Origin of the sequence: Flavobacterium sp. 1355, assembly GCF_017833415.1 — a bacterium.
GTDB lineage: Bacteria > Bacteroidota > Bacteroidia > Flavobacteriales > Flavobacteriaceae > Flavobacterium.
Map to the genome: position 1 here is coordinate 1 of NZ_JAFICC010000018.1, position 57,671 is coordinate 57,671.

The 57,671-nt window shown below is 34.6% G+C and carries 44 protein-coding genes (1 of these 44 running past the window's edge); 28 read left to right on the forward strand and 16 right to left on the reverse strand.

Features of this window, described 5'->3' with window-relative positions:
* Positions 1-1,345: 1,345 nt before the first annotated feature.
* From JOD96_RS19825 to JOD96_RS19845, 5 genes are read left to right on the forward strand one after another with little or no spacing between them, the layout of a single operon-like run.
* Positions 1,346-2,278 carry a DUF4625 domain-containing protein gene (locus JOD96_RS19825; protein ID WP_209565948.1) on the forward strand — a complete coding sequence of 311 codons (933 nt, stop codon included), beginning with the start codon at positions 1,346-1,348 and terminating at the stop codon, positions 2,276-2,278.
* A gap of 41 nt (positions 2,279-2,319) precedes the next feature.
* On the forward strand, positions 2,320-2,793 hold the full coding sequence (locus JOD96_RS19830) for a DUF4625 domain-containing protein (protein ID WP_209565949.1): 474 nt from the start codon (positions 2,320-2,322) through the stop codon (positions 2,791-2,793).
* A gap of 49 nt (positions 2,794-2,842) precedes the next feature.
* Positions 2,843-5,227: a TonB-dependent receptor gene (locus JOD96_RS19835; RefSeq protein ID WP_245188460.1), complete on the forward strand. Its 2,385-nt coding sequence runs from the start codon at positions 2,843-2,845 to the stop codon at positions 5,225-5,227.
* A 34-nt stretch (positions 5,228-5,261) separates the two neighbouring features.
* A complete protein-coding gene (locus tag JOD96_RS19840; protein WP_209565951.1) occupies positions 5,262-6,164 on the forward strand; it encodes a DUF4625 domain-containing protein in 903 nt (300 codons plus the stop codon).
* Positions 6,165-6,198: 34 nt separating this feature from the next.
* Positions 6,199-7,416 carry a hypothetical protein gene (locus tag JOD96_RS19845; RefSeq protein ID WP_209565952.1) on the forward strand — a complete coding sequence of 406 codons (1,218 nt, stop codon included), beginning with the start codon at positions 6,199-6,201 and terminating at the stop codon, positions 7,414-7,416.
* A gap of 167 nt (positions 7,417-7,583) precedes the next feature.
* Here JOD96_RS19845 and JOD96_RS19850 read toward each other — a convergent pair whose 3' ends face one another.
* A complete protein-coding gene (locus JOD96_RS19850) occupies positions 7,584-8,351 on the reverse strand; it encodes a polysaccharide lyase (RefSeq protein WP_209565953.1) in 768 nt (255 codons plus the stop codon).
* A 453-nt stretch (positions 8,352-8,804) separates the two neighbouring features.
* Here JOD96_RS19850 and JOD96_RS19855 point away from each other — a divergent pair, with 453 nt between their 5' ends.
* The 13 genes from JOD96_RS19855 to JOD96_RS19915 all read left to right on the forward strand — a co-directional run bounded on the left by JOD96_RS19855 (position 8,805) and on the right by JOD96_RS19915 (position 31,091).
* Positions 8,805-9,800: an SDR family NAD(P)-dependent oxidoreductase gene (locus JOD96_RS19855; protein ID WP_209565954.1), complete on the forward strand. Its 996-nt coding sequence runs from the start codon at positions 8,805-8,807 to the stop codon at positions 9,798-9,800.
* 28 nt (positions 9,801-9,828) lie between these two features.
* Positions 9,829-10,647 carry a helix-turn-helix domain-containing protein gene (locus JOD96_RS19860; RefSeq protein ID WP_209565955.1) on the forward strand — a complete coding sequence of 273 codons (819 nt, stop codon included), beginning with the start codon at positions 9,829-9,831 and terminating at the stop codon, positions 10,645-10,647.
* A gap of 351 nt (positions 10,648-10,998) precedes the next feature.
* Positions 10,999-13,278 (forward strand): beta-glucosidase BglX, encoded by a 2,280-nt coding sequence (gene bglX / locus JOD96_RS19865; protein ID WP_209566041.1) that lies wholly within the window; start codon positions 10,999-11,001, stop codon positions 13,276-13,278.
* Positions 13,279-13,510: 232 nt separating this feature from the next.
* Positions 13,511-17,665 (forward strand): two-component regulator propeller domain-containing protein, encoded by a 4,155-nt coding sequence (locus tag JOD96_RS19870; protein ID WP_209565956.1) that lies wholly within the window; start codon positions 13,511-13,513, stop codon positions 17,663-17,665.
* A gap of 455 nt (positions 17,666-18,120) precedes the next feature.
* Positions 18,121-21,219: a SusC/RagA family TonB-linked outer membrane protein gene (locus tag JOD96_RS19875; protein WP_209565957.1), complete on the forward strand. Its 3,099-nt coding sequence runs from the start codon at positions 18,121-18,123 to the stop codon at positions 21,217-21,219.
* A 58-nt stretch (positions 21,220-21,277) separates the two neighbouring features.
* Positions 21,278-22,801: a RagB/SusD family nutrient uptake outer membrane protein gene (locus JOD96_RS19880; protein ID WP_209565958.1), complete on the forward strand. Its 1,524-nt coding sequence runs from the start codon at positions 21,278-21,280 to the stop codon at positions 22,799-22,801.
* Positions 22,802-22,807: 6 nt separating this feature from the next.
* Positions 22,808-23,908: a hypothetical protein gene (locus tag JOD96_RS19885; protein WP_209565959.1), complete on the forward strand. Its 1,101-nt coding sequence runs from the start codon at positions 22,808-22,810 to the stop codon at positions 23,906-23,908.
* Between the two features lie 144 nt (positions 23,909-24,052).
* Positions 24,053-25,444, forward strand: a complete 1,392-nt coding sequence (locus JOD96_RS19890) for an endo-1,4-beta-xylanase (RefSeq protein WP_209565960.1) — start codon at positions 24,053-24,055, stop codon at positions 25,442-25,444.
* Positions 25,445-25,498: 54 nt separating this feature from the next.
* Positions 25,499-26,431 carry a glycoside hydrolase gene (locus JOD96_RS19895; RefSeq protein WP_209565961.1) on the forward strand — a complete coding sequence of 311 codons (933 nt, stop codon included), beginning with the start codon at positions 25,499-25,501 and terminating at the stop codon, positions 26,429-26,431.
* 206 nt (positions 26,432-26,637) lie between these two features.
* Positions 26,638-27,072 (forward strand): hypothetical protein, encoded by a 435-nt coding sequence (locus JOD96_RS19900; RefSeq protein ID WP_209565962.1) that lies wholly within the window; start codon positions 26,638-26,640, stop codon positions 27,070-27,072.
* A 253-nt stretch (positions 27,073-27,325) separates the two neighbouring features.
* Positions 27,326-27,982, forward strand: coding sequence for a DUF6766 family protein (locus tag JOD96_RS19905; protein WP_209565963.1), 657 nt, complete (start codon positions 27,326-27,328; stop codon positions 27,980-27,982).
* Positions 27,983-28,026: 44 nt separating this feature from the next.
* Positions 28,027-30,201: a hypothetical protein gene (locus tag JOD96_RS19910; protein WP_209565964.1), complete on the forward strand. Its 2,175-nt coding sequence runs from the start codon at positions 28,027-28,029 to the stop codon at positions 30,199-30,201.
* A gap of 131 nt (positions 30,202-30,332) precedes the next feature.
* The gene (locus JOD96_RS19915; RefSeq protein WP_209565965.1) at positions 30,333-31,091 is read left to right on the forward strand and encodes an SDR family oxidoreductase; all 759 of its coding nucleotides are present in this window, start codon (positions 30,333-30,335) and stop codon (positions 31,089-31,091) included.
* 385 nt (positions 31,092-31,476) lie between these two features.
* Here JOD96_RS19915 and JOD96_RS19920 read toward each other — a convergent pair whose 3' ends face one another.
* A complete protein-coding gene (locus JOD96_RS19920) occupies positions 31,477-31,719 on the reverse strand; it encodes a hypothetical protein (protein ID WP_209565966.1) in 243 nt (80 codons plus the stop codon).
* Between the two features lie 269 nt (positions 31,720-31,988).
* On the opposite strand from JOD96_RS19920, the gene JOD96_RS19925 reads away from it, so the two are divergent.
* Positions 31,989-32,963, forward strand: coding sequence for a hypothetical protein (locus JOD96_RS19925; RefSeq protein ID WP_209565967.1), 975 nt, complete (start codon positions 31,989-31,991; stop codon positions 32,961-32,963).
* A gap of 31 nt (positions 32,964-32,994) precedes the next feature.
* Here the strand turns inward: JOD96_RS19925 and JOD96_RS19930 are convergent, their stop codons facing one another.
* The 6 genes from JOD96_RS19930 to JOD96_RS19955 form a co-directional block, all read right to left on the reverse strand.
* Positions 32,995-35,232, reverse strand: a complete 2,238-nt coding sequence (locus JOD96_RS19930; RefSeq protein ID WP_209565968.1) for a xanthine dehydrogenase family protein molybdopterin-binding subunit — start codon at positions 35,230-35,232, stop codon at positions 32,995-32,997.
* Between the two features lie 18 nt (positions 35,233-35,250).
* Positions 35,251-36,270, reverse strand: a complete 1,020-nt coding sequence (locus tag JOD96_RS19935) for an FAD binding domain-containing protein (RefSeq protein ID WP_209565969.1) — start codon at positions 36,268-36,270, stop codon at positions 35,251-35,253.
* Positions 36,263-36,748, reverse strand: coding sequence for a (2Fe-2S)-binding protein (locus tag JOD96_RS19940; protein ID WP_209565970.1), 486 nt, complete (start codon positions 36,746-36,748; stop codon positions 36,263-36,265). The genes JOD96_RS19935 and JOD96_RS19940 overlap by 8 nt, the downstream gene beginning before the upstream one ends.
* Positions 36,749-36,818: 70 nt before the next feature.
* Positions 36,819-37,844, reverse strand: coding sequence for a chemotaxis protein CheB (locus JOD96_RS19945; protein ID WP_209565971.1), 1,026 nt, complete (start codon positions 37,842-37,844; stop codon positions 36,819-36,821).
* 312 nt (positions 37,845-38,156) lie between these two features.
* Positions 38,157-38,420, reverse strand: coding sequence for a hypothetical protein (locus JOD96_RS19950; protein ID WP_209565972.1), 264 nt, complete (start codon positions 38,418-38,420; stop codon positions 38,157-38,159).
* Between the two features lie 211 nt (positions 38,421-38,631).
* On the reverse strand, positions 38,632-39,069 hold the full coding sequence (locus JOD96_RS19955; protein WP_209565973.1) for a hypothetical protein: 438 nt from the start codon (positions 39,067-39,069) through the stop codon (positions 38,632-38,634).
* A 177-nt stretch (positions 39,070-39,246) separates the two neighbouring features.
* Between JOD96_RS19955 and JOD96_RS19960 the strand changes: the two genes are divergently transcribed.
* Entirely contained in the window at positions 39,247-39,618 is a 372-nt protein-coding gene (locus tag JOD96_RS19960; protein WP_209565974.1) for a hypothetical protein, read from the forward strand.
* 54 nt (positions 39,619-39,672) lie between these two features.
* Here JOD96_RS19960 and JOD96_RS19965 read toward each other — a convergent pair whose 3' ends face one another.
* Entirely contained in the window at positions 39,673-40,197 is a 525-nt protein-coding gene (locus tag JOD96_RS19965) for a PPC domain-containing DNA-binding protein (protein ID WP_209565975.1), read from the reverse strand.
* A 538-nt stretch (positions 40,198-40,735) separates the two neighbouring features.
* Here JOD96_RS19965 and JOD96_RS19970 point away from each other — a divergent pair.
* Positions 40,736-41,110, forward strand: coding sequence for a response regulator (locus tag JOD96_RS19970; RefSeq protein WP_209565976.1), 375 nt, complete (start codon positions 40,736-40,738; stop codon positions 41,108-41,110).
* 277 nt (positions 41,111-41,387) lie between these two features.
* On the forward strand, positions 41,388-44,672 hold the full coding sequence (locus tag JOD96_RS19975) for a CheR family methyltransferase (RefSeq protein WP_209565977.1): 3,285 nt from the start codon (positions 41,388-41,390) through the stop codon (positions 44,670-44,672).
* 160 nt (positions 44,673-44,832) lie between these two features.
* Here the strand turns inward: JOD96_RS19975 and JOD96_RS19980 are convergent, their stop codons facing one another.
* From JOD96_RS19980 to JOD96_RS19995, 4 genes are all read right to left on the reverse strand, one after another.
* Positions 44,833-45,807 (reverse strand): YheT family hydrolase, encoded by a 975-nt coding sequence (locus JOD96_RS19980; protein ID WP_209565978.1) that lies wholly within the window; start codon positions 45,805-45,807, stop codon positions 44,833-44,835.
* Positions 45,808-46,013: 206 nt separating this feature from the next.
* On the reverse strand, positions 46,014-46,403 hold the full coding sequence (locus tag JOD96_RS19985; protein ID WP_209565979.1) for a RidA family protein: 390 nt from the start codon (positions 46,401-46,403) through the stop codon (positions 46,014-46,016).
* A gap of 70 nt (positions 46,404-46,473) precedes the next feature.
* On the reverse strand, positions 46,474-47,058 hold the full coding sequence (locus JOD96_RS19990) for a Crp/Fnr family transcriptional regulator (RefSeq protein WP_209565980.1): 585 nt from the start codon (positions 47,056-47,058) through the stop codon (positions 46,474-46,476).
* 142 nt (positions 47,059-47,200) lie between these two features.
* Positions 47,201-47,884: a DUF1080 domain-containing protein gene (locus tag JOD96_RS19995; protein ID WP_209565981.1), complete on the reverse strand. Its 684-nt coding sequence runs from the start codon at positions 47,882-47,884 to the stop codon at positions 47,201-47,203.
* Between the two features lie 445 nt (positions 47,885-48,329).
* Between JOD96_RS19995 and JOD96_RS20000 the strand changes: the two genes are divergently transcribed.
* Complete coding sequence (locus JOD96_RS20000; protein ID WP_209565982.1) at positions 48,330-49,424, forward strand: exopolyphosphatase; 1,095 nt, start codon at positions 48,330-48,332, stop codon at positions 49,422-49,424.
* A 91-nt stretch (positions 49,425-49,515) separates the two neighbouring features.
* On the opposite strand, the gene JOD96_RS20005 is transcribed toward JOD96_RS20000, so the two are convergent.
* Together JOD96_RS20005 and JOD96_RS20010 are read right to left on the reverse strand one after the other, a co-directional pair.
* A complete protein-coding gene (locus JOD96_RS20005; RefSeq protein WP_209565983.1) occupies positions 49,516-50,208 on the reverse strand; it encodes an SIMPL domain-containing protein in 693 nt (230 codons plus the stop codon).
* A 51-nt stretch (positions 50,209-50,259) separates the two neighbouring features.
* Complete coding sequence (locus JOD96_RS20010; protein WP_209565984.1) at positions 50,260-50,898, reverse strand: rhomboid family intramembrane serine protease; 639 nt, start codon at positions 50,896-50,898, stop codon at positions 50,260-50,262.
* 112 nt (positions 50,899-51,010) lie between these two features.
* Between JOD96_RS20010 and JOD96_RS20015 the strand changes: the two genes are divergently transcribed.
* Together JOD96_RS20015 and JOD96_RS20020 are read left to right on the forward strand one after the other, a co-directional pair.
* Entirely contained in the window at positions 51,011-51,886 is an 876-nt protein-coding gene (locus JOD96_RS20015) for a lysophospholipid acyltransferase family protein (protein ID WP_209565985.1), read from the forward strand.
* Positions 51,887-52,060: 174 nt separating this feature from the next.
* The gene (locus tag JOD96_RS20020; RefSeq protein WP_209565986.1) at positions 52,061-53,545 is read left to right on the forward strand and encodes a glycosyl hydrolase; all 1,485 of its coding nucleotides are present in this window, start codon (positions 52,061-52,063) and stop codon (positions 53,543-53,545) included.
* Between the two features lie 72 nt (positions 53,546-53,617).
* Here JOD96_RS20020 and glmM read toward each other — a convergent pair whose 3' ends face one another.
* On the reverse strand, positions 53,618-55,006 hold the full coding sequence (glmM, locus tag JOD96_RS20025; RefSeq protein WP_209565987.1) for a phosphoglucosamine mutase: 1,389 nt from the start codon (positions 55,004-55,006) through the stop codon (positions 53,618-53,620).
* A 250-nt stretch (positions 55,007-55,256) separates the two neighbouring features.
* Between glmM and JOD96_RS20030 the strand changes: the two genes are divergently transcribed.
* The 3 genes from JOD96_RS20030 to JOD96_RS20040 all read left to right on the forward strand — a co-directional run.
* Entirely contained in the window at positions 55,257-55,841 is a 585-nt protein-coding gene (locus JOD96_RS20030; protein ID WP_209565988.1) for an ACP phosphodiesterase, read from the forward strand.
* On the forward strand, positions 55,838-57,523 hold the full coding sequence (ggt, locus tag JOD96_RS20035) for a gamma-glutamyltransferase (RefSeq protein ID WP_209565989.1): 1,686 nt from the start codon (positions 55,838-55,840) through the stop codon (positions 57,521-57,523). The genes JOD96_RS20030 and ggt overlap by 4 nt, the downstream gene beginning before the upstream one ends.
* Positions 57,524-57,637: 114 nt before the next feature.
* Positions 57,638-57,671, forward strand: partial view of a serine protease gene (locus JOD96_RS20040; protein ID WP_209565990.1) — the beginning only. Its footprint extends 1,103 nt past the window's final position; only the first 34 of its 1,137 coding nucleotides appear in the window; it begins with the start codon at positions 57,638-57,640; its stop codon lies off the right edge, out of view.

The window sequence follows — 57,671 nt, forward strand, 5'->3', positions numbered from 1 at the left end:
TTGTCTCGTTGTAAAACGAGACGGCTGTCAATTCAATATGTCTACGAACGTGTATTTCTTTTTTGTTTCACTTGTGTTTCAAAGCGGGTGCAAAAGTAGGTACTTTATTTACATTTACAAGCTATTTTTAAATAATTTTTAAGCTGTTTTTTTAAACTTTTCGCTAACTCACTGACAATATTAATTTTACAACTAAAAAAAGTTTTTATACTTTAATGAATTTTCTTACTTTTATATAATTTTACTTAGTTTTTGCATCAAAAGTATTCTTATATCAAATTTAAAATGTTCTGACCAACTTAAAAATATGCCCTTCTCAAACGCATTTACTTATTCTGAAATAATTATATGCCTCCAGATAGATGATACGTCTACATAATTGTACAATTTTATAAATAAGTAAATTTTTAATGAAACAAAGTTGCATTTAAAATTAAGAGTTTTATATTTGTACAATCATACTTGAGTTAAGGTGATTGTTAAGAATGAAAAAGAAATTTAAATTTATTACTCTTTTTATGCCATTGCTGGTAGTATTTGCAATACTGTTTCCGGCGATACATTCTTATGAACATATACAGAACCATAATTCTGCACATAAAAGTTCAATACAACATCATTCGCATAAAAGCGAATTTAAAATACATGATCATTCTAATGAGGAATGTGCTATTTGTCATTTTAAATTTAGCCCTGTCAGTACATTTTCATTTGTACATTTTGATTTTCATAAAAGTTATAGTATTACTCCTTATGTTAGCTTTTATTTCAAAACTTACTCTTCCTTTTTTAAAGGATCCCTATTTGCGCTTCGTGCACCTCCCAGAATTTAAATAATAAGCAATCATTTCATAATGAAATGTACACGCCTTATTTAGCTTTAATCCCGTCGAAAAACTAATTATTTTTTATGTCTTTATTTTGAAAGTTTAATTTCTTTCAGGATTTCCTTTTTCATAATAATATTTAAGGTTTTAACTGCTACAAAGTTTATTTTATGAATAGCTGTTATTCAAAAAAAGTTTCATAAACTGATTTTTTGCAATAATGCGGCTTTAAATTCAATTAAAATAAAACCTAAGAATCGATTTTAGGTAAATATTGTGTGTTTCATTTTCAAACAACTAAATAGATTACAATTTTTAATTGATCCTGAACTCTTGTTTAGTTTATAAAATGACAGACTTATTTCAAAGCTGCTTAATAAGGCATAATTCCCCCATTAACTTATAAAATTTACCTGATGCGTTTATGGCTGTTTCTAAATAGCTGTGCTGCATTGTGGCATTTATTTCAGTAATCCAATTTAATATTTATGAATACAATTAAAACCAAATCAAAAAAAATGAAAACAACTAAAATTCTGGTAACCTTTCTGGTAACGGCTTTTGCTTTTACCGCCTGTGACAATGATAATGACACACCCGAACCAGAAAAAGCAAAACCTGTTATTAATAACATAGAACTGGGACTAGGAAACAATGAAACTGCTACAATAGGCCATGATTTCCATTTTAATGCCGAAGTGATTGCAGGAGATAAAATTGAAAGCGTAAAAATAAAAATTGCACAAATAAGTACCGAAACTTATTCCAAAGCCTGGTCGCATGACATAACGTGGCCACAATATACTGGTGCAAAAAACGCTGTAATTCACAAGCATTTTGATATTCCTGCAGATGCAGCAGAAGGTAAATATGATTTTATTATTACCATAACTGATCAAAACGGAACGAGTCTGGAAGTAAAGAAACCGCTGACTATATATGCAGTCGAAAATTTGCCGGTAAATCCGGTCGCAACCATTTTTAACGTTTTTAAAAATGATGATTTTTTCTACAGAGACGGAAAATATGCTCAGGAAGGAGATTCATTTAAAACAAACGATAAAATAATGTCGCAGGTTACACTTACGGGAGTAAAAGGAAACGGCATAATGTATTTGCTGCTAATTGATAAAAATGCAAAACATTTACCTGAAAGTGTGGATCAAATTGACTTCAGCAAAGTAATTGTGTATGATGTCTTTGAACATAAAGACATGGCAGAAGTTGGTACTTTCTCTAATGTCATCTTTGATGAAACAACCTTCACTACAGTGCGCGATATGCCTTCGTTAATCATAGGTGCGCAAAAAGATAATAATATGCCAACACCTCAGGATATTACAGGCACAAGAGCTTGGGCATCCGGAACTTATGTTTACAGGTTGGTATACAAAAATACCACGTACAATATCAATTTTTCACAATCTATAGATGTTCCTGTTTCGCTGTAATACATCAGCATTTAGTATTCTATTCATAAAATAAAAAAACAATGAAAACATTAAAACTTGTCTTTTTGCTTCTTGCAATGTCTTTTTTTATTACCGCTTGTTCAAGTGATAATGAGCAAATTGATACAGAATATCCGGTCATTGATATTTCTGCTTCGAATGCATTTCCGGTACAATGCAGTGAAATAACACGCGGACAAAAAATCACCTTCAGAACAAAATTTACAGATAATGCCGAATTAGGTTCTTACAGTCTTGATATTCACCACAATTTTGATCATCATACGCATAGTACAGAAGTCAATGATTGTGTGTCAGATCCAATTAAAAAACCTGCAAATCCGTTGCTTTATATCAATTCTGTAACTATTCCCGCAGGGCAAAAAAGTTACGAAGCCGTTCAGGAAATCAGCATTCCGGAGGATATTGATCCCGGAGATTATCATTTTTTAATCCGCCTGACGGATAAAGAAGGGTGGCAGACTATTAAAGGCTTAAGCATTAAAATTTTATAAGCTGATTTTGATGTATAAAACCAAATTAAATCGATTCCGAATTTTTTGCTTGCTTTTTTGTTTTGCTGTAGTTTCAAAAACGGCAGCGCAATCAGTTCGTGTATCAGGTAAAGTACTTTCCAGTGAAAGGGGTTCACTGGAAGGTCTTACCGTTATTATTCAGCCCGGTAATTTAACCACAATTACAGACAAAAAGGGTCTTTTTTATTTTACAAATATTCCAAAAGATTCAAAAAGCTTAACAATAAACTACACGGGTTATCTGCCTTATGAAATGAAGCTTTCGCTGAAAGAAGGTGCCGTTTTATTACCGGATATTTTCTTAAAACCGGACATTAAAGAATTACAGGAAGTAGTTATTACAGATCATTTTGGCTTTCGCCGAAAAAAAGAAGAATCGCTAAATATAGAAACCGTAAACAGTAGTTTTATCCAGAGAAACCTTGGCGGAAGCCTTATGCAATCGCTGCAGAGAATTCCCGGCGTTAAAACAATTTCCATTGGTTCGGGAGGTTCCAAACCTCTTATTCGCGGACTCAGTTTTAATCAGGTTATTGTGGTTGAAAATAGCATCAAACACGAAGGTCAGCAATGGGGCGCAGATCACGGCCTTGAAATCGATCAATATGCGGTAAATCGCGTCGAAATTATCAAAGGTCCTTCGTCTTTTATGTACGGATCTGATGCTATTGGCGGAGCGGTCAACATAAAACCTGTTCCAGTGCCTGAGCAAAATACTCTGGGCGGAAGCATTGACTTTACAGGAAAAAGCAATAATGAACAATTTGGCGGATCGATCAATCTGTTTGGTCGAAATGAAAAATGGTTTTTCGATACCCGAATGACGGTTATGTATTATGGAGATTATCGTGTTCCTACAGATACGGTTCATGTTTACAATTACGCCGTTCCGTTATATAAAAATCGCTTGCGAAATACCGCAGGACGCGAACTCGATTTGCATGCCAGTACAGGATATGTTTCCGAAGAATTCAAATCGGTTTTATATGCGAGTAATGTTTACAGCAAAAGCGGCTTTTTTGCCAATGCACACGGACTAGAACCCAGAAATGTAGATACTGAACTTCACGACAAATCAAGCCGTGATATTTTGATGCCTTTTCAGGAAGTTACGCATACTAAAATCAGTAATACAACTTCTTTTCAGGCAGGAAATCACCAGTTGGAAACACAATTGGGATTTCAGAAGAATTTTCGTCGAGAATGGAGCCATTATGTCAACCATGGTTTTATGCCGCCTTTATACCCTGATGATATGCATGCACCGCAACATCTGGAAAGACAGTACGATAAAGAAGTTTTTTCTATCGCGATTAAAGATGAATTTTCGATAAATAAACATCAGATTACTGTTGGAATGAATGGCGAAAAACAGCAGAATACTATTAATGGCTGGAGTTTTTTAATTCCTGATTTCCAACAAATTACGGCGGGGTTATTTGCTTATGATAAAATCCGGATCAGTGATTTATGGTTGCTTCATGGTGCTGTTCGATTGGATTATGGCAAAATCGAAATGGAACAATACAACGATTGGTTTCTAAGTGAAATTACGGAAAATGGCCAGACAACGTCTCAATATTTAAAGCGTTCAGACGATTTGACTAAAACATTCCAAAGTTTCAACTGGTCGGCAGGAGTGAATTACAATCCGGGAAAATTGACTTTAAAAGCAAATCTGGGAACAAGTTTTAGAATGCCTATTGCAAAAGAACTGGCTTCAAACGGTGTCAATTATCATTATTTCAGATTTGAAAAAGGAAATCCGAATTTATCTGCAGAACGTTCGTATCAATTGGATCTTGGTTTGGAATGGCAGGAAAATAAATGGTCCATTCAGTTGAGTCCGTTTTTTAATTATTTTCCCAATTATATTTATCTGAATCCCACTTCTCAGCATGATATTTATTACGGAGCAGGAAATCAGGTCTTTGAATATGAGCAGAGTAAAGTCATGCGATACGGTGGCGAATTGCAAACGCGTTATCAGTTTCTGCCTGTTTTAAGTGTCGAAATTCTGGCCGAATATCTTTATTCTGAACAATTATCGGGAAACAAAAAGGGCTATACACTTCCCTTCTCTCCTCCTGCTTCGGTTTTGTTTGGGATGACGTACAGTCCGGCAATCAAAAATTTGAGAGACACTTATTTCTCAATTGATTACCGTTATACGGCAACACAAAATCAGATTGTTCCTCCCGAAAAGAAAACTGCCAGCAGCAATGTTTTCAACCTTGCTTTGGGAACTAAGTTAAAAACCGGAAAACAGGATTTTACAATCAGCCTGCAGGTTCAAAATTTGTTTAATACCAAATACCTCAATCACACGAGTTTTTACCGGTTAATCGAGCTTCCTGAGGCTAGCCGAAATATTATTCTGTCGGTCAAAGTTCCTTTTTTAATTCCTCAATAAAAATTTTAATTCAAAATTAATAATCCTAAATCTTATGAAAAAAGTAAAATTATTTGTTCTGTTTCTCCTTACGGCTGCTGCATTTACAGCCTGTGATAACGATGATAATCAGGAAGCTGTAAAACCCACAGCAGAAAATATTGAAATTGGAACTGCCAATAACAAACGCGCTTTGATTGGTCGTGATTTTCATTTTAATGCCGATGTTGTTGCCGGCGATAAAATTGCCGATGTACAGCTAAAAATCCTTCCGAAAAGTGGAGAAACCTACACAAAAGACTGGAAACTGGAATTTAAATGGTCTGAATACATTGGAACAAAAAACACCAATGTACACAAACATTTTACGATTCCTGCCGATGCTCCGGAAGGCAAATTTGATTTCTATTTTATCGTCCTGGATGAGAATGGAACCCAACTCGAAATTAAGGAACAAATTACGATTACTGATCCAGCCAATATGCCTGCTGATCCTTTAGTAGGGCGCGATATGATTTCCAGAAACGATGATTTGATTTATTATATGGAAACCTGGGTTGAGCCGGAATTAATTTTCAAAAAAAATGATTTGCTTACAGCTCACGCACAGGTTAGCCAGATTGTGGGCGACGGAATTTTATATTCTGTTTTAATCAAAAAAAGTCTCAATTATCATCCTGAAAGCATTGATAATCTTGATTTTAAAAAGGTAATTGTGGTTTCAAAAGTAGAACATAAAGACCTTGCTCCTGCTTCAAAAATTGCTACGCTTCAAAAAATAAATGACGTATGGGGCGGAGAAAGCATCACTATTGGTGCTGATAAAGATGCTATTGGAGAAGCAACAACTTTAGATAAATCGTGGCAATCCGGTCAATACAATTGGGTAATTCTTTACAAAAATACCACACACAATTTGAGCGTCTATAAATCGATGCCAATTACCATTAGTTTCTAATTAAACCCAAATATTAATTTAAATACATTTTACAATGAAAAACAATTATTTCAAACTGATTTTCTTATTTGCTTTATCGACTTTCGTGGTCTCCTGTAGTAATGATGATGACAATAATATTATCGAAACTCCCGAAGAAACGCTTTCAGAATTTAAATACCTTAGAATTTTACTTTCTGACGAAAAAACAACTGAAATTACATTGGTAAATCCGGTGGATGCTACGACAAATTCTTTTAATGCAAAATTTGCAAAATCAGCCCTTTATACAACAGAATCCGGCAGATATGCAGGAATTATACACCGAGCAGACAACACGGTTGAAACTTTTGACAGCGGTTTTGAAAGTCATGGCGATCATGTTGATGTAGATGGTATTCCGCAATTTGGAGCTTTGACAGGACAATCGCTTTTGCCAACGCATTTTAAAAGTAAAATTGGAGAATTAATGACTTTTAATGATGGGGATGGTACTTTGTCTGTTGCCAAAGAATCTGAAATCAATACTGCTGGAGCCAAATTTAAAGTGATAAATGCCGGACTTTTGGCACATCATGGCGCGATGGCTACTTTTACTAACGGAACTTATGCGATTACTGAAAAGGATAATTCTATTACAGGGACACTTCCTGAAAAAGTAAAAATTATCGACAATACCGGCAAAACACTTTTTGACGCGACAATTGTTACAAAAGGTATTCACGGAAATGCTTCTGACGGGATTTATGCTGTTTTTGGTTCTGCCAGCGGTATTCTTGTAGTGGAAAGTTCAGGAAAACAAAAATTGATTGCACATCCTGAAGATTTTGGAACAGCCTGGTTTGGAACTATATTAGAAACTTCAACTAAAGGAAAATTTGTAGGCTATACTGCTGCAAAAGGAGCTTATTTAATTGATGTTGTAAATGGCACAATTAAACCGATTTTGCAAAATACTACTATTATGCAATGTAAAGTAAGCTACAATGACAGCAAACTGGGAATTTTATTGCATTCAGGAGAATTTAAACTATTCAACTTAAACAGTTTATCAGTTGAAAAAGAAGGAAAGATTATTGCCGAAACTGCAACTGATGCTGCTTTAAAACCACAAATTCAGCTAACAGAAAATTTTGCTTACATCACTTCTCCAAATACGGGAGAATTATTGCAGCTTAATTTGACTTCAATGACAATTGCAAAGAAAATTAAGGTTTCAAAAACGCCATACATGATTACGATTCTTGGGTTTGAAAACAGTGAAGATCACTAAAAACAAAATATAATTACATTAAAATCAAACCAGTAAACTTATGAGTGTTTACTGGTTTTTTTTTGTCTCTTTCTTTTGTTCATAAATTAAAAGAAAGGACACTCAATTTCAATTACTATCAACATCGAAATTGTGGTTATTATTTATTCCGGTCAAATTGTTTTTTACTATTGAGCATCCCAGGTTGCACTAGGATAATAAATAGAACTAGTTACCGGGGCTTTCCAGTATTCCTGACTACCACCACGGAAAGTGTGAAGACTTACTGCATTTACATTTCGTTTAGAATCGTTCGTCACCCAACGAATGGTTTGGTTCAATATCTCTGTGCCGTTTACATAATATTTGACATATCCGTTAGTATTTGAACCTGTATTTAACTTAACCGATATCTGGCAGTTGTAGGTCACTCCTTCTTGTATGTAATACTTTTTTCCAAAATCATTCCCAAATTGTCCGGGCTGATCTTTATAGTAGACATACGGCTGAAGATAGGCTCCGCTTCCTTTGGATGTGTTTGATCCATTTGGACAATACCACATAAATCTGGCACTACCGCCATTGCCATCCCACCCTGGATCGCCACCAGTATTCTGATCACCGATTAATATACCATATCCGCATTTGCCGCCTCTGCTCCAATAAAATCCGGAATTAAATTTCATCGTAAACCAAACGGTATAAACGCCTGTTGACCAAACTCCATAAGAGGTACACAAACCACCAGGACACGATAGTGTATTGGGCTGCAATGTGATTGTTCTGGCTCCGGTACCACCAGCTAACGCGGCTACTGCTGAAGCGGCTTCTTTGTTGGCAATTTTCTGTACCTCTTGTTTAGCACTTTGCGGTACATCTGGCTCTTGTTCCTTTTCACAGGAATTAAGCACTAATGCTATAAATAGCAAACTTGTTAATTTCAATAATTTTTTCATTTTTAAAATTTAAAGGTTAGTAAATAATTAATAGTTAATAAGTAAATAATTAATAGTTAATAAATAGTAGATAGTAATTTTATCGTTTGATACTGAAACAGAATACTTTGCAAAATTTATTCTGTAAAGTTCATTAATAACAATTTGTATGTGGAGTAATAAAGTACGTATTTGGGTACAAAAAAATCTGGTCTATACTTATTGTGGATAAAGTTTCGATGACTGAAAACTATTCAGCCCCATAAAAACTGAGCAACGTAACCTAAATTCTTATTAACTAACTGGAAAGATTTGTCGCAACAAAAATTTAAACACAAACATTATGAGAAGCTTACGAAAAGTACATTTTAAATATCCGGACTTTTGAACAAAGCATATTAGGACGTTTAAACAAAGTGGCTCCTTTGTATGTGCTCTATTTTTGTTCCTGTAAAACAACTTAAATTAAAAAAAATGGAACAGAATAATTATCAGGGAAAATTGCAAAAAGCGTTAGGCTCAGGATTTGATGCTAAATCAACATCGTATGAAGTCGTAAATGGAATTGATCTTACAGGAAAAATTGCCATTGTGACGGGAGGCAATACAGGCATCGGTTTGGAAACCGTTAAAACACTTACAGGAGCAGGTGCAACGGTTATTGTACCAGCGAGAGATGTAGAAAAAGCGAAAAGAAATCTGGAAGGAATTGCAAATGTGTTAATTGAAAAAATGGATTTAATGAACCCCGATTCTATTGATGCTTTTGCCGAAAGGTTTTTGCATTCAGGCAGGCCGCTTCATTTACTTATCAATAATGCAGGGATTATGTGGGTCCCGCTACGCAGAGATAGCCGCGGGTATGAATCGCAGTTAGCTACCAATTATCTGGCGCTCTTTCAGCTCACAGCAAAATTATGGCCAGCACTAAAAAAAGCAAATGGTGCGAGAGTGGTAAATGTCTCTTCTGGCGGGCATCAATTTTCAGATTTCGATTTTGAGGATCCCAATTTCCTTAATAGAGAATATGAAACTTTACAGGGATACGGTCAGTCAAAAACAGCGGTTAACCTTTTTTCAATGGAATTAGATACACGGGCAAAAGCTTATAATGTGCGAAGTTATTCATTATGTCCGGGTTCGGTCGGCGAAACAGAATTAGGAAGAGAAGCACCGCTTGATTTGTTACAAAAATTGGGTTTTACTGATGCTGAAGGAAATATACTGCCAGAAGTTGCAGCTTCTCTAAAAACAATTCCACAGGGTGCAGCCACAACAGTTTGGGCAGCTACCAGCGAGCTGCTCAATGATATTGGCGGTGTATATTGTGAAAATGCAGATATAGCATCTTTAAATTCAAATGAAAAAGTCATTGGTGGTGTTAAACCTTATTCATTAGATGAAAGGAATGCTAAGCGATTATGGAAATTGAGCGAGGAGATGACAGAAATAAAATTTGATTTTAGTTAATATTTGTATCTTTATATCACATAAGAATATGGACTATCAGGTAAATTACATAAACCCGGAGATTAAACTTTCCAACTACAGTGGTAAGTTGTTTAAAACCGAAGCAGCATTTAATGATCATTTGCTGGTGTGGCTGATTTCGGGTGAAACAAAAATTATCCAGGCAGATGAAAGTTTTATATTTGGTGCAGGGAGTACTTTTTTAATTCCAAGAAATCAATTGGCTACTATCGTCAATGTACCAAAAGACGGGCTGCCTCACAAAGCAGTCGCCATGCATTTATCGGCCAGAAGACTTAGGGAATTTTATGATCCGGGAAAAGTAAAACCAAAAACTGTCACATCAAAAATTTTCAGTTTCCATAAACATCCTTTGCTGGAAAGCTGCTTGGCTTCGCTGATTCCGTATTTTGAAATGCAGGAGAATTTTCCCGAAAATATCGCTTCCTTAAAAATTACCGAAGCAATTTCAATTCTTAGAAATATTGATCAGAATATCGACGCTATATTAGCAAATTTTGACGAGCCCGACAAAATTGATTTAATCACTTTTATGGAGAAGAACTTTATGTTTAATATGTCATTGGAAAAGTTTGGTTACCTGACAGGTCGAAGTCTGACCACTTTTAAGCGGGATTTTCATAAGGCATTCAATGTTACACCGCAACGCTGGCTGACCAAAAAAAGATTAGAATTGGCGAATTACCAGCTTACCGAAAAAGAGAAAAACCCGGTTGATATTTATTACGAGACAGGGTTTGAGAATTTATCACATTTTTCTTTTGCATTCAAAAAACAGTTCGGTTACTCACCAACTGAATTGAAAAGAATAAAAACAGACTGCTAAAAGTCTGGCTTGCAAAACATATTGACAAAAGACCTCCAAAATCAAATGACTTTGGAGGTTTTTTATTTATAATGGAGTTTCATGAAAGTTTTTTTCTAACAGGATTGAATCGAAATATTTCACAGAAATCTGTTTGTTTTATTAATACCAGAGGAATCTTATGCATCATTTGTCGCACATAATGCTTCATATCTGCTACTAACGTTACTGCTGTAAAACTACATTTACAATCCTAAAATTCTACACATTTGATGCACACAACCTGCAAACTAAATAAAGATGAATTCGGCAAAAATGTAAATGTTTCACATATCTGACTTTAATAACTTCTAATAAAACTAAAACCACATGATGAAAAAACAAACCAAAAAATATGCTTTTATACTGCTAATCATTTTTGCAAACGGTTATGCTCAGACAAAAAAGCATCTGGATGTCAACAAACCAATTGAAGATCGTATTTCACTTTTGATGAAAGAAATGACTTTAGAAGAAAAAGTAGGTCAAATGAATCAGTACAATGGTTCATGGGATGTTACGGGGCCAAAACCAGAATCGGGCACAAATGAAGAAAAATACAATAATATAAAAAAAGGATGGGTCGGCTCGATGCTGACCGTAAGAGGGGTTAAAGAAGTTAGAGCCGTACAAAAAATAGCCGTTGAGGAAACACGTCTTGGAATTCCGCTCATTTTTGGTTTTGATGTCATCCATGGTTACAAAACCATTAGCCCTATTCCGTTGGCAGAAGCCGCAAGCTGGGATTTAGATGCAATAAAAAATTCCGCCAGGATTGCTGCTGTCGAAGCCTCTGCTTCTGGATTAAACTGGACTTTTGCCCCCAATGTAGATATTTCTAATGATGCAAGATGGGGAAGAGTAATGGAAGGCGCTGGCGAAGATCCTTATTTGGGAAGCAAAATTGCTACGGCAAGAGTCAAAGGTTTTCAAGGTGAAAATTTCGATAATACTTCAATCATTGCTTGCGCCAAACATTTTGCAGCGTATGGTTTTGTAGAAGCAGGCAGAGAATACAACAGCGTAGATATGAGTAATTCTAAGCTGTACAATACTGTGTTACCGCCTTTTAAGGCGGCAGTTGACGCCGGTATCCGAACTTTTATGAATTCATTTAATACATTAAATGGTGTTCCGGCAACGGGAAATAGTTTTTTGCAACGAGATATATTAAAAGGAGCATGGGGATTTAAGGGTTTTGTTGTTTCTGACTGGGCTTCAATAGGCGAAATGATTACGCACGGTTACGCAGCTGATGGAGCCGATGCCGCTAAAAAAGCTGCTATAGCAGGTTCTGACATGGATATGGAATCAAATGTTTATGTGACAGAATTGGTGAAATTAGTAAAAAATGGCGTGGTAAAAGAAAGCGTGGTCGATGATGCTGTCCGCAGAATTTTAAGAGTAAAATTTGAATTGGGTTTGTTTGACAATCCCTACAAATATTGTGATGAAGCCCGTGAAATATCAGATATTGGAAACAAGGCAAATAATGATGGAGTGCTGGACATGGCCAAAAAGTCGATCGTTTTATTGAAGAATGACAAAAACCTGCTGCCATTAAAAAAAGAAGGAATTAAAATCGCTTTAATCGGTGCTTTGGCAAAGGATAAAAACAGCCCTCTCGGAAGTTGGAGAATTGCAGCTGACGACAATACAGCAGTATCTGTCCTTGAAGGAATGCAGCAGTACAAAAACAACATTTTGGTTTATGAAAAAGGAACCGATGTGGCTACAAATAAACAATTATTTGTAGACGAAGTAAAAATTAATACAACTGATTTTTCAGGATTTGAAGCAGCAAAAAAAGCAGCAAAAAATGCGGAGGTTGTTGTAATGGTGCTGGGTGAAATTGGTTATCAGAGCGGTGAAGCGCGCAGCAGAACAGAATTGGGTTTACCCGGTAATCAACAGCAATTGCTGGAAGAAGTTTATAAAGTAAATCCCAATATTGTTTTAGTTTTAAATAATGGTCGTCCGTTAGCCTTGCCCTGGGCAGCAGCCAACATTCCTGCTATTGTTGAAGCATGGCAATTAGGGACGCAATCCGGAAATGCAATTGCACAGGTTTTATACGGAGATTATAATCCGAGTGGTAAATTGACAATGTCATTTCCGAGAAATGTGGGCCAATGTCCTATCTATTACAATTTATACAATACAGGACGACCGACTGATAAAGATCAGAATGTTTTTTGGTCACATTATTCTGATGTTGAAAAAACGCCTTTATATCCTTTTGGCTATGGTTTAAGCTATACTTCTTTTGCCTACAAAAATCTGAAAATAGCAAAGCCTTCATTCCAAAAAAATGAAAAAATAGAAGTTTCTGTTGACGTTACCAATACAGGTAATTTTGACGGAAAAGAAGTGGTTCAATTGTATATAAATGATGTTGCCGCGAGTATTGTCAGACCTGTTAAAGAATTAAAAGGTTTTGAACTTGTAACATTAAAAAAAGGAGAAACAAAAACAATCAAATTTACAATAACAGATGCCGAACTTGGATTTTATGACAATGAAGGCAAATTTTTGATCGAATCCGGTGTATTCAACGTTATGGTTGGCTGGAATTCTAATGAAGGACTTACCGGCAAGTTTGAATTAAAATAAAAAAACGGTCTGAAATAGTCTGTTTTTTCAGCAGCTCTAAAGCCTGAGTACGATTATTCCCATAAAGGATTATTAATCGAACTCAGGTTTTTGGCAATATGAGAAATTTAGATGCAAAAAAATAAGCGTCTCTATTTACTTTTATTAATATTGCTTTATATATCTCTTAAAAAGAACCAATTGCCATTTTATTTTCAATGAAAGTTGAGAAATAATAACATTAAAAATGTAAATGAAAAATATCAAATTTATTCTTCTGTGCTTCTTTTCACTTAGCAACTGTCTGTTTTCTCAAGGCAAATTTGACAGTTACCAATTTAGAACCATACAAGAAACCACTACAAAAAGAGCAATTTCTTCTATTATTCAGGATAATAATGGTTTTATCTGGATAGGTACAAACGGTGCGGGTTTGTATCGGTATGATGGTGTAAATTATTTTGGCTATAAATATGATAAAAAACCGGGCTCATTAAACAGTAACTTTATTTACACCACTTTTATAGACTCTGCTAATAACTTATGGATTGGTACAGATGAAGGGTTGTGTTTGTACAATAGAGACCTGGATAATTTTACTAAAATCAATATCGAAGATGTCATCAGAAAAGGTTATAATGAGCCAATTACTATAAAAACAATCATTCAGGATAATAATGGCAATTTATTCTTAGGTGCATATGGTTTTGGGTTATTCAAATTAAATATAAAAACTTTAAAAGCTTCTTTAGTACAATCAAAAGTACTGGACAAGCCAAACTTTCTAATAAAGTCTTCGGTAAAAAATAAGCAGGGAACTATATATTTAGGAACCAGTTATGGCCTTTTGGAGATCGATTTAAACGGAAAAGTCAAGCAGGTTTATAAGGACAAGTTTAAAAGAGAACCTTTACTAGATGATATAGAAAGTCTTGTTATAGATAAATTTGGGTATTTATGGCTGGGAACGACTGAAAATGGGCTGATAAAAATCAAGCCTGAAACAGATAATTATCAGTTTGAAAATTTTTTCATTACCAAAAACAAAATCTTATCAATTGTACAAAGCAGTCAGGATTATATAGTTTGCGGCACAGAAAATGACGGATTATTGGTTGTAAATTATAAAGGTCAGGTACTGCAAAAATATTTGCACAGTAAGTACAATAGTTTCAGTTTAAAATCCAATTCGGTTTGGTCCTTGTATGAAGACAAAGAAAAGCGTCTTTGGCTAGGTTATTTTAATAAAGGACTTGGAGTATTTGATAAACCCAACAACAAATTCAATTCTCTTGAATCACTTGCCAATAATGACAATTCCTTGCAGACTAGTTATGTAACTTCGGTTATAAAAGATAAAAAAGGAAATTTATTAATAAGTAATGAAGGCGGGGGACTCGATATTTATAATCTTAGTAATAAAAGTTACATTCACGTTAACAAAAACAATCAAAATTATTATTCCGGTTTAGATGCTGTCGACATTCAGACCATTTTTATAGATAGTAAACAAAATATCTGGATCGGAAGCTGGGACCGTGGAATTTACTTTTTAAAAAACGGAACTACCCGATTCATAAACTACAATACTGCAAATTCAACAGGATTAAAATCGAATCGGGTTTTTAGTTTCTCCGAAGATTCAAAAGGCCGGATCTGGATTGGTACTTTTATAAAAGGACTGCATTATTTTGATAATAAGACCAGCACCATTATTCATTGTGACTCAAAACCATTTTCTGAAAATGCTTTAGACAATGCTTTTATCCGTAAAGTTTTTGTAGACTCCGATAATATATTGTGGGTAGGAACGATTTTAGGATTATATCAGGTAAATATAAAAGACGAATCCAGTTTTAAGGTAACAAAAATGCGCGATGCCATGTTCAGCGGCATTAATAGACACAACAGGATTCAAACCATTTTATCTATTTATGAATCTAATGATAAAACAATTTGGATAGGAACTGATGGTCAGGGGTTGTTTAGTTACAATAAAAAAAATAAAGTTTTTTCAAATTATGATGATTTTCCGGGTTTTACAGAAAAATCTGTTCGTGCTATAATTTCTGACAATAACGGTTCTTTATGGATAAGCGGCGGATCCGGATTAACAAAACTTGATTTTAAAAATAAAAAAAGTACCAATTTTAATAAAGATGACGGTCTTATTGATAACGATTTTAATAATAATGCTGTCTTTAAAGATGGAAATGGAGAATTGTATTTTGGCGGTTATGAGGGCGTAAATTATTTTAATCCAAGCGAAATCAAAAAAACAGAAAAAGCGCCAAGATTGTATTTCAGTGATTTTAAATTATTCAATCGGTCCGTAAAACCAAATGAAGAAGGTTCGCCTTTGACCAAAGTAATTTCTCAAACAAAAGAAATCACACTCAACTACACACAATCGGTTTTTACAATTGAGTATGTGGGAATTAACTATAATTATTCTAAGAAAAATCAATATGCCTATTACCTGGAAGGTTTTGAAAAAGACTGGAACTATGCCGGCAATAACAGAACAGCAACTTATACAAATCTGGCTCCGGGCAATTATGTTTTCAAAGTCAAATCGGCCAATGCAGATGGCTCCTGGAGCAATGATCAATTAGAATTAAAAATAAAAATCCTGCCTCCATGGTGGAAAACCTTTTGGGCTTATTTAATATACGCCACTATTTTAATTTTCCTAATTCGCTATCTCAATAAGATTTATCAAAATCGTTTTAAGGCGAAGCAGGCCATAATTTTAGAAAAAGAAAAATCCATTCAGTTAGAGAAATTAAACAACAAAAAATTACAGTTTTTTACTAATATCTCTCATGAATTCAGAACGCCCTTAACACTGATTATTAATCCTCTGGAAGATATTTTAAGAAGCAAAAAACTATCCCCGGAAATACACAATAAATTAAAAATCGTTCACAAAAGTTCTGACAGGCTTTCGAGGCTGATTAATGAGCTTATGGATTTTAATAAATTAGAGTTCAATAAAATTTCGCTTCAGGCGAAGAAAATAGAAGTCATAGCATTTACAGAAGGAATTATTGGCTATTTTGATGAGGAAGCTGCTGCGCGAAACATTAGCGTTAATTTTGAGTCGTCACTTGATGAACTGGAAGACTGGCTGGATCCAAAAATGCTGGAAAAAATACTGTTTAATATTATTTCAAATGCATTCAAATTTACGCCCGATAATGGTTCTATAACTATTTCTATCGCTACAACAGATCCTAATAATGCATTGATAATTTATGGAGAAAAAGTGCCTTCATTTTCAATAACAATTACAGATACCGGCTCCGGAATTCGCAAAAAAGATCTGAACAGAATTTTTGACCGGTTTTATCAGGTCAATAATGTAAATAAAGATTATTACGGCAGCACCGGAATTGGTTTGGAGGTGGTGAAAGAATTTGTTGAACTCCATAAAGGAAAAATTGAAGTTGAAAGCCAGCTTGGGGAAGGCACAAAATTTAAAGTTATATTTCCTTTGGGCAACTCTCTATATAAGAAAAGTGAAATAATCGACGAAGTTTTTAAAATAGAAAAAAATAAAAATCAATTTGTATTTGAAGCTGTCAATAATCAAACCGATGAAGATGATTTTACGGATGAAACTATAGACAAATCTGCAGAAGAAAGCGCAAAATCATATACAGTTTTGATTGTGGAGGATAATCCTGAATTGCGACATTATTTAAAACAGGAACTAAGCAAATCATACAAGGTCATTACAGCCGAAAATGGTAAAAAAGGCTACGAACTTGCTGTGCAAAAGTTGCCTGATTTGATCATTACGGATGTTATTATGCCGGTTATGGATGGACTCCAGTTGTGTAAAAACATAAAAGGTGATTTAAAAACAAGTCACATTCCGTTGTTGATGCTTTCGGCAAAAGCAATGGTAAAAGACCGATTAGAAGGTATCGATTCTGGCGCTGATATGTATTTGAGTAAACCATTTGAATTGGATATTCTAAAATCAAGCCTTGCACAGCTTATTACAAGCAGACAGATAATGTTTAAGAAATTTTACAGCGGAATCACCAAACAAGGCAAAGAAAAAACAACGTCGCTGGATAATGATTTCATTCAAAAAATCCTGCATTTCATTAATGAAAACATCAGTGAACCTGAATTGACTGTTGAGCTATTGTCTTCTAAAATCTTCCTGAGCAGAAGTCAATTGTATCGAAAAATAAAAACATTAACCGGTGTTTCTGTTAACGAATTTATTAGAAATGTGCGATTGGAAAAAGCAAAACAACTAATCGAAAAAGGAAATAATAATATTAATGAGATAAGCTATAAAGTAGGTTTTACTTCTCCCTCCTATTTTGCTAAATGTTATAAAGTTAAATACGGATATCTGCCAACACAGGAAAACAGAACCAAAGAATAATGCATTAAAAAAGATTCACTTAAAGACAAATGTAATTCCAAAGAGCTTTGATTTTAGAAATTGAAGCTCTTTTTTTGTCAGTAAATTTTTAAAAACGGGTTTCCTCTAAGTCCTAAAAAAATCACATATAAAAAATATAAACACAGTTTTTCTGCACAAACAATATTTTTTTCTCCTTTTTTTTATCAATACTTCACAGATGGTTTTAATAGCTGTAATTGCCTTTTTGAGTGATAATCAGGTGTCAACTATTTTTTTTGCATCATCTGTTGCACAATATGCATCATCTGTTCTACAATGACACCCCTCTGGATTTTACTTTCGTTAAGAAATATTTAAGAAAAAATTTATTTGTTATGACTCCAAAAAAAGAGCACACAAAAGATCTTACTATTAAATGTTTTTCAGATTAAGATTAACTAATTATTTAACTCAAACTTAAACGACCAAATTTTATGCAGAAAAAAACATTAAAAAAATTATTATGTTTAATAGTATGTATGTGGGGAAATTTTTTCTTTGCTCAAACTGTTAAAGGTAAAGTAACATCGGGAGGAGCCAGCTTACCAGGTGTTAGTGTAATAGTACAAGGAACAAAAAATGGAACAACAACCGATTTTGACGGTAGTTTTGTATTAAACAATGTTGAACCAACAGCTTCATTGGTTTTTAGTTATGTAGGATATAAAAATTTAATACTGCCTGCAAAACCGGTCATGCAGGTGACGATGGTAAATGACCTTGAAAAATTAAATGAAGTAGTTGTAATCGGATACGGAACTTCAAAAAGAAAGGATATTAATGGTGCGGTTTCTTCTATTAAAGCTTCTGAAATTCAGGATAAACCCTTTACTTCTATCGATCAGGCTCTTGTAGGTAAAGCTGCAGGTGTAAACGTTACTCAAAACTCAGGAACCCCCGGAGGAGGAATTTCGGTTCAGATTAGAGGAATTACTTCTATTAATGGTAATGAGCCTTTGTATGTTATTGACGGAACACCTGTTTTTGCAGATAAAAACAATGATTCATTTTCATTCAGCGCATTGGGCGGAGGAAACGGACAAACTAAAAATTCGGCTTTATCTGGTTTGAATATTTCGGATATTGAAACTATTGATATCTTAAAAGATGCCTCTGCAACGGCAATATATGGTGCAAATGGTGCAAACGGTGTGGTTTTGATTACAACCAAAAAAGGAAAGAAAGGAAAATCAAAATTTGCATACGAAACCTATTTGGGAACTCAGCAGGTAACCAATACGGTTGATGTTTTAAACTTACCCCAATATGCTAAATATCAGGCAAAAATTTTCAAATTAAATGGTGAGCCTGTTCCTTTCCAATACCAAAAACCAGATTTATTAGGAAATGGTACAAACTGGCAGGATGAACTTTTTAGAACTGCTACAATGTACAACCATCAGTTGTCGTTCTCCGGAGAAAAAGAGGGAACACGTTTTTACACCTCTTTAAATTATTTTGATCAGGAAGGAATTGTTCTAAATTCAGATTTCAACAGATTATCGATGCGATTAAATGTTGATTCTAATGTAAAATCATGGTTAAAGATTGGTAACAGTTTATCTATAAGCAAATCTTCTCAGCAAGTAGTACGAAACGATGACAGAGGCGGTTTGGTTATGAACGCGTTAAGGCAATCTCCGGAATTACCGGTTAGAACTCCGGACGGTTCTTATGCAGGGCCAACAACAGGTTTAGGTTCTTCTGCAAATGAGGCTACTAATCCTATTGCTTTGTCAGAATACAATAATTCGACAACAGAAAGATTTAAAATTAATGGTAATTTATTTGCTGATTTTACGCTTATCAAAGGATTGGTTTTCAGAACCGAATTAGGGTATGATTTGAACTTTTCAAAAAGCAAAACTTTTGCTCCAAAATATACTTTAGGAAATGTATCTGAACTTTTAAACAAATCATTCAAACAGCAGGATCAAAGTTATTACTGGAACATCAAAAATTATTTAACTTATAATAAAACAATAAACGAGAATCATAACTTTACTTTATTATTAGGTCAGGAAGCTCAGGAAACCCAGTATGAATACCTAAGTGGGTACAGAACGGGTGAATTCTTAAATAAAGATTTTACCAACTTAAACATTGGTGATATCGATACTGCATTGAACGGAAATGGCTCTGGCAGATGGTCAATGGCCTCTTATATTTCGAGATTAAACTATAGCTTTTCAGACAGGTACTCCTTCTCTGCTTCCTTAAGAGCAGATGCTTCGTCAAACTTTGGGCCTAACAACAAATGGGGCTATTTCCCTGCATTCTCCGGAGGATGGACAGTAAGTAACGAAAAGTTCTTTGAGCCTTTATCAAACAGCATAAATTACTTAAAATTCAGAGCCGGTTATGGTTTGGTAGGAAATCAAAATATTCCTGCAAACAGATACCAGACTATTCTATCATTGCTTTCATCTCCGTTTGGAGGTGTTTCTCCAACAATTGACAATTTAGGAAACCCTGATATTAAATGGGAATCCCTTAAATCTTTCAACGCTGGTTTTGAATTGGCAATGTTTAATAACAGAGTAAAATTAGATTTTGATTATTACATTAAAAATTCTTCTGATTTCCTTACCAAACAAATCAATGATGAATCTAATCAAAGTGCACTTAACTATTACCTGAATACGGGTGAAATTGTTACCAAAGGAATCGAGCTTACTTTGAATACAAGAAATATTGCGACTGAAAATTTTACCTGGGACAGTACCATTATCTTTTCAAAATACAATAATGAGCTGACAAGTTTTCAGGGAGAAGGCAAATCTTTATTAGGAAAAGTACAATTTGATTTATATACCGTTACCAGAACTACAGAAGGAGAACCGGTAGGCCAATTTTACGGATATGTAACAGACGGTTTGTTTAAAAATGCGGCTGAATTAGCTGCAGGGCCAGTTCAGGAAACAGGAACAGGAATTGGAGATATCCGTTTTAAAGATCTTAATAACGATGGAAAAATCGACAGTAAAGATCAAAGAGCCATAGGAGATGCAATTCCTGATTTTACTTATGCGTTTACCAATAATTTTAAATACAAAAACTTCAATTTGTCAGTTGTTTTAACCGGTAGTCAGGGCAACCAGATTTATAATTTCACACGTCATTATACTGATGGAATTTATCCGGGATTTGGAGACCGATTCGGAAATGTCAGCACTCAGGCCATGCAGGCTTTTGAACCTGGTGTAAACGAAAATACAGATGTGCCAAGAATTACACTTAACGATCCAAATGGTAATGGCAGAATTTCGAATCGATTCGTTGAAGATGGTTCTTATTTAAGAATTCAGAATGTTTCTTTGGGATATGATTTGCCAAATAAGATATTCGATAACTCTTTTATATCCAAAGTAAGATTGTATGTAAATGTTCAGAATTTATACACGTTTACAAAATATACCGGTTTTGATCCTGCCCTTGGAAATTTAGATCAGAATATAACACTAAGTGGTATTGATTTAGGACGTTATCCTGTACCAAGAACAACTTCTATAGGAGTGAATTTAGAATTCTAAGATTTATAAAAAAACATTTAACGTAATGATTTATAATCGTTAACATAAAAAAATAGTTATGAAAAAACTTTTTAAACTTTTTATGATGGGAATGCTGATACCATTGCTGTCTTTATTTTCCTGTTCAGATGATTTTTTGGATGCACCATCAGAAAATCAATTAACACCGGGTGATTTACCAGAAGGAGTTACGGCTTTTGACGGAATTGCTGAGAGTTTGTACTTCAAGCCCTGGTTTACTTTTAATGATAAATTTCTAATTGCTGTAGGCGATATGTATGCCGGCAACGCTTTTACATTTGACGGTGCTTATGCACAGTTTAAGGATGCTCAGGTAACCTCACAAAACCCAATCCTGACAGAAGGATATGTTTCGTTGTTTTCTGTAGTCGATCAATCTAATAATTTAATGAGTTTAGTCGAAGAAAGAAAGAGTGAACTGCCAGAAGCATCGTATAAAAAAGCTATCGCAATATCCCGGTTCATGAGAGCTAATGCTTATTTCTATTTGGTGAGAACTTTTGGAGCCGTGCCTATTATAAGCAAAGCAGGTTCTGCTGCACAGCCCAAAAGAAATCTTGTTTCAGATGTTTATAAATTCATCAAACTGGATTTAGAATATGCTGTTGAAAATTTACCGGAAAGAGGAGCAAAAAAAGGATATGTTACTAAATATGCTGCTATGGGTATTCTTGCAAAAGTGCATTTAACCTTAAATGAATATGCAGAATGTGCCGCATTAACCCAGAAAATTATTGGGAACCAATATACGCTAATTCAGGATTACGGAAACTTGTTCAGCAGTCCGGAGAATAATAACAGTGCAGAGAGTATGTTTGCCCTGCAATGGAAAGCTATTGCTACAGAATGGGGAACACAAAATACAAATCAGGCCTATATAGTTCCCGGAGGTACAGGGATTACAGGCGGTGGTGACGGTTGGGGAGTTTATCTTCCGTCAATCTCATTACAAAATGGATTTGAACCAAAAGATACCCGAAAAAAGAGTACAATCATGACTGATGGAGACTATTATCCTGAATTATTAAAAAGTCAGGGTGGTTTTCTGTATAAAAAAATATACTCTTCTACAGCAGCTAATTTCAGAAAATACATTGTAGGTTCTGCAGCCGAAAGAAACGATGTGTTCTTTATGAGAACTTCTCAAAACACAATTATATTAAGGTATTCTGATATTTTATTAATGAATGCTGAGGCGATTTTAGCAGGAGCCGGTTCAACAACTTCTGCAGCAGCTTTAAGCTCATTCAACGAAGTAAGAGCGAGAGCAGGATTGCCAGCTAAAACAGTATTAACAAGAGACGAACTTTTTAATGAAAGAAGGGTTGAATTTGCACTTGAAGGACAATATTTCTTTGATTTGAAACGCCGCGGCCTGACCGAAGCAACAGCGATCATTTCGCAGCAGGAAGTTGGTTTCTATTCTGATGATGCCAGAACAGAATTGATTTCCAGAAAGATAACTCCGGGAAGCAATTACTTTGAACTGCCATTGCCACAGTCTGCTATTGATACTAATCCATCATTATTAGAGCCTCCGGTTCCTTTTAACTTTAACTAACTTATTATGATAAATAAAATAAAATATAGAATTCTAATTCTTTTCGCATTGGTTTCTTTTACAGCCTGCGAAAATGACGATGCGGTTACTGCAAATGTAGATGCTATGGTTGCAGAACCGGGAGATTTACTTAATCAGGCTTTTCCACTAAATAAAGTCAGAGTTGAAGGCAAAGGTTTAGAGGGATTAAAAAAGATTACGCTGGACAACAAAATTGACATCAGTTTCAATCCAAACTACAATTCAGATAAATCTTTTATTTTCACTATTCCTTTTGATGAAAAACTAGGCAGCAGATTTGGAGTACAGCCTATCACCTTTACAACCGCGTCTGGATCGCTGACTAAAAATATTGAAATTTTACAGCCTGTTCCAACGATTACAAAAACAATTCCGGCTGTAGCCACTCCGGGATTCCCGTTGGAAATTGAAGGCACCTGGTTTTATAATATTTCTTCGGTAACCTTAGGAGGAAAAACGCTAAGTTATACTCTAAAATCGTCTTCTTCCATTATTATCGGTTTACCTTCAGATGCAGTTTCAGGATCAGAATTAATAATCACTACTCCGGGAGGTACAGCAAAAAGAACCATAAATTTTGCCACACTGGTTCTTGTATCTGATTTTGACGGAAACGGTGTCAGAACGAGTTGGAATTCTTATGGCGATATCGATAGTTTTAACGCCAATACTACAGGTGGCCCAACAGGTAATTATGCAACACTTGCATGGACTGGTTCAACTGCCAACGGTTACAACGGAAGCAGCGCCGGAGGAGGAACTAGTTTTCTAAGTACATCAAATACTGATGCTACACGAACTTTTATAGATATTGACGTAAGTGCCAATGTAATAGGCGCTCAATTAGCCATACAATTAAACACTATCGATGGTAAAAACTATGGTTATAATTTTAAAATAACGGATGTTAATTGGACTACTAAGACAATAACTTTAGCCGATTTTAAAGATGATTACGGGTTTGGGCAGCCTGCCACTACGCTGAACGCTTCTAAAGTTAATGAAATCAAAGTAGGAATAGTCCAAACAGATACTCCTAATCCAAGTACTATTAAATTTGACAATATTAAAATTCGCTACCAATAATTGATGGTCTTGTATTCTAATCTTTAAACTTAAAAAAGAGGCTGTGACTAAAAACAGCCTCTTTACAAGTAAATTATAAAAACAGAAAATATAAATAAGAGTATTCATCTTATCAATAAGGAATATTCTATAATAAAAAACAGTATGAAAATTAAATTTTTACTAATGCTGACCAGCTTTGTCTTTTTCTTAAATGCCTGCTCAAAAGACGATAATGAAGGTGTTGACACTCTGGAAACACCAGTTGCAAATGCGCCAAAGGACGTAAATGATAATGGCTTTAAAGCAAAATGGAATTATGTTTCTAATTCAAAAAGCTATCTTTTGGATGTTTCGACAAGCGAAGATTTTACAACTTTTGTTGCGAATTACAATTCAAAAGAAGTAACTGATTTAAATGAAGTCGTGGTTGGTTTAACGGGAGGTACGCAGTATTATTACAGAGTAAGAGCCAAATCAGAAACAGAGATTTCGGGTTATTCAAATGTGATTAGTGTTGTCACTACAGGTTCCAGCGGTATTCCGGAAGATCCAACATTTTTAAAGGTAAAAGCAAATAAATTGGCTAACCCATTTTTTATTGGTATGGCAATAAAAGCTTCGCAATTAACAAATGGAAGCCCTTATGATGTTATTTTGAAAAATGAATTCAGCAGTATTTCTGCCGAATACGAAATGAAAATGGATCAAATTTCTACTGCAAGCGGTGTCTACAACTGGACTGTAGCCGATAAAATTGTCGCTTACGGAAATACCAATAACATCAATGTTCACGGTCATGCATTAGTTTGGCATAATTCAGTACCGCAATGGTTAAAAGATTTTTCTGGCACTGATGCTGAATTTGCTGCAGAAGTAAAAAAATACATCACGGCTGTGGTTACGCATTATGCAGGAAAAGTAAAATCCTGGGATGTGGTTAACGAAGCTGTAGATGACAATGGCGGTAACATGAGAAATACTATTTTTCTACAGCGAATGGGACCAAATTATGTAAAAGACTGTTTCCAATGGGCCAGAGATGCTGCAACTGCCGCAGGTGATACTTCTTTGTTATTGTTCTACAATGACTATGCTACCTCAACTAATATTGCAAAACAAGATAAAGTCTTTAGTATTGTAGACAACTTAAAAGCAGGCAATATAATTGATGGAGTTGGTTTTCAAATGCACAATACGTATTTAACCCCAACCAAAGCCCAAATAGAAACTGATATTAACAGAGCTGTCGCTAAAGGTCTAAAAATCCATGTTTCGGAATTAGATATACAGGTAAATCAGTTTAATGACATCTCTACTTTTACAAATGAAAGAAGGTTAGCGCAAAAGCAAAAATACAAAGAGATTGTGCAGCTATATAACGCCCTTCCTGCCGCAAATAAATATGCCCTGACAGTTTGGGGAATGAAGGATAATGAATCCTGGATTCCATATAGTACAGAACTTAACCACCCAGGAAATGACTGGCCTCTGCTGTATGATTCTAATTTTGCTATAAAAAGTTCTCATACCGGATTTCTGGAAGGTTTAGATTAAATTTTAAAACATAATGCTTTACTACACTATCAATTAACCACAAAAAAGAAAATTATGAAAAAACTAAATTTGTTCGCATTAGCAGTAACATGCGTATTTGGATTAGGATTTGCATCCTGCGCAGATGAAGCCAATTCTCCCGCAAAGGACCAATTGGCAACCACAGCCTCAAATACAAATAGTACAACAAGTAAAGTAGCCGGTGCCCCGTGGGTCAAACAATTTGAAGACACATTTAACGTAGGCTCAAATCTCTCACAATGGACAAAAGAGCAGCGGGCAGATTATAATTCCTGGTATTGTGACTATTATAGTTCAGTGCCAACCACACAATGGAGAGACGGAAGACAATGTCTGGAAATCAAGACTACAAAATTGAGCACGTACAAATATCAATCTGGCTTTATCACCTCCAATTATCAATACAAACCAGAAAACAATACAGAGTACATGCTTTCTGCCACTATTAAATTAGTAGCGATGGATGGAGGTACTTACAAATCTTTTACACAAACGTATGGGGCCTGGCCGGCCTTTTGGTCTGTGCAGGGAAATGCCTGGCCAACTCAGGGAGAGATTGATATTATGGAAGGGTATTCTTTTGCGCCTAATTCTAGTCGTTTTACTTCAAATATTTTTTATGGAACTTCTACCGGAACAAACTTGCTGGGAAACTCCGCAGAAAGAAACTATCCGGGTAATTTTGATATAAACGGAAATGGCGGGTGGCATTTATATGAATCCTTTTGGAAGATGAAAGATAATGTCGTAACAGTAACCATAAAGGTTGATAATGTAACCGTTGCAACGTATACCAATAGTAGTGTAGCCAATCTTAATTTTAATAATTTCGGAAAACATTCTATCATTTTAAATATGAATGTGGGCTCCAAAGACTCCAATTTTATAGACCCTAATAAAATCAACCTGTTCTCTAGTGTGATGATGTGGGTAGATGATGTAACAGTTTACAAAAGACCAATCTAAAATTTGTTTTTTGTTCAATCACAGCATTCACTAAAAAAGTCCTAATAAAAATTAGGACTTTTTTTTGCTGAATCTTAAATATTGAAATTCTAAATTTTCAAATATTTAAGATTATTACCGCCAAAGTATTCCAACCGATGCTGTCGGATATTGATTATATTTGAAAACGCAAATAATTTACATCCTCTTATTAAATGATCTTTTACATGTTCTTTCAAATTCTGATATCATGGCTTCTGGCATGTGGTATTATAAAACTGTTTAATAAGGCGATATCAATACCACAAACTACTATTTATCAAGAACCTAAACTGTTAACTGATCTTCTTGCTGTCATTAAAATAAAAATGTCTTTAAAGGGAAAATTAATGGCGGGCAGAATACTTCATCATACCATCGGCTTATGTTTTACAGCCATATATTACCTCATATGGTATTATCAATTTGCAGAAATCTCCTTACTGATAAGTTTTGCCATAGGAATTATAATCAGTTTACTAGGAATTATAAGCTGGACTTTTCTTCATGAAATAGTACCGGCAGACCGCATGATCAATTTCAAGGGATATTATCTTCAGCTTGTTTTTGTGCACAATGCTTTTACCCTTATTGCTGTAGCAATATATCAGATATTCATTTAGCACCAGGACAGCCTTTTTATAAACAAAATTTAGCTTAAACTATCAAAAAGCAATTTTTGGCAAAAACAAAAAATCATAATACACTCATTATTAAGCACATATAAAAAACAAGAACTGTTTTTTATCAATCAAAACTATACATTATTAATTTATTATGATTTTTAGTTAAGTAAAATCTTGTAAATCACCTGTTTAATTCTATAAGTTTTTTCCGCTCTTGTTTTTGAAATTTGTTTAAAAACATATAAAGAGTATGAAAAATTTCTTACGCAATAACGGACTAGGTATTTCCTTCCTATTATTATTTATTGGAACATTAATCGGCCAGATAATCTTTGGCTTTGAAGAACATAATAAGGAATTAATTGAAGATGGCAGTACAGCTATTAAACTATCTGCCTATCTCATTTCCGGTCATTTTATTCAATCGACTTTTGAAAATTGGGAGAGCGAATTTCTACAAATGGCATTATTTGTTTTGCTAACCATTTTTCTAATGCAACGAGGTTCATCAGAATCTAAAGATCTGGATAAGGAAGAAGAAGTTGACAGAGAACCCTCGCCAACTCGAAAAGATGCGCCATGGCCTGTAAAAAAAGGCGGATGGATTCTTGAAATCTATAAACATTCGCTTACCATTGTCTTATTCCTGTTGTTTATACTTTCATTTTTTGCCCATTTTTATGGAAGCTTAAAAGATGAGAATGAACAATTATCCCTAAAAGGACTGCCTCTGGAATCGGCATCAGATTATATTGGAGATTCGAGGTTTTGGTTTGAATCTTTCCAAAACTGGCAAAGCGAATTTTTATCTGTTTTTGCCATTGTAATGCTCTCAATATACTTTAGGCAAATTGGTTCTTCACAATCTAAACCAGTAGATGCTCCTCATATGGAAACCGGTGAATAAATAATATCCCAAAAAAAGAAGTTTTATTAATAAAATTTATCATTATGAATACAGTCACGGCTTGGAGCGCAACGGCGCAGGAAGATATTGAAAATAGTGAAATACTTTTAGAAAGAAAAATTCTTGATTATACGTATCAATTTTATAATACAGGCGACTCTCTCTGGATCGTGGCACTTATGCCAAATAACGGAAAAATAGCTTTTCGTGCAGCTTTTGCAATGAACAGCTGTTTTGAAGTTACTAATCTTTTTGAAGATGAAGATACTATTGTTCTCGCACTCGATTCAAGATTGGGAAGTTATGAAGTCCGTATAAATTTTCCGGACTCTATATTGCATTATACAACAACATTCACGGCAAAAACGGCATTAATGATTCCGTTTTCGCCACGAGACATAATTCCGCTTACACAATATGGAAGCGTAGAAAACACCAGTGGAAAAATCCACATGGCGCAATTCGGATCCAGATCCGGATTACTATTTGCGAGTATTACAAAACCACAGACAGGATCATTTTTTTATTTTCAAAATCTTACTTCATTGTCGGAGTACTGCGAAGCAACTAAAACGGAATCGAAAAATACAGTTGGGGGCAACTGGCCGGAAATTGGATTTCAGCTGCCAGCTACAAATGAATTACCACTCCCTTCAAATAAAGCCTTTACAATTTCAGATGCTTATGTAGTATTGAATACTGAAATATTTGAAGAAACATCGACAATCTGCGAACACTTTTTAAATAATCTTGTTAAGGTTTATAAAGTGCTGCAGCAGCCAAGAATTGAATATCATGACTGGCCTGAAATTGCCCAAAAAGTAGTAACAGATTTAACCCATAGCAAAGGTGCGTGGACTCAAAAAGACGGAATTCCGTATTTGAGTGCCTATTTATGCGACTATGAAACACCTCCCGAAAGCATGGTACAGCTTTCTGTACTAACTCCATTTAAAGAATATGAAGAATGGAGCGCTGAAAAACAACCTATTTGCGAGGATTTAATCAATGGACTTTCTGCTTTTTACGATCCAAAAATAAAGTGCATTAATCGCTGGCTTCCTTCTATGGTTGATAAACTGGATAAGTCTGAAGAACAAAAGAAGGAAATGGTAATGGATTCCTGGTACCTGCATCACCCATTAATGAATTTGGCAAGACTGGCTTTGGCCGGCGATAAAACTGCAGAGAAACTGTTATTAGATTCTATAGAGTATGTTATAAAAGTCGCCCATCATTTTAAATATGAATGGCCTGTATTTTATAATATGGAAACCCTTGAAGTAATCAAAGAAGAAACGGCTCCGGGTGCAGGAGGAGAAAATGATGTTCCGGGTTCTTATGCGCATTTAATGCTGTTGGCTTTTAAATTAACAAAAGAAAAACGCTATTTAAATGAAGCAAAAAAAGCAGCAAAAAAATTAGCAGACCTTGGGCTTAATATTTTATATCAGGCCAATAATACTGCCTTTGCAGCGGGTGCATTGTTAGAATTATATAAAATTACCAATGAAAAATTATATCTGGATTTAAGTTATACCTGTCTTACGGGATTGTTTAAAAACATTCAGCTATATGATTGCAAATACGGATTTGGCAAAAACTACACAAATTTCTTTTCAATATTTCCTCTAAATGATGCACCATATACTGCTGCTTATGAAGAGTTAGAAGTATATGCTGCTTTATCAGAATACATGATTCAGGCGAAAGATGTTGAAATATTACCCGCTTTAAAAACACTCCTTCCGGAGTTCATTAAATATGCGGTTAGCAGAATTGCTTATTATTATCCAGCAATGCTGCCTAAAGAAATGCTCTCTCAAGAAGTCAAAACGGGAGAAATACAAGCTAATTTGTGGATTCCGCTGGAAGATTTATACAACGGCTGGGAACAAAGCGGCCAGGTTGGTCAGGAAGTATATGGTGCAGGAATGCCATTTGGCGTTGTGCCAAGGCAGTACATTAAAATAGATGATGACTTTCTGATTTTTATAGACTATCCAATTATTCAGCAAAACAAAAGAGGAAAATCAATAACCATTCATCTTGATGGTGATATAGATATGTGCTGTAATTTGAAGATCTTAAAACTGGGCGATAAAAAGATTAACATAAAAGTATTTCAGAATAAGGAACTGCTGAATGCCTTTCACGAAAGTGATAAAATACACGAGTACAGAGTTGCAGGTCAGGCTGTAATAAAAGTACAATGGTAACTCGCGATAAATATTGATAATGAAATTGCCACTGCGGTTTTCTTTTTTATATCAGGATTTTTGAAAACAAAAGAATCAGATGCTGTAGAAATGCAACAGTGTAATATTAATTAAGTCATAAAAAACAAACAATGGAAAAATTAGCAAATTACTTTGGACAAAATATTAAAGATAAACGAATTGTAATAACAGGCGGAACAACCGGGATAGGTAAAGCAATTGCCGACGTATTGGTATCTCTTGGAGGGCGCGTTCTTATTTTTGGAAGAGATCCCGAAGACTTTAAAAATGCCGTTGCCGATATTAAACAACAATTTCCCGAAAGCGAGGTTTATGGAACTCCTGCCGATGTAACTAAAAAAGAAGACATCGATAAAATCTTAGAAATTGCCGATACTGAATTGGGCGGTATTGATATTTTAATCAACAATGCGGCGTTGTCTGCATCTGGAATTACCGGAGAAACTTATGAAAATTACAAATATGTTATAGATACAAACATAACTGGTTATCTTGCATTTGCCCAGGAAGCCGCAGCAAGAATGAAAGAGCAAAAATCAGGACATATTATCAATATTGGATCGATGAGTGCTGAAAGCCGTACGCCGGAAAGTACGATATACGTTGCTACTAAGACCGCCATAAGAGGTTTTAGTACTTCACTGCGTAAAGAATTAAATCCATTAGGAATTAAGGTTTCGTTAATTGAACCGGGTGCCGTTACCAGTGATATGCAGCCAGGTTCTAAAGAAGAACATAAAGAGAAAATAGATAAAATGGAAATGCTTGAAGCCTACGACATTGCGATGAGCGCCTTATTTTGTTTATCACAGCCAAAGAGATGTGATATAGTCTCTATGCAGGTACGTCCGCATCTTCAAATGATATAGCCTTTTTATTAATTAGCGATTTAAAAATTATTTTAAACAGCTAATAATTATATAATTATAAAATATAACTCTATAAAATCAAGGCGTTTTATACTTTTAAATTTGAACTATAACATTAGAAAGTCATTTGTTATTTTAATATTACAATTAAATAAACGGTGTACTTCCTGATTTCAGTTTTGTTTTTTTCATGCTGATACTTAATGTTATAAAAATCATTATGTCAAAATTGATAATTTGGAAGTACATTTTTTTATAAATATAATTTTAGAATTTAAACTTAATTTGAAGTTGTTTAGTTTATTATGTTTTTCTAAGCAATTTTAAAGAAAAAAGAGGCTGTCTCACAACTCGTGAAATAGCCTCTTTTAATTTCTCAACATCATTATGGTGTCGGAGCAGTAGCAGTCGAATCATTAGAGCTTTCTCCCGTTGTTCCTGTTGTTCCGGTTCCGGTAGTTGTTGTAGTAGAATCTGTTGTAGTACTTACGCTGTCAATTGTAGTTTCAGTGGTGTCAACATCATTAGTATAATCATCTGCCGGAGCTGTTTCATTTTTTTTGCAGGAAAATGCAAGTCCCGCAACCATTATAACCAATGCAATTTTTGATTTGAATAGTGTTTTCATAATAATATTTTTTATTGTTCGTATATTTTAAAAATAAAACAACCTATAAACATATAATTATATAATTTTTTCAAAAACTTACACAGTAAACACTTATAAACTAATTACTTAAAAATCAATTTATAAAATATCAAAACAATAATATCCATCTATAGAGCAATTATTTTTATGGGAATTATGTAACATTGAAAGGAAATCATATAAATAAAACGTTTGTCTATTTTTAAAATTTGAAAAATAAAAAGTAATGAATTCCTTAATAAATTTTAATGCCTTTTCAAATTATTACATACTTACGTAAACTACAATATATCTTATTATTTCTATATTGCACAATCCCTGCTCTATCCTATTCGCAGGAACAAATATATACGCCTAAAGTCAGGCTCGCCATTGAAACTTATGCTTTTTTAAAAGGACAGAGTTCTGCACTTGAGATGGTGGCAATGCAGTTTCCTGAATTAAAACCTGATGTTGCAGCCGCAGAAAAAAACACAAAAGTTTTGTTTGAACGGGCACAGCAAAATATTGAGCACTTTTTGAAAAAAGAACTAAACGACCGTAACTTTAATATTGTGCGATACCAAATTGATTCTCTGTTGAATGAGAAATTTATCGTTCCGATTGAAAAAGAAAGATATGCACGTGATTTTCTGGCAAAAGTCAAAAACAAATCACGTCTTATTGCCGATACGCTTATCACAAAAGGTGTTATGTCGTTTGCATACCATGATGCCCCTCATCAGGAAATTACCGATGGCCATATACAAACTTTTACGACAAAGGGTCATCCTAAGGCAGAAAATGCTTCTTTGAAAATACCAATACCAAAAAGCTGGCTGCCCCAAGAAGCAGAAATGCCGGAAACAGTGCAGCAGTTTACCAGCTGTTATGGAAAGGGAAATGAAAAAATACTAATTGTAATCTATGACCTTCCGGCAGAAGAGTTTGGAATCCTGGACGAAAAGTCCGTTTCTGAAATGATTCCTCCGCAATCTAAATTAATTCGTACCGAAGCCGTCACAATTGATGGCAACCCCGGCATGATGTTAGAGGTTGAGGAAACTTTAGAGCATTCTAAAATGAAAATACGAATGCTGCAATTTATGTTTACTCAAAAACGAAAATTATATTGCCTGCAGGGAAGTATCGGCCCGGTTGAAACCAATCAGAACCTGGAACCGCAAATAAAAAAATATGAGCCTTTGTTTCGGCTTATAGCGGCCAGAACTGAGATGGACTAATAGTCTTATAGCAAATTCCGGAATCTAATTATTACAACAGCTTATCAAAATGTATAGGAAGATTGTTGATGCGTCTTCCCGTTGCATGAAAGACTGCGTTTGCAATCGCAGGCGGCATTGCTACAATACCAATTTCTCCAACACCTTTTACACCCAGATCGTTTACAAAATTATCGTGTTCTTCAACAAAAATTACTTCTAAATCGTGAACATCAGCATGAACAGGGATATGATATTCTGCTAAATTGGCATTCATATATTTTCCAAATCGATGATCAACAATTGTTTCTTCATGAAGTGTTTTGCTGATTCCCCAAATCATTCCGCCCAAAATCTGGCTTTCAGCTGTTTTTGGATTTATGATTTTTCCCGCAGCTACAGCTGTAACGGCTCTCTTTACTTCTATAACTCCCAGTTCCTGATCTACTTCTACCTCAACAAAAGCGGCACTATGAACTGCTTTTGCTTTTTTTCCTGATTTCAGCGGATTTGGCATTGCTGTATTTGTAGTTCTGATTTCTTTATTTTTGTTCCATTCAAAAATTTCGGTAAAACTAATTTTAGTATCAGGATTCTTCTTAAGCTTCACAAAGCCATCATTGACAATAACATCCTTAAATTTTGCTTGACTTAAAACAGAATTTTCAATCTGTCTTGCTTTTCGGAATAGTTTTTTCTTCAATGCCCTGCAAGCAGTCTGAACTGCAGGACCTACGGTTGCTACAGTAAAAGAACCTCCTTGTATGGGTGCAAAAGGCATTTTGCTGTCGGCGTACGAAAAAGTAATGTGATCAATAGGAAGCCCCAATTCATCAGAAGCAATTTGAGTCATCACTGTCAAAGTTCCTGTACCAATATCTGTTACGGCACTTTTTATTTCTACTTTTCCATCACTTGTCATAATGGCCTGGGCTCGTGCCAAAATTCTGTTGGCTTCCCAAATTCCGGTTGCCATTCCGTAACCCACCAATTTGTTTCCGCGTTTCATACTGCCGGGTTCCGGGTTTCTTTGGCTCCAGCCAAATTTTGCTGCTCCCTGAAGATAACATTCTCTTAGTTCCTTGCTTGAATATTCTTTATCGGTACTTTTATCTATTGTAGAATAATTGATTAATCGCAAATCCAGCGGATCTATTTTTAACTTATACGCCAATTCATCCATTGTAATTTCAATGGCATGCATTCCGGTGCTTCCGCCGGGAGCACGCATATCCAAAGGAGAGTAAACATCTAATGGAACTAATCTGTGCTCCAGTAAGGTATTTTCTGCCGGATATAGCATATTAGACCAATTGACAACAGTTTCTACATAATCTTCAAACTGCGAAGTTTCGCCAATTGCTTTATGATAAAGTGCATTTACCTTTCCGTTCTTATCAGCACCAAATTTAGTATATTGTATTGTTGGAGGCCTGTGCCCGAAGGTATACATCTGAGCACGGTCCAGGGTTACACGAACATTTCGCTTTAATTGAAGCGAAGCCATTACCGCCATAAAAAGCTGGTATTGCGGCCGAAGTCCAGAGCCAAAAGCACCGCCAACAAAAGGGGCAATAACCTGAACATTTTTCATTTTTAAACCAAAAACATTAGCAACATACATTTGAGAATTTATTGTGCCTTGTGTTTTATCGTATATTTTTAATTTATTTTCGCCTTCATAAACAACAGTCGTTGCAAACATTTCCATCGGATTATGATGTTCGGTTCCGTGTTTAAATTCGCCGGCACTTTGAATGCAAGAGTTTTGCCATGCTTCTTCAAAATTCCCTTTTGGTTTTGGCGGAGGCGGTTTCAGCATCGAGGCAAGACCTTTTTTGGGTTTTCTGGCTTTGCTCAGGCTGGATTCCAGATCTGTTGTAAATTCTTCTTCTGTATAAGCCAGTTTTATTTTGGTTGCCGCATATCTGGCCATTTCAAAAGTTTCAGCTACGACCAAAGCAATTGGCTGACCGTTGTATTTGATTTCATTATCTTTTAATGGCTTAAAAACAGTTCCCGGAGGGGCATCCATATCGGCATATTGAAAATCAAACCATGCCGTTGAGGGCCTGTTTTCGTGAGTAAAAACTTCAATCACACCGTCTAAAGCCATTGCATCTGAAGTATCAATTATTGCAATCTTACCTTTGGTTATGGCACTGTTTACTACATAACCGTATAACAAATCGTCTGCATGATATTCGCCGGCATATTTGGCACTTCCGGTTACTTTCTGGCGGCCTTCTATACGACTTACTGGTTTTCCTATTGACGGTAATCTGGTCATAACTTACATTTTAATTTATTATAAAGATGGTTTTGCTCCCGGACGCTGTGTTTCCGGATTCAGCGCCATAAAACAATTACGTATAATAGCTCTTTTTGCTAATTCGATTTTAAAGTTGTTATGTTCGTATCCTTTTGCGCCCTGTAATATAATTTTGGCTGCAGCCGAAAAAGTTTCAATATTAGGTTCCTTATCTTTTAAAAAAGTTTCAGCTTCGGGCACACGCCAGGGTTTATGTGCCACTCCGCCAAGCGCTATCCTGGCTTCTTTGATCTTGTTATTTTCAAGATCAAAAGCTGTGGCTACCGATACCAGAGCAAAGGAATAAGAACTTCTGTCCCTTAATTTTAAATAAGAATAATTCTCTGGAAATCCTTTTTCGGGAAGATCAATACTGGTTATGATTTCGCCGTGTTTGAGATTATTGTCGATATTGGGAGTGTCTCCCGGAAGCCGGTGAAATGCTGCGAAAGCCAAAACACGGTCGCCATCAGGCCCCGAAATATTTATGGTCGCATCTAATGCTGCCAAAGCCACACACATATCAGAAGGAAAAACAGCAATACAATTTTCACTTTGCCCCAAAATAGCGTGAATGCGATTGTAACCGTTAATTGCCGAACATCCTGAACCGGGGTCACGTTTGTTGCAAGGCGTATTAATATCATAAAAATAATAACATCTGGTTCGCTGCATAAGGTTGCCGCCATTGGTTGCCATATTTCTAATCTGAGCCGATGCTCCTGCCAGTATGGCTTTGGATAATAAGGGATAACGTTCTTCGATAATCGGATCGTATGCCGTGTCTGCATTGGTATGCAAGGCTCCTAACCTGACTCCGCCATTATCAAGACGCTGTATGGAGTTGCTTTCTGTAATCGAATTTATATCAACAAGTTTGTCTGCTTTGGTGATAAAATATTTCAGAAGATCAGTGATGTTGGTTCCACCTGCAATTATTTTATTTCGAATATCACCATTTAGTCCGGAAATTGCCTGATCTGTGGTTGCAGCTTTAGTATAGGAGAAATTATTCATGAGAGCCTCCTTCCTTTACCTGCATTATGGCATCAATTATACCTTTGCTGGCACCACATCTGCAAAGATTCCCGCTCATTAATTCCTGTACTTCTTCCCTTGTATTTGCTTTCCCTTCTTTTAGCATTCCTACGGCACTGCAGATCTGACCCGGTGTGCAATATCCGCACTGAAAGGCGTCACATTCTATAAAAGCTTTTTGCAGTGGATGCAAATTTTCCCCATCGGCGATTCCTTCTATTGTTGTAATCTCCGAGCCGTCTTTCATAACACTAAGTGTCAGGCAGCTCAATATCCGTTTGCCATCGACAATAACCGTACAGGCTCCGCATTGTCCGTGGTCACAGCCTTTTTTTGTGCCTGTCAGATGAATTTCTTCTCTTAGCGTGTCCAGCAAAGACGTCCATGGCGATAGTTCTAAATGATAATCCCTGCCATTTACTTTTAAGGTGGTTAGGTGCATCGCTTTCGTATTCATTAGAAATATTTTTTGAATAGATGAATAGTTTTTTTTGAAATTGATTTGAGTGAGAAAAAATGATTTCTGGTTAAGCACTCTGATTGTCATTTTCAGCATTATCTGCCAATTTTACCACCAGCGATTTCAGTCGTTTTATGTGTTCGTCTATATCCTGCGCTCTCTTCTCCAGAGCAAAAACAGTATTACTTTCATTGCCTGCTCCCTGGCTTTTACGCGAAATTAACATCCGCAGCATACTTCGTTTTTCTTCGAGCATTCTGATAGATACCCAAATCGTTTCTTCAATTTTTAAGTCCTGAAGATCCTGCAATAATTTCTCTGTATATACATGTCCTGTGTGACATCTGTATCGGTGTGTAGGATCATTTTTTATGGCCCACAATCCGCCGCCGCAATCGGGACATACAAAATCGCTTCGGTCAGCAATTTTCTTAAGTTTATTGATATCACTCATGAGTTTTTCAGTTAAATCGGCCTCAACTTTTAGCTCGTCTGGAATAGCGATTTTTGGTGGAAGCGGATTATTTACTATATTCTGTATTATAATAGGTATTTCGTCCAATGGAGCCATATAATCGACTTCAATTTTTCTCATTACATTTCGTGGCATATCAGCATATTCTGCCTCAGATGGATCCTGAACAATACAAAGTCCCCCACAGGTTTTAATGGCATACATTCCCGATGTGCCGTCCTCCAGCATTCCGGTAATGACAACACCAACAACCTGATTTCCATAATGTACTGCAGCAGAACGAAATAAAACATCTATAGAAGGACGGTATCTGTTTTCTTCAGGTCCCTGATTAACCAGCATAACAGGCCCATTCACCAACAAATGATGTTCGGGAGAGGCCAGATAAATTTTTCCCTTTTCTATAAGCAGGTTGTTTGTCGCCACTACACATTCTAAATTTGTAGCTCGCTGAAATATTTCTGAAATATTGCCGATGTTTGATTTTCTGGAGAGATGAAGTACCACCATAATCGCTGCATTGATGGATTGAGATAAACCCTCAATTATTTTTGTTATTGCCTTGATTCCACCGGCGGAGGCACCAATGACAATAAGATTTCTTATTTGTTCTGCCATCTTTTTATGCTTAAAAATTTGATTTAAATTCTAATGTAAACTACCGGTTGTAACCGTATGAGTCAAGGGGTACTATTTATTGGAAATTGTATAACCTCTAAATAACTAAAATTTAAAAATCTAATTTTATATAATTTGCCCTACTTTTTACATAAAAATCATAAGTGGTTTTATAGCCTGAGTATAACAACCTATACTGATCTGAAGTTTTAAGAGATTTTAATTTTAAAATCTGTACTTAAAAAACAAAAGCCTGTAAAAAATAATTTTTTACAGGCTTTCTTTTTTTTATTCAAATTGCTCAAATTCATTTTATTTTGGAGTTGTTGTTGGACTTGAAACACTGTCTCTTCGATTTGAATTTGTTGGAGGATTTGTGGTGCTACTTTTTTTTCCAGCTTTGTTTTTGTGCTGTTTACTTATAGTATCCGTTTTGTGAGTATGTTTATTCGTTTTGCTTTTTTGCATAGTCGAATCTACAGTACTCTTTTGTTGTTTTGTTTTTGCAGGGGTTTGTTGTGCAGATGCAATTCCTACAAAAAATAACATGAAACATGCTAAAAATAAATTTCTCATAATGTTGTTATTTAATAAGTTAATACTAAAACCAGAAAGATTTATTCTCTCTGATACAGTACAAATTTTCAAAAGACGCAGAACATATTCTTACATTTTAATACAGCAGCTTTATATTATTTCCATTTCATATATAAATCAATTTATTTGAAAACGAAAAAGACGCTGTAATAATAGCGTCTTTGTTATCAATAGTATTTAAAAATATATTTTAATCCGCTTTATATTTATTGTTCCAATACAACATCAATAATAAGGTTACAATTATACAAGATGCAGATCCTTCAAAAAGCAAACAAAGCGTATAAGTAGTTACCGATGGTTCACCGCCAAACATAAATGCTTCGGATAATGATTTTACATAAGCGTCGCCGCCTTTGGCATAACTGTAAATCAATAATGCAAGAACACTAAACCCCACACCTACATGAGATGTTACCATTGCAGATATTGCATTGGGTAAAAAAGTGGTTTTGCCTTCGGCAAGATTCATTTGCAAAGACCTGTTTACACCATAAAAAATGAAGAGCACATTTAACAGACGCAGATAAAATAAATGGGCCAGATTTAAAACTTCAAGCAACAAGAAAAAAAGAGCTATTCCTAAAAATATATAAAACCCGTTGAGTATTTCTTTTGGTATCTTCATAATAGTAAATTTTATTAAATGAATATAAAAGTTTGAGTATCCAAATTAAAAGAAATGACGAAATAAATCTTCTAACTTTTTATTTGAAGATTATAAAATATCCATGAAACACAAACATGGATAACTAACTGAAAATAATATAATTATAAAACCAAAAACTATAAAAAACACTTATTTATGGATTCTAAATTTGTACTATTAACTTTTAATATCATTATTATGAATACTACAAATCATAGAAACAGCAGATCAGACAATGAAGGAATTGTTTCTGAAACTATGGAAACTAAAGATCCGGCAATCAATCAGCACCAAAATGATTCTTCAGGCAGGAGAGATTATGAAACCGATAATTCTTATGAAAACTCAGACAGGAAACACTTAAGTGAAAATGATGATACTGATGATCCTTATTTTCAAAAAAACAGCAATATAGCGCAGGATCTTGATGAGGATTTAAAAAATGACAACGATCCTGACAGAAGGACTCTGGATGAGTATAGTGCCAATAAAGCCGAACCGGATGATGATGAGGAAGACGATGAATAAAACTTCTCACAAAACAGCAAATTAATTAAACCGTTAGCTCAATCTGACGGTTTTTTATTTATGCTGACAAGACAGTTGGAGCACATTAGCATTTAGCGGAAACTCTTTTTTTCGTTCTAATTTTTCATCATTAAGGGTAATATAAATTTCCATTGAACCGGTTCCTACTTTTAGCGCAAGAATATGACCGCCATAGGCATCAAACTTTTCATCTGTTGCGACTCCATGAATGTGTATCGATGGTTTGTCTCCTTCCCAGGCAATAGAACCTGTTAAACTTCCCATCTCTGTTTTATTAAAGGTTTTGGGATTAAATTTCTTTTCATTAAAATCAAAAAAGCCAAAGGTAACTTCCTGTGCAAAACCTATACCTGTAAAGTTTGCCGACGGTATTTGCTTTTCTTTTACCAGATTCTCAATTCCGGCTATTACATCATCGCCTTCGCGAAAAACCATTAGATATCCTGCCGTAGTTTTTATATAACGGCATTTTGAATTAGTATCATTTTGCTGCGCTTGTGCCTTACTTATAAAAAGGAAAAATAGTATTGCAATCGAAATATTTTTAAGTATTGCCATGATTTTAGAATTAAGATTTTAAAACAAGCCAATTTATTTTTTTACAAATATTAATTTTTTACAGTATTTCTTTAAATTCTTACAAAAGCTTAATGCCTTTTTATTCCAAAACATGGAAATTATATAACAAAACGAAAAAATTATATAAAATCCTTTTTTATCATCCCTATAAATTTACGAAAATTAATACAACTTTAAGCAATTGACCTTTATGAAAAAGTCTACTTTACAAATCATTTTTATCTTTTTTTTAATAGCTGTTTTACATACAAATTGTTCACCTCATTGTGATGACGAAGATTACACCCGCGATCAAAAAGAAGCTGCCCTTCAAGCGGATACTCTGCGGATATCAAGAGGTTAATTTTTCTACAATTTTTTTTTTAGAAAAGCTTGTTATTTATGACAAGCTTTTTTTAACCTTTCTAAATTAAATTATGGCAAAATTTTCAGAACACCTTTTATGACTTTGATAAAATAAACCCATTTGATGCTAACAGCATCACAAACGTGATAATAATCCCCCAATAGTCAAATCATGAAATATAAAAATATATTGCAAATCGATGACGATTATGATGACTGCGATTTTTTTTCAGAAGCCCTTAGAGAAGTTTCTGAAGCGGCATACACCTCCATTCATAATCCTGTTCAGGCCTTGCAGCAACTTAGTAATAAAGTTATAGAGCCTGATCTGATTTTTCTTGATATCAATATGCCGTACATGAATGGTATAGATGTATTGACTGAAATCAAAAAAAAAGATGTACTAAAAAATATACCAGTAATTATATTTTCTACTTCTATTCCTTCTGAAATTAAAAATAAAATAAAAACTCTGGGCGCGATGGATTGCCTTATCAAACCAAACGAATTTAATGCCCTGAAAAAAATTTTAACCAATATTATTTAAAAATCTTTTGTTCCTCTTTTTTTGTTTTCTTATTGTTGTTCTTATCTTACTGTTTTAAGATAATGAATGTAATTTTTATTGTTCAGAAGTTTTCTGTATAGATCCTTCCCTACTCCATTTACCACAATCAATAAGTCCTTTTTAAAGTTTTGTTATTTAAAAATTTAAATAATGAACAAAACCTTAACTCGCAAGAGCATAAACCAAAGCTGATTAAATAAAAAACCTTTTTTACTATTAAAAAGACTTATTATCTTTGTTAAATATCACAGTTCTCATGAATCTATCTCAAATAGAAAATCCTCAAAAAACAATACAAAATTTTCCGGTAGTTGGTATAGGTGCCTCTGCCGGCGGATTAGATGCGTTTAAAAAAATACTCAAAGCCATACCGGAAGATTCGGGAATGGCATATATCATTGTACAGCATTTATCTCCTGATCATCCCAGCAATTTACCCGAGATTTTGTCTCAGAGTACAAAAATTCCGGTTCATGAAATCATTAACGATATCAATCTTGCTCCCAATCATATTTATATTATTCCGGAGAATAATAATTTAGTTACAGAAGATGGTGTTCTAAAATTACATGCCAGAACACGCGGAGAAAAAAAGAACAATTGTATCGATATTTTCTTTGAATCCCTCGCACATGTTTATAAAAGTTTTGCTGTTGGCGTTATACTTTCGGGAACAGCCTTCGACGGAACTTTTGGCTTAAAAAAAATAAAAGAACTGGGCGGTGCCACCATTGCTCAAGATCCGGATACTGCTGCATTTAAAGGAATGCCGCAAAGCGCCATTGATGCCGATGTAATAGATTATATACTGGCTCCTGAGGAAATTCCTGATCAGTTATTGAAGATTCACCAAAGTTATGCCGCAAATCACGGCTATACAGAAGAAGAGAATATCCCTAAAAATGAAGAGGAAATTCTGCACCAGATTCTTAATATCATTTTATTAAGAACCGGTAATGACTTTAGCCATTATAAAAAACCTACCATCAGGAGACGTATCGCCAGAAGAATGGTAATTGTGAGAAGAGAATCTTTAGAAGATTATTTTAACCTGCTTAGAAATGATAAAACAGAACAGGATCATTTGTTTAACGATTTCCTGATTCCGGTTACTTATTTTTTTAGGGACACTAAGTTTTTCGAATCGCTCTCGCAAATTGCATTTCCGCATTTAATACAAAATACTGTAAATAACAATTTACGTATCTGGATAGCCGGATGTGCAAGTGGTGAAGAGGCTTATTCACTGGCTATTAGTATTCATGAATATCTTGTACTCAAAAATAATAAGAATATAAAGGTCCAGATTTTTGCTTCGGATATTTCTGAAAAATGCATTACAAAAGCCAGAACGGCGATTTATTCTGCTCAGGATGTGCAGCACATTTCTCCGTCAAGGCTTCAAAATTATTTTACAAAACGTGATGGGCATTACCATATCAATAAGGTAATACGTGATATGTGTATTTTTGCTGTACACAACTTTATAAAAGATCCTCCTTTTGCGAGAATCGATCTCGTTTCATGCCGAAATGTATTGATCTATTTTGATCCTTTTTTACAAAACAAAGTATTAAGTTCTTTTCATTATTCATTGAAGGAAAAGGGGATTTTATTTCTTGGAAAATCAGAAACCACATTAAATGCAAATACTTTATTTGAACCGATTGGAAAAGCAGAAAAGGTTTATGTGCGCAAATATGCTGCCGGCCGTTATGTACCTGAAGCTTTTAAACCTTCAAATTTAAATATACGCGATAAAGCGGACGATCAGGAAAAAAAGGCTTTTCCTCAAACTGATTTTAGAAAAATTGCTTCTGATATTTTATTCTTAAAATATACTCCTGCAAGCGTAATTATTAATGAACATCTTGAAATTGTACATTTTCACGGAGACACCAGCCCATTTTTATTGCCGTCACCGGGAAAACCAAATTTCAATATTTTAAAAATGGCCCGCGAAGGCATAAGTTTTGAACTTCGTAACGCTATTTTAAAAATGAAAGCAGACAATAAAGCCGTAATTAAGGAGAATATTACAGTTAAGGATCAGTCCTATTTGGCCTCATTCGAAATAGTGCCTATTCCGAATGATAAGGAACATGTTATGGTTCTTTTTTACAAAAATCCACTTCCGGAAATTGATTTTGACGGCAGCACAAAAAGAAAAGTTTCTGATCAGCTTCGTATCAATGAACTGGAAAATGAACTCACCCAGTTACGTGAAGATATAAAACGCGTAACCGAAGAACAGCAGACGGCATTTGAAGAATTGCAGACAACAAATGAGGAATTGTTAAGCAGCAGTGAAGAACTGCAGGCTATGAATGAGGAATTGGAAACATCATCAGAAGAACTTCAGTCTAACAATGAAGAACTTATGTGTGTGAATGATGAATTAATGGACCGTCAGGAACAGTTAATTTCCATGCGAAATTATTCAGAATCTATTTTTAAGACCATTCGGGAACCTTTGATTATTATCGATAAGGATTTTTTTATAAAAAGTGCCAATCCGTCTTTTTATAAATATTTTCAAACTACTGAAAAAGAAACTGAAGGGCATTCTTTTTTTGAAATTGGAGATTGTCAATGGGATATTCCTGAATTTAAGGAATTGATTTCTAAAATGCTTGATGAAAAAACATCAATCGAAGATTTTAAGGTTGAAACGTTGTGCAAAGGTATTGGCAAAAAAATTATGATGGTGAACGCGCGCCGAATTCTCAATACCAAACCAAACGGAATGATATTGATTGCGCTTGAAGATATGACAGATATTATTGCGGCAAATGAACAGCTGTCTATTAAGAATGCTGAACTGGAAAATTATAATCAGCAGCTTGAAGCTTTCACTTCATCGGCAAGTCATGACCTTCAGGAGCCGCTGCGCAAAATTCATATGTTCGGAAAAAGAGTAATTGATAATGAAAAAAATCTTTCTGAATCCAGCATACATGATATTGAGAGAATGCTTTTCTCTGTGACCAATATGAGACAGTTAGTGGCTGATCTTATTGATTATTCGCGCATTAATTTTTTAGAAAAAGAATTTAAAATGACTGATTTAAACTTAGTTTTAAAGAAGATCATTGCAGATATAAAAGATGACATTGTAGAAACCAAGGCAGTAATTACGGTGATGCCCTTACCAAAACTAGATGTTATCCCTTATCAAATACAACAGCTGTTCACGAATTTAATATGGAATTCTATTAAATATGTGAAACCAAACGTTGTTCCGAAGGTAAGAATCGAAACAACAAATCCTTCTACAGAAGAAATTCTTGAAGTTGGAGGAGATAAAAATCTAAAATATGTAAAAATTTGTGTCAGTGATAATGGAATAGGCTTTGATCAGGCATTTGAATCTAAAATTTTTGAACCTTTTTACAGATTGCATACTACGGACCAGTATCAGGGAAGCGGGCTGGGTCTTACCCTATGCAGTAAAATTGCATCAAATCATAATGGTTTTATTACCGTAAAAAGTAAAATAGATGAGGGAACTACTTTTTATATCTATTTGCCAATACATTAGCAATACTTATACTTAAAGTATATTTTACTCTATCAATAATATTTACAGAGTAAGTCTGCTCTCCCCACAAAAAAGCCTAATCTAGATTAGGCTTTTTTTATTCAGTAAAGGAGATTTGCATTTTTTGCTTTCAAAAAATCTCTAATTGATGTCACTTTATTTAACAATCTGCTTTTACCCGCAGGGATTCAAAAAACTCAAAAGCTCTTTTCTCTGCATATGAATATTCTGAATCACGTAGTGGAAAAGCACAGTGCCCGCCATACTTAGGGGTTTCCAGATATACATATGCGCTGTCACGGGCTATCACTCTGGGGTAGCATCTTTCACCCAAAAAAGGATCATCGAGTGAATTTATAATTAAAACCGGAGTGGTAATATTTTTGAGTGAGAATTCTGGAGAAACCTGTTGGTAATAATCATCCCGACTTGCAAAGCCGTGCAATGGTGCCGTAAAATACTGATCGACTTCATCAAAAGAAGAAATCTTATCAATTTGGTCCCGGTTTATAAAATCAGGAAACTGCGCTGCTTTATATTTTAGCTTTCTTTTTATATCAATTGTAAAATTCTTTAAATAAACTCTGTTAAAGCCTTGTTTGAGAACAGCAGCACTTGTTGCAATATGAGTTGGCACAGAAATCGTAACTGCCGCTTTTATTCGCTGATCGATTTTTGTCCAGCCCAAATAATTCAAAAGCTGCACACCTCCCATAGAATATCCTATCAGATAAACATCTTCAAACCCTTTTTTTAAAACAAACTGAACCACTTCATCAAGATCGTCAACTGCACCATGGTGATACAGCCTCGGAAGCCGGTTCATTTCGCCACCGCAGGTTCGGTTGTTCCATGCAAAAACCGAAAACCCTTTTTGCTGAAAATATGCCGCACAGCTATTATTATAGGTTCTGCGGGAGTCTCCTTCGAGGCCATGACATAAAATAACAGCTTTTTTGGGATTGGTTAAAAGAAAATCGATATTGATAAAGTCTCCGTCACTTAACTCATGTTTTTCCCTGGTGTATCCCGGAACTTCAAACTTTTTAAATAAGGCAGCGTAGATAGTCGAAACGTGCCTGTTGCGATGAATAATAGAAGGGAAATTGTATTCTGATTGTTCAATGATTGGCATGATAAAAAGTTTATGGTATTACTACAAATTTAATAAATCAATCAATATGTAATCAAATACTGCATTTTTTATTTCACTTTTATTTATAATTCCAAACAACTTCCCAATCATTACAAACAAATAAAAAAAATCTTTATTTGTGCTATTGATGAAGTAACAGACCCCCCATCCCCGGTTTATTGGTTTTCTGGAATTAAAATATGAATCTATTTTACAACTGTAGCTTCCAATTCTACTTTTAGAGTTTCAAAAAGGCTTTTTACTTCCAGTACCGTACTGGATTGTTTGATCTCATTTTTTTGAATCCAGTTTTGCAAAACATCAAAATTTTCAAATAATGAAGCACTGTCTGTTGTGTAGATATTAAGCCTGACAATATTCTTCAATTCATAGTTGGAATTATAAATTACTTTTTCAAGATTTTCTATTGTTTGTAATAACTGATTTCTCATATCTGCCTTACTCGAAATTCCATCATCATCTATAGCAGTCTGCCCAGATACATATAGTGTTCCCTTTACGTTAGTAACTTCTACTGCCTGAACATAACTTCTTGCATCTTGCCAATTCCACGGGTTTATTACTCGTTTTTCCATCTTTATATATTTAAAATTAATAGATGCAAAAATCAGCAGACTTGCCTTTAGAACGGTGTGATAAATATCACTATTTTGAAAAATTTGTAAAAAAACGACTAAGTGTCTCACGAGAAACACCCAAATAAGAAGCCAAAGAGCTTTTGGGAACCCGCTGTAATAACGAAGGATTTTTAAGCAGTAACTCTTCGTATCGATCCCGTGCGTTTGATGTTAAAAATGATAATATCCTTGTTTGCGAACCAATATGTCCGGCTATAGATTTTCGAAGAAAAAATTGCTCCATTTTACGTAAATCCGAACAAAGTTTTTCGAAGTTTTTCAGCGAAAGGCCATAAGCAATTGTATCTTCAATACATTCCAGAGTTAGCAATGCTTTAGTTTGTGTATAGAAAGCCTGAAAATCGGTTTCCCACCAATCTTCCATTGCAAATGAAACTATATGTTTTTTAGTATTCTTATCTTCATAAACTAATTTAATAAGCCCTGATACTACAAAATAAACTTCTTTTACATCATTTCCTTCTTCGATAATTAATTCTCCTTTTCTGAATGTTTTTAGCTCAAAATGAGATACTATAAAAGAAAATTCTTCATCTGTTAAAGAAATTACTTTCTCAATATGTGTCCTTAAAAATTTTTCAGGATTAGTCATAAATGGTTTTAGCGGTAAATTTAAACATTAACATGATTTATAAAATCGAAACGACATGTTATCGAAAAATAAATTTAAAAAAAATCCAAATCCAACATTAAAATTTGGATTTGGATTTTTTTTAATTAAAGATTTATATCGCTTATTTTATTTCTTTTATCATAATGTTACGATACCATACATTGTCTCCATGATCCTGCAAGGCTATTTTCCCTTTTTTGAATGTGCCAAATCCAGGCCAGTTTGCAAATTTACTTCCTGCAATCAGCTTTTTAAAATTATCGTCCCACAATACCGTTTCGACTACAGTAACTCCATTTAGAATAAGCGTCAATTTTCCTTTTTTGCTTATAACTTCGGCAGCATTCCATTCTCCAACTTTTTTTACAGGTTCAGATTTACTTTGTATTAAATCGTATAAATCTCCTGCACGGTGCTTTGTGATTTTTCCGTCGGGATGTCCGTCATTGTCCAAAACCTGCATTTCAAGACCTGTCTCGTATGTATTTTTATATTTTTCAGGATCTTCATTGACATAAAAAATTATACCACTGTTAGAATTTGGAGCTATTTTCCATTCTAGTTTTAAATGAAAATTTTCAAATTCAGCGTCTGTTACTAAATCTCCGCCCTGACCATTTTTTGCCGCTTCAGGATCAAAATGCAATACTCCGTCTTCTGCTTTCCATCCCGGCCCTACTGAATTTTTTCCATAAGAATGCCAGCCTTTTGTAGTTTTCCCATCAAAAAGAGATTTAAAACCTTTCTGTGCATGAATTGTTTGTACAAAAGACAAAATCAATACTGTAATTATAATTTTTTTCATTTTGTTTAATTTTTATTATGTGTTTAACTCGTTGTAGAATACATGTAATTTAATGCTAAACATAGCAGAATTTAAATGTATATAATCTGGTTTAAACCACATCAATTATTATCAAAAAAAGATACTCTTAATTTCTGTTATAATTTTATTTTTGAAGTAATTTTTACGATATCTCATAAAACGCTGTTATTTCTATCCTAAGATTACACAATTGTAAGTTTTCTTACATAAGAGCTGATAATAAGTTAAAAAAATATCAGATTAAACTTTTGCTTTGCATTATAATTGCTTAATTTCGCGCCCGATTATAATGTTGATATTAAATAAGTTTTCAAACAAAAAAAGAGGTTTCCTTATTTTATATAGCAATGATCTTCTCATCATAATTTTCATAAACACTACATATAAATACCACGTTCTTATATTATAACCATAATTTAATCCAATGCTAAAAAGAAACAAATTCCATATTTTAATTTTACTTTTTTTAAATTTATTTTTTTCAATCAATTCATTTTCGCAGAAAAATCTTTATGCAGGAATTGAAGTCGGGCGCAGAGCAATAAAAGTTTCTGTTATCGAGGTAAACAATATCAGAAAAGCAGATTATAAGATTATCTCCTTTACAACTGACAGGCTTAATTTTGCCGAACATATTGCTAATACAGGCGAAATTCCTCAGGAAGATATGAATAAAATCAGCGTTACGGTTGTGGATCAGCTAAAGAAAATAAGAGAAGAACATAAGATTCCGGAAGAACACATCTTTATTGTAGCAGCTCCGGTTTTTGCATCTGCCCGCAATATTGATGTTTTAACAAAAAAAATCACAAGCCTGACCAACAAAAATTTTGATGTCATGAATGTTGAGGAAGAGGCAAAAATATTGGTAAAAGGTGCTATGCCTCCAGTAGATTATCCCAACGCTTTATTACTTGATATTGGTGCTCAGACTACAAAGGGCGGATATATAGATGAACTTGAAGATAATAAATTAGCGTTTATTCCTTTGGAACTGGATTTTGGTACCATGACACTTACTGATGCAGTAAAGAAAACGGTTGCAAATCCAAATCAGGTTAATGACCTTTCGACTTATCAGGAGAAATCTTTTGATTTTAATCCGATTCTGCGAAAAAAGGTAAAAGAAATGCTGGACACAAATCCTCTTTTATTAAAGAAAGATAAAATTTATTTATCCGGAGGAGCTGTATGGGCTTTTGCAACTTTGTACTATAACGAAAATGTAAAAGAGCATTATATTACGCTAAGCATGGAAGATGTTCTCAATTATGATGCAATCCTGAAAAACAATTTCAGCAAGTTTAATACCCTTGCTCAAACCAATAAAGAAGCTGCCAGAGTTTTGAGTACGTATGACCAAAAATACCTTATTTCGGCAAATAACATATTAGTAAGTTTATTAGAAGGTATTCCAAACCTGGAAACAAAGAAAGTTTACTTTGTAAAAGAAGGTCAGGTTACATGGTTAATCTCATATATTGCAGATCGTTCTAAAAAAGTGAATACTAATTTCTAAAAATCAACTTTAGAAATAAACAATAAAAAAAATCCAAATTCCAATTTTAAGCTGGAATTTGGATTTTTTATTATTGGGCTTTTCTGTTTTTTTAGTCTAAAACAAAACTTACACTAACATTTGCAGTAATTTCTATTTCTCCAATTGCCAAAGTTTCGTTTGATGCTCCCATGGCATCTGCAGATTCTTTCATTCTCATTGCAGCATACATTGGCTGTGGGTGATAGACTTGAGAATTATCAGCGATCGTAAATGCTTTTCCTACTTTTTGTCCTAAAACAGACACATATTCATCTGCTTTTGTTTTAGCATCTTTTATTGCGAGTTTACGGGCTTCAGATTGGTATTGTGCCAGTTTAGATGATTCAAAAGAAACTTTGTCAATTCGGTTGATACCTTGTTGTACAAGACCTTCCATTAACTCGTCATATTTAGTCAGATCTTTTACAATGATTTCTACAGTTTGTGTGGCGTTGTAACTTGTTTTCTTTTTCTCATAATCGTATTGCGGATTTAGAGCTACTTGTTTAGTTTTAAAATCTGCAGTTGGAATATTCATTTTTTTGATGAATTTTAAAACAGCATCCATTTTTTCGTCATTCTGTTTTTTAACCTCTTTAGCATTATTCCCTTTTGTTTCAACCGAGGCCGAAATACAAACCTGATCAGGGGCTACTTTTACTTTTCCTTCACCATTTACATTGATTAAAGGAATTTGTTTGATTTCCTGGCCGTAAGACATAGTCATAAATATGATTGTTAAAAATAATACTAGTTTTTTCATTTTTGTTATATTTAATAGTTCGTTAATTACATTTCAAAAGTTGTGCCATCATTAGATTTTCCCCAATTTTGCCATTGCAAAAAGAATTAAAATCGGTATTAATAATAGTATGACAACAAAAGTATGATCATAAAATAATGAAGGATCTTTTACCAAAGTAATTACATACCCTCCTATAGCACCTCCAAAGTGTGCTGTGTGGCCAATATTGTCGTTTTTGGCTTTCATTCCGTAAATCGAATACAGCAAATATAAAATTCCGAAAATATAACCGGGAAGCCAAATAAGAAAATATAATCCAATTTCTCTATCCGGATTAAGCAATATGGCTGAATATAAAACACCGGTAACTGCTCCTGAAGCTCCTACGGCTCGATAGTTATAATCGTCTTTATGAAAAACCATAGTAAGAAGGCTTCCAAAAATCAGACTGCCAAAATAAACTAATACAAACGAAAAATTTCCCAAATTGGCAATAACATCCGGTGCAAAAAACCAAAGTGTCAGCATGTTAAAAGCTAAATGCATTAAATCAACATGCAGAAAACCAGAAGACAGCATTCTGATTTGCTCGCCCGAACGAATACTTCCTACATGAAATTCGAATTTCCTAAAAAAATTATAATCATTAAACCCCTGGTAACTTATAAGAATATTGGCTACTATTATCCCAATTAAAATAAAATTCATAAAAAATAATTAATGTGAATAGCAAATATAATCATTATCGTACATAAGACTGTAAGAAACCAAATTATCGGTGTTATTCATTTTTGCTTTATATTTGCAAAAAAATATTTAGATGCAATTTATTGTTTATATACTAGCCTACCCTTTACTCTGGCTTATTTCTATACTTCCTTTTAGAATATTTTACTGGTTTTCTGATTGTGTTTATTTTCTTGTATATCATATCATTGGCTATCGAAGAAAAGTAGTTCGTGAGAACCTGGCACTTGCTTTGCCGCACTTAAATAATGCTGAACGAAAAATTATTGAGAGAAAATTCTACAAACATATGTGTGATATGTTTTTGGAAATGATTAAAACAATGAGCATTTCTTCTGAAGAAATGGAAAAAAGATTTCAGGTAACCAATCTTGATTTAGTACTCGATTATGCTAAAAAAGGAAAAAGTGTAATTCTTGTAGCTTCGCATTATGCAAGTTATGAATGGCTTATGACAATTAACCCAAAAATTGGTTTTCAGGGAGTTGCTGTTTACAAAAAACTTGCTAATCCTTATTTTGATAAATTGATCCGAAAAATTCGATCCAAATACAAAACCGAGCTTATCGAAACCAAACAAGCAATTCCGACAATGGCTCAAAACCAGCGTGACGGGATTTTAAGCATGTATGGTCTGGCAAGTGACCAGTCTCCCAAACTGGACAGAATTTTTCATTCAATGGAATTTATGGGTGTCGAAGCTCCTGTACATACCGGTGCTGAAATGCTGGCCAAAAAATATGACCTAAGTGTGATATTTGTGAATGTAAAGAAACTATCGAGAGGCCATTACGAAGCAACTTTTATGCCTATAGCTGATAATCCTAATGAATACCCAAACTTTGATATTACAGAAAAATACCTAAAAGAGGTCGAAAAACAAATTCTTGCTGCACCTGAGTATTACCTATGGACTCACAAAAGATGGAAACACAGAATTGAAAAATAATTAAATTAAAAATCCAGAAGCAAAAGCGCTCTGGATTTTTTTTTAGAAAGAAATAGAAACATTCTGTACTGCCCAGAATAAATTTGATGTGTTTTTGTAATACTATTTTTTCTTTTGATAAAAAAGAAACTATATATATTTGGTTAGTTTTTTAACAACCCCAAAATCACAACCATGATCAAAAAATTAATCTCTATTTGTTTACTATTATTTCTGAGTGGTGCTGTTTCTGCTCAGAGTCCAAAACGTGGAATCGCATACGGATATCACTCAAAGGCAGATTTACTGGCACTTAAGCCAGGAGTTTCCTGGTGGTACAATTGGTCACCGGAACCAGATACACAGATTAATGCAGATTATCAATCTATAGGGGTTGAATTTGTGCCAATGGTCTGGGGAAAAATAAGCGATGCCGATGTTCAGGCCTTTATCAATAAAATAAAACCGGATGCAAAATATTTATTAGCGTTTAATGAACCAAACTTTACTGATGGAGCAAGACTTACTCCTCAAGAAGCCGTGAACGAATGGGTAAATGTTGAAAAAATTGCTGCTGCTAAAAACTTAGAAATCGTAAGTGCTTCCCCTGCTTATAATGGGCCTGATAATTACGGAGGTTACAGTGATCCTATTGCCTGGCACGATCAGTTTTTTGCTTTATGCCCGAATTGCAAGGTGGACTATATTGCTTTTCATACTTATGATAATACTGCCGGCTCTGTTGTTGGTGTGACCGGACTCCTTAAAAAATATAATCGGCCTGTGTGGGTAACCGAATTTGCGAACAGGGTAATCCAGACATCGGATCAGAAAATAGCTTTTATGAAAGATATTCTGACCAGTTTTGAAAATGATCCTGACATTTACAGATACTCGTGGTATACAGGCAGAGTACCTGCAAACTGGACCGATATGCTCGAAGGCCAATTGCTAAGTGCAACAAGCGGAGTTTTAAAACCAATTGGTACAGAATATATTAATGTTCCTTATACAACAAAAAAAATAAATGTTCCCGGAAGAGTTCCTGCAAACAAACATTACCGCAGAAAAGGTACAAGCCTGCAAAACACGACAGATGCCAATACAGTACAAAATGTAAGTGCTATAAATGTTGGCGACTGGAATGAATTTATGGTTAATATCGCTGATGCCGGAACTTATAAACTGACTTTTAGGGTTGCCGCTCTCACTAATCCCGGTAAATTTGATATTCTGGTAAATGATGCTGTTGTAAAAACAGATGAAACTTTTGCTGTTACGGGAGGTTTGCAGACGTATATAGACAAAATTGTAGACGGAATTGTTTTGCCAAAAGGTGAAGTGTACTTAAAGATTAAATTTAAATCTGATGGTATGAGCTTTAATTATATCGATATTACAACATCTAATTTAGGGATTAATGATCCTGTAGCAGAAAAGGATTCTTTTACAGTTTATCCAAATCCTATTAAATATCAATCTACCCTACATATCAAATCTGCTGTTACAGAACCTTTAAGTTTGACAATTGTAGATATGAAAGGTGCTGTTTCTTACTCATCAGATTCATATTTTACAAATGAAGATATTAAGATTGGTGAAAAACTTTCGAGTGGTGTTTATATTGTAAATGCACAATATGGTACGATCAAAAAATCAATAAAAATTGTCAAGAACTAAAACTTGCATTCATCTAAAACAAAAAACTCTTTCGATTAACGAAAGAGTTTTTTTTCTTTAATTATCAAGAAATTAAATTCCTGCAATAGCTTTTATCTCATCTATAATTCGAAATGCAAGTTTATCTGCTGTTTCCTGTGAAGGAGATTCGGTATAAATTCGAATAATCGGCTCTGTATTTGATTTTCTTAAATGAACCCATTCTGTTGCAAAATCAATTTTAACACCATCAACTGTAGAAATATCTTCATTTTTATATTTCTCTGTCATTGCAACCAAAATTGCGTCAACATCAATTTGAGGAGTTAATTCGATTTTGTTTTTACTCATATAATATTCAGGATATGAAGCTCTCAATGCCGAAACAGACATCTTTTTGTTTGCCAAGTGTGTTAAAAACAAGGCCACCCCTACCAAACTGTCACGTCCGTAATGTGATTCCGGATATATAATTCCTCCATTTCCTTCACCTCCGATGATGGCATTATTTTTTTTCATTAATTCAACTACATTCACCTCTCCTACTGCACTTGCCTCGTAGCTTCCTTTATGCCCAACTGTTACGTCACGCAAAGCACGCGAAGACGACATGTTTGAAACTGTATTTCCGGGAGTTTTGCTCAACACATAATCAGCACAAGCTACCAGAGTATATTCTTCACCAAACATTTCCCCGTCTTCGCTAATAAAAGCAAGACGATCTACATCTGGATCAACAACAACTCCCAAATGTGCTTTTTCTTTTATAACCAATTCAGAAATATCAGTCAAATGTTCTTTTAAAGGTTCTGGGTTATGAGGAAAATGTCCGTTTGGCTCGCAATATAATTTTACAACCTCTACGCCCATTAGTTCTAATAATTTCGGAATAATAATTCCGCCTGATGAATTTACACCATCAACAACTACCTTAAATTTAGCGGCTTTTACAGCTTCAACATCAACCAGTGGTAAATTTAAAACCTCGTCGATATGGATATCCATATAAGCATCATTAACAGTTATTTCTCCAAGATTATCAACATCAGAGAAATCAAAAGCCTCAGCTTCTGCAATTTCAAGGATTTTAGCCCCTTCAGCACCACTTAAAAATTCTCCTTTTTCATTCAGTAATTTTAAAGCATTCCATTGTTTTGGATTATGAGAAGCCGTAAGTATAATTCCACCGTCTGCTTTTTCCAGCGGCACAGCAATTTCTACAGTTGGTGTTGTAGAAAGCCCAAGATCGATTACATTTATTCCTAAACCAATCAATGTATTGACAACCAGGTTGTGAATCATCGGACCAGAGATTCTGGCATCACGACCAATTACAACCGTTAATTTTTCTTTTGAAGTATTATTTTTAAGAAAGGTTCCGTAAGCCGATGCAAATTTTACGGCATCAACCGGTGTCAGATTATCTCCAACCTTCCCCCCGATAGTTCCGCGTATTCCTGATATCGATTTTATTAAAGTCATTTTTGTGAGTTATGGTTATGAATTACAAATATAGAAAAGTTACTAAGGTTCTGAGATGATAAGCGGCTAAGATTTTTAAAAAAAGTTACTAAGATGCTCAAAGTCTGATTCTTAAAGTTTTTTAAAGAATTACTATATTTTAAATGAAACTAAGCCTATTACGAAGTATTTGCATAGAATCGATTTAAAAAAGTTTTTATACATTTACAAGAGAGAACTTAGTATCTCAGAACCTTAGCAACTATAAAAAATGAACTTCTTAGCTCATATATATCTTTCAGGCGATAACGACTTAATCAAAATCGGTAATTTTATGGCCGACGGAATTCGGGGAAAACAATTTGAGCATTTTCCTGAAGATGTTCAAAAAGGAATTCTTTTGCACCGTTTTATCGATACTTATACAGATTCTCATGACATTTTTAGGCAGAGTACAAAAAGGTTACATGAGAAATACCATCATTATGCCGGAGTAATTGTAGATATTTTGTACGATCATTTTTTAGCCAAAAACTGGACACAATATTCAGATGAAAAACTGGAAAGTTTTATTAACAGGTTTTACAGATCATTACATGATAATTATGAGATTCTAACTGAAAAAACACAGGATTTAATGCCTTATATGATTCAGAGAAACTGGCTTTTGAGTTACCGAACTGTAGAGGGAATACATCAGATTCTGACCCAAATGGACAGAAGGTCCAGAAACGAATCAAAAATGCAGTTTGCAAGTACCGAATTAAAGGAATTTTATGCTGAATTTGAAGAGGAATTCACTCTGTTTTTTGAAGATATAAAAAAGCATGCTAAAGAAAAATTACTCTTAATATGAGAAAAATAACACTCCTATTTACCTTTATCTATATCAGCTGTGCCGCGCAGCAAACCCCGATTAAACCGACTGGCCTGGTGGTTACAAAAGCCATGGTTGTTTCTGCCCGCGAAGAAGCTTCTAAAATTGGTGCCGATATCATGAAAAACGGCGGGAACGCTTTTGATGCTATGGTGGGAACAGAACTGGCACTCGCAGTATCTTTTCCTTTTGCCGGAAATATTGGCGGAGGCGGTTTTATGGTGTACAGAAAAGAAAATGGCGAAGCTGGATCTTTGGATTATCGGGAAAAAGCACCTCTGGCAGCAACAAAAGACATGTTTTTAGACAAAGACGGAAATGTCATTAAAGGCAAAAGCACACAAACAGCATTGGCAATTGGAGTTCCGGGAACTATTGCAGGAGTTTTTGCCGTACACAAAAAATTTGGTTCTATGCCAATGTCCGAAATTTTAAAACCTGTAATTGCACTTGCCGAAAAAGGAGTTGTTGTAACTAAAAAACAGGAAAAAAGCTTAAACGATTATCATGAAAGTATTGTAAAAATAAATGGTGAATCTTCTGATGCATCAAGAACCTTCAAAGAAAACGACACTATAAAATATACCGCATTAGCTAAGACTTTAAAAAGAATTCAGAAAAATGGCAGAAATGAATTTTATAAAGGTGAAACCGCTAGAATTTTGGTCGATTATTTAAGAAAAAAAGGCGGTATCATTACCATGAAAGACCTTGCAAAATATGAAGCAAAATGGAGAACCCCGCTACAATTTACTTATAAAGACTTAAAGTTAACGTCTATGTCACCGCCAAGCAGTGGCGGAATTTGTCTGGCGCAGATTTTAAAAATGATAGAACCGTATGATTTATCAAAATTGGGGCATAACACCGCAGAATCTATTCAGCTAATTGTCGAAGCTGAAAGAAGAGCGTATGCCGACAGGAGTTATTTTTTGGGAGATCCTGATTTTGTAAAAATTCCGCTAAAAGCGTTATTAGCAGATGCTTATTTAAAAGACAGGATGTCAACTTTTAACCCTGAGAAAGCCAGTTTATCCTCTGAAATAAAAGAAGGAAAAGTAACTTATAATGAAAGTACAGAAACTACGCATTACTCTATTGTTGATCAGTTTGGTAATGCTATAGCCGCAACAACCACGCTAAACGATGGTTATGGTTCTAAATATTATTGTGACGAATTGGGTTTCTTTCTTAATAACGAAATGGATGATTTTAGTGCCAAACCCGGATCTCCCAACATGTTTGGTTTGGTTGGAAATGAGGCTAACAGCATTGCGCCACAAAAAAGAATGCTGAGTTCGATGACGCCAACAATAGTAGAAAAAAACGGAAAATTATTTATGGTTGTAGGAACTCCCGGCGGTTCTACTATTATAACTTCGGTTTTGCAAACTATACTGAATGTTTATGAATATAATCTGAGCATGCAGGAAGCTGTAAATGCACCACGTTTTCACCACCAATGGCTTCCTGACTTAATCACATTTGAACCAAATACCTTTGACCCCAATACAATTGAAAAACTGAAATCAAAAAAATACCTGATTAACGAGAAACCAACACCAATCATTGGAAAAGTAGATGCTATTTTGGTTCTTCCAAATAATGAACTTGAAGGAGGTGCCGATTTTCGAGGCGATGATAAAGCAGTTGGTTTTTAATCCGTAAAACATTGATTTAAAACAAGTTAAAAAATAATATCCTGACATAGTGTTTTTAAAAAAAATGGAGTATTTTTTTTATTAAATTTGGCCTCGAAACTAAACAAAACCATTATGTCGGAAGAATCTTTTTCAGAAGAAAAACAAC

Excerpts from the sequence above, each read along its gene's own strand:
- JOD96_RS19860 (WP_209565955.1), top strand. The coding sequence starts at position 9,829 with ATGGACTATCAGGTAAATTACATAAACCCGGAGATTAAACTTTCCAAC.
- JOD96_RS19875 (WP_209565957.1), top strand. The coding sequence starts at position 18,121 with ATGCAGAAAAAAACATTAAAAAAATTATTATGTTTAATAGTATGTATG.
- JOD96_RS19830 (WP_209565949.1), top strand. The coding sequence starts at position 2,320 with ATGAAAACATTAAAACTTGTCTTTTTGCTTCTTGCAATGTCTTTTTTT.
- JOD96_RS19870 (WP_209565956.1), top strand. The coding sequence starts at position 13,511 with ATGAAAAATATCAAATTTATTCTTCTGTGCTTCTTTTCACTTAGCAAC.
- JOD96_RS19825 (WP_209565948.1), top strand. The coding sequence starts at position 1,346 with ATGAAAACAACTAAAATTCTGGTAACCTTTCTGGTAACGGCTTTTGCT.
- JOD96_RS20015 (WP_209565985.1), top strand. The coding sequence starts at position 51,011 with ATGCAATTTATTGTTTATATACTAGCCTACCCTTTACTCTGGCTTATT.
- JOD96_RS19910 (WP_209565964.1), top strand. The coding sequence starts at position 28,027 with ATGAATACAGTCACGGCTTGGAGCGCAACGGCGCAGGAAGATATTGAA.
- JOD96_RS19880 (WP_209565958.1), top strand. The coding sequence starts at position 21,278 with ATGAAAAAACTTTTTAAACTTTTTATGATGGGAATGCTGATACCATTG.
- JOD96_RS19855 (WP_209565954.1), top strand. The coding sequence starts at position 8,805 with ATGGAACAGAATAATTATCAGGGAAAATTGCAAAAAGCGTTAGGCTCA.
- JOD96_RS20030 (WP_209565988.1), top strand. The coding sequence starts at position 55,257 with ATGAACTTCTTAGCTCATATATATCTTTCAGGCGATAACGACTTAATC.
- JOD96_RS19965 (WP_209565975.1), bottom strand. The coding sequence starts at position 40,197 with ATGGCAATACTTAAAAATATTTCGATTGCAATACTATTTTTCCTTTTT.
- JOD96_RS19920 (WP_209565966.1), bottom strand. The coding sequence starts at position 31,719 with ATGAAAACACTATTCAAATCAAAAATTGCATTGGTTATAATGGTTGCG.
- JOD96_RS19985 (WP_209565979.1), bottom strand. The coding sequence starts at position 46,403 with ATGGAAAAACGAGTAATAAACCCGTGGAATTGGCAAGATGCAAGAAGT.
- JOD96_RS19960 (WP_209565974.1), top strand. The coding sequence starts at position 39,247 with ATGGATTCTAAATTTGTACTATTAACTTTTAATATCATTATTATGAAT.
- JOD96_RS19955 (WP_209565973.1), bottom strand. The coding sequence starts at position 39,069 with ATGAAGATACCAAAAGAAATACTCAACGGGTTTTATATATTTTTAGGA.
- JOD96_RS19995 (WP_209565981.1), bottom strand. The coding sequence starts at position 47,884 with ATGAAAAAAATTATAATTACAGTATTGATTTTGTCTTTTGTACAAACA.
- JOD96_RS19925 (WP_209565967.1), top strand. The coding sequence starts at position 31,989 with ATGCCTTTTCAAATTATTACATACTTACGTAAACTACAATATATCTTA.
- ggt (WP_209565989.1), top strand. The coding sequence starts at position 55,838 with ATGAGAAAAATAACACTCCTATTTACCTTTATCTATATCAGCTGTGCC.
- JOD96_RS19970 (WP_209565976.1), top strand. The coding sequence starts at position 40,736 with ATGAAATATAAAAATATATTGCAAATCGATGACGATTATGATGACTGC.
- JOD96_RS19980 (WP_209565978.1), bottom strand. The coding sequence starts at position 45,807 with ATGCCAATCATTGAACAATCAGAATACAATTTCCCTTCTATTATTCAT.
- JOD96_RS20005 (WP_209565983.1), bottom strand. The coding sequence starts at position 50,208 with ATGAAAAAACTAGTATTATTTTTAACAATCATATTTATGACTATGTCT.
- JOD96_RS19940 (WP_209565970.1), bottom strand. The coding sequence starts at position 36,748 with ATGAATACGAAAGCGATGCACCTAACCACCTTAAAAGTAAATGGCAGG.
- JOD96_RS19990 (WP_209565980.1), bottom strand. The coding sequence starts at position 47,058 with ATGACTAATCCTGAAAAATTTTTAAGGACACATATTGAGAAAGTAATT.
- bglX (WP_209566041.1), top strand. The coding sequence starts at position 10,999 with ATGAAAAAACAAACCAAAAAATATGCTTTTATACTGCTAATCATTTTT.
- JOD96_RS19950 (WP_209565972.1), bottom strand. The coding sequence starts at position 38,420 with ATGAGAAATTTATTTTTAGCATGTTTCATGTTATTTTTTGTAGGAATT.
- JOD96_RS19930 (WP_209565968.1), bottom strand. The coding sequence starts at position 35,232 with ATGACCAGATTACCGTCAATAGGAAAACCAGTAAGTCGTATAGAAGGC.
- JOD96_RS19850 (WP_209565953.1), bottom strand. The coding sequence starts at position 8,351 with ATGAAAAAATTATTGAAATTAACAAGTTTGCTATTTATAGCATTAGTG.
- JOD96_RS19840 (WP_209565951.1), top strand. The coding sequence starts at position 5,262 with ATGAAAAAAGTAAAATTATTTGTTCTGTTTCTCCTTACGGCTGCTGCA.
- JOD96_RS19975 (WP_209565977.1), top strand. The coding sequence starts at position 41,388 with ATGAATCTATCTCAAATAGAAAATCCTCAAAAAACAATACAAAATTTT.
- glmM (WP_209565987.1), bottom strand. The coding sequence starts at position 55,006 with ATGACTTTAATAAAATCGATATCAGGAATACGCGGAACTATCGGGGGG.
- JOD96_RS20010 (WP_209565984.1), bottom strand. The coding sequence starts at position 50,898 with ATGAATTTTATTTTAATTGGGATAATAGTAGCCAATATTCTTATAAGT.
- JOD96_RS20000 (WP_209565982.1), top strand. The coding sequence starts at position 48,330 with ATGCTAAAAAGAAACAAATTCCATATTTTAATTTTACTTTTTTTAAAT.
- JOD96_RS19890 (WP_209565960.1), top strand. The coding sequence starts at position 24,053 with ATGAAAATTAAATTTTTACTAATGCTGACCAGCTTTGTCTTTTTCTTA.
- JOD96_RS19945 (WP_209565971.1), bottom strand. The coding sequence starts at position 37,844 with ATGGCAGAACAAATAAGAAATCTTATTGTCATTGGTGCCTCCGCCGGT.
- JOD96_RS19915 (WP_209565965.1), top strand. The coding sequence starts at position 30,333 with ATGGAAAAATTAGCAAATTACTTTGGACAAAATATTAAAGATAAACGA.
- JOD96_RS19845 (WP_209565952.1), top strand. The coding sequence starts at position 6,199 with ATGAAAAACAATTATTTCAAACTGATTTTCTTATTTGCTTTATCGACT.
- JOD96_RS20020 (WP_209565986.1), top strand. The coding sequence starts at position 52,061 with ATGATCAAAAAATTAATCTCTATTTGTTTACTATTATTTCTGAGTGGT.
- JOD96_RS19885 (WP_209565959.1), top strand. The coding sequence starts at position 22,808 with ATGATAAATAAAATAAAATATAGAATTCTAATTCTTTTCGCATTGGTT.
- JOD96_RS19900 (WP_209565962.1), top strand. The coding sequence starts at position 26,638 with ATGTTCTTTCAAATTCTGATATCATGGCTTCTGGCATGTGGTATTATA.
- JOD96_RS19905 (WP_209565963.1), top strand. The coding sequence starts at position 27,326 with ATGAAAAATTTCTTACGCAATAACGGACTAGGTATTTCCTTCCTATTA.
- JOD96_RS19895 (WP_209565961.1), top strand. The coding sequence starts at position 25,499 with ATGAAAAAACTAAATTTGTTCGCATTAGCAGTAACATGCGTATTTGGA.
- JOD96_RS19935 (WP_209565969.1), bottom strand. The coding sequence starts at position 36,270 with ATGAATAATTTCTCCTATACTAAAGCTGCAACCACAGATCAGGCAATT.